Annotated in this window: 48 protein-coding genes and 2 pseudogenes (2 of these 50 cut by a window edge); 27 read left to right on the forward strand and 23 right to left on the reverse strand. The window is 42.0% G+C overall.

The genetic code is table 11. The features are described from left to right. Positions 1-838, reverse strand: partial view of a hypothetical protein gene (locus Xsze_RS16380; RefSeq protein ID WP_038233505.1) — the 5' portion only. It extends 50 nt beyond the left edge of the window; only the first 838 of its 888 coding nucleotides appear in the window; it begins with the start codon at positions 836-838; its stop codon lies beyond the left edge, outside the window. A gap of 466 nt (positions 839-1,304) precedes the next feature. Between Xsze_RS16380 and Xsze_RS16385 the strand changes: the two genes are divergently transcribed. After that, a complete protein-coding gene (locus Xsze_RS16385; RefSeq protein WP_280176094.1) occupies positions 1,305-1,697 on the forward strand; it encodes a DUF2946 domain-containing protein in 393 nt (130 codons plus the stop codon). Positions 1,698-1,812: 115 nt separating this feature from the next. Next, a complete protein-coding gene (locus tag Xsze_RS16395; protein ID WP_038233503.1) occupies positions 1,813-3,813 on the forward strand; it encodes a TonB-dependent copper receptor in 2,001 nt (666 codons plus the stop codon). A 186-nt stretch (positions 3,814-3,999) separates the two neighbouring features. On the opposite strand, the gene Xsze_RS16400 is transcribed toward Xsze_RS16395, so the two are convergent. Further along, entirely contained in the window at positions 4,000-4,491 is a 492-nt protein-coding gene (locus Xsze_RS16400; protein WP_038233501.1) for a MarR family winged helix-turn-helix transcriptional regulator, read from the reverse strand. A gap of 226 nt (positions 4,492-4,717) precedes the next feature. On the opposite strand from Xsze_RS16400, the gene Xsze_RS16405 reads away from it, so the two are divergent. Then, complete coding sequence (locus Xsze_RS16405) at positions 4,718-5,554, forward strand: EamA family transporter (RefSeq protein WP_244590084.1); 837 nt, start codon at positions 4,718-4,720, stop codon at positions 5,552-5,554. Between the two features lie 48 nt (positions 5,555-5,602). Next, entirely contained in the window at positions 5,603-6,199 is a 597-nt protein-coding gene (locus Xsze_RS16410; protein WP_038233497.1) for an NADPH-dependent FMN reductase, read from the forward strand. Positions 6,200-6,272: 73 nt separating this feature from the next. On the opposite strand, the gene Xsze_RS16415 is transcribed toward Xsze_RS16410, so the two are convergent. Continuing rightward, positions 6,273-6,878, reverse strand: a complete 606-nt coding sequence (locus Xsze_RS16415; RefSeq protein WP_038233495.1) for a hypothetical protein — start codon at positions 6,876-6,878, stop codon at positions 6,273-6,275. A gap of 582 nt (positions 6,879-7,460) precedes the next feature. On the opposite strand from Xsze_RS16415, the gene Xsze_RS16425 reads away from it, so the two are divergent. From Xsze_RS16425 to Xsze_RS16445, 5 genes are all read left to right on the forward strand, one after another. Continuing rightward, a complete protein-coding gene (locus tag Xsze_RS16425) occupies positions 7,461-8,270 on the forward strand; it encodes a HisA/HisF-related TIM barrel protein (protein WP_051462234.1) in 810 nt (269 codons plus the stop codon). 2 nt (positions 8,271-8,272) lie between these two features. Further along, positions 8,273-9,505 (forward strand): hypothetical protein, encoded by a 1,233-nt coding sequence (locus Xsze_RS16430; protein ID WP_038233489.1) that lies wholly within the window; start codon positions 8,273-8,275, stop codon positions 9,503-9,505. 7 nt (positions 9,506-9,512) lie between these two features. Next, complete coding sequence (locus Xsze_RS16435) at positions 9,513-10,175, forward strand: HAD family hydrolase (protein ID WP_038233485.1); 663 nt, start codon at positions 9,513-9,515, stop codon at positions 10,173-10,175. Between the two features lie 188 nt (positions 10,176-10,363). Then, positions 10,364-11,620, forward strand: a complete 1,257-nt coding sequence (locus Xsze_RS16440; RefSeq protein ID WP_038233481.1) for an adenylosuccinate synthase — start codon at positions 10,364-10,366, stop codon at positions 11,618-11,620. A gap of 19 nt (positions 11,621-11,639) precedes the next feature. Further along, positions 11,640-12,068 carry an NUDIX domain-containing protein gene (locus tag Xsze_RS16445; RefSeq protein WP_038233479.1) on the forward strand — a complete coding sequence of 143 codons (429 nt, stop codon included), beginning with the start codon at positions 11,640-11,642 and terminating at the stop codon, positions 12,066-12,068. A gap of 70 nt (positions 12,069-12,138) precedes the next feature. Here the strand turns inward: Xsze_RS16445 and Xsze_RS22840 are convergent, their stop codons facing one another. Further along, entirely contained in the window at positions 12,139-12,753 is a 615-nt protein-coding gene (locus Xsze_RS22840) for an MFS transporter (protein WP_244590077.1), read from the reverse strand. 28 nt (positions 12,754-12,781) lie between these two features. Then, on the reverse strand, positions 12,782-13,555 hold the full coding sequence (locus tag Xsze_RS22845) for an MFS transporter (RefSeq protein WP_244590078.1): 774 nt from the start codon (positions 13,553-13,555) through the stop codon (positions 12,782-12,784). Positions 13,556-14,184: 629 nt separating this feature from the next. Here Xsze_RS22845 and Xsze_RS16455 point away from each other — a divergent pair. Both Xsze_RS16455 and Xsze_RS16460 read left to right on the forward strand, forming a co-directional pair. Continuing rightward, the gene (locus Xsze_RS16455) at positions 14,185-17,268 is read left to right on the forward strand and encodes an autotransporter domain-containing protein (RefSeq protein ID WP_038233476.1); all 3,084 of its coding nucleotides are present in this window, start codon (positions 14,185-14,187) and stop codon (positions 17,266-17,268) included. A gap of 184 nt (positions 17,269-17,452) precedes the next feature. After that, a complete protein-coding gene (locus tag Xsze_RS16460) occupies positions 17,453-18,949 on the forward strand; it encodes a trypsin-like serine peptidase (protein ID WP_038233473.1) in 1,497 nt (498 codons plus the stop codon). 74 nt (positions 18,950-19,023) lie between these two features. On the opposite strand, the gene Xsze_RS16465 is transcribed toward Xsze_RS16460, so the two are convergent. Beyond that, positions 19,024-19,785, reverse strand: a complete 762-nt coding sequence (locus tag Xsze_RS16465; protein WP_038233467.1) for a class I SAM-dependent methyltransferase — start codon at positions 19,783-19,785, stop codon at positions 19,024-19,026. A 175-nt stretch (positions 19,786-19,960) separates the two neighbouring features. Here Xsze_RS16465 and Xsze_RS16470 point away from each other — a divergent pair, with 175 nt between their 5' ends. Further along, positions 19,961-20,989, forward strand: coding sequence for an MFS transporter (locus tag Xsze_RS16470; protein WP_038233464.1), 1,029 nt, complete (start codon positions 19,961-19,963; stop codon positions 20,987-20,989). 374 nt (positions 20,990-21,363) lie between these two features. Here Xsze_RS16470 and Xsze_RS16475 read toward each other — a convergent pair whose 3' ends face one another. Then, positions 21,364-23,313 (reverse strand): pyridoxal phosphate-dependent decarboxylase family protein, encoded by a 1,950-nt coding sequence (locus Xsze_RS16475; RefSeq protein ID WP_038233462.1) that lies wholly within the window; start codon positions 23,311-23,313, stop codon positions 21,364-21,366. A 440-nt stretch (positions 23,314-23,753) separates the two neighbouring features. Continuing rightward, the gene (locus Xsze_RS16480; protein ID WP_071991720.1) at positions 23,754-24,650 is read right to left on the reverse strand and encodes a dimethyl sulfoxide reductase anchor subunit family protein; all 897 of its coding nucleotides are present in this window, start codon (positions 24,648-24,650) and stop codon (positions 23,754-23,756) included. A 280-nt stretch (positions 24,651-24,930) separates the two neighbouring features. Between Xsze_RS16480 and Xsze_RS16485 the strand changes: the two genes are divergently transcribed. Further along, positions 24,931-25,686, forward strand: a complete 756-nt coding sequence (locus Xsze_RS16485) for a fumarate/nitrate reduction transcriptional regulator Fnr (protein ID WP_038233456.1) — start codon at positions 24,931-24,933, stop codon at positions 25,684-25,686. 127 nt (positions 25,687-25,813) lie between these two features. After that, positions 25,814-26,758, forward strand: a complete 945-nt coding sequence (uspE, locus tag Xsze_RS16490; protein ID WP_038233454.1) for a universal stress protein UspE — start codon at positions 25,814-25,816, stop codon at positions 26,756-26,758. A 108-nt stretch (positions 26,759-26,866) separates the two neighbouring features. Here the strand turns inward: uspE and Xsze_RS16495 are convergent, their stop codons facing one another. Continuing rightward, entirely contained in the window at positions 26,867-27,796 is a 930-nt protein-coding gene (locus Xsze_RS16495) for a tyrosine-type recombinase/integrase (RefSeq protein WP_244431716.1), read from the reverse strand. A 679-nt stretch (positions 27,797-28,475) separates the two neighbouring features. On the opposite strand from Xsze_RS16495, the gene Xsze_RS23135 reads away from it, so the two are divergent. Both Xsze_RS23135 and Xsze_RS16500 read left to right on the forward strand, forming a co-directional pair. After that, positions 28,476-28,670 carry an arginase family protein gene (locus Xsze_RS23135; protein WP_255296550.1) on the forward strand — a complete coding sequence of 65 codons (195 nt, stop codon included), beginning with the start codon at positions 28,476-28,478 and terminating at the stop codon, positions 28,668-28,670. After that, positions 28,657-29,214 (forward strand): arginase family protein, encoded by a 558-nt coding sequence (locus Xsze_RS16500; RefSeq protein WP_255296549.1) that lies wholly within the window; start codon positions 28,657-28,659, stop codon positions 29,212-29,214. Before Xsze_RS23135 ends, Xsze_RS16500 begins: the two co-directional genes overlap by 14 nt. 84 nt (positions 29,215-29,298) lie before the next feature. Here Xsze_RS16500 and Xsze_RS16505 read toward each other — a convergent pair whose 3' ends face one another. Next, positions 29,299-29,940: a TetR/AcrR family transcriptional regulator gene (locus tag Xsze_RS16505; protein ID WP_211293374.1), complete on the reverse strand. Its 642-nt coding sequence runs from the start codon at positions 29,938-29,940 to the stop codon at positions 29,299-29,301. Between the two features lie 315 nt (positions 29,941-30,255). On the opposite strand from Xsze_RS16505, the gene Xsze_RS16510 reads away from it, so the two are divergent. From Xsze_RS16510 to Xsze_RS22445, 5 genes are all read left to right on the forward strand, one after another. Further along, positions 30,256-30,522: a hypothetical protein gene (locus tag Xsze_RS16510; protein WP_176553612.1), complete on the forward strand. Its 267-nt coding sequence runs from the start codon at positions 30,256-30,258 to the stop codon at positions 30,520-30,522. Position 30,523: 1 nt separating this feature from the next. Next, positions 30,524-31,756, forward strand: coding sequence for a flavin monoamine oxidase family protein (locus Xsze_RS16515; RefSeq protein ID WP_167330991.1), 1,233 nt, complete (start codon positions 30,524-30,526; stop codon positions 31,754-31,756). A gap of 84 nt (positions 31,757-31,840) precedes the next feature. Continuing rightward, positions 31,841-32,611 (forward strand): flavin-containing monooxygenase, encoded by a 771-nt coding sequence (locus tag Xsze_RS16520; protein ID WP_099139147.1) that lies wholly within the window; start codon positions 31,841-31,843, stop codon positions 32,609-32,611. Positions 32,612-32,671: 60 nt separating this feature from the next. Then, complete coding sequence (tnpA, locus tag Xsze_RS16525) at positions 32,672-33,100, forward strand: IS200/IS605 family transposase (protein WP_099138100.1); 429 nt, start codon at positions 32,672-32,674, stop codon at positions 33,098-33,100. A gap of 313 nt (positions 33,101-33,413) precedes the next feature. Next, complete coding sequence (locus Xsze_RS22445) at positions 33,414-33,785, forward strand: hypothetical protein (protein WP_209435313.1); 372 nt, start codon at positions 33,414-33,416, stop codon at positions 33,783-33,785. A 64-nt stretch (positions 33,786-33,849) separates the two neighbouring features. Here Xsze_RS22445 and Xsze_RS16535 read toward each other — a convergent pair whose 3' ends face one another. The 6 genes and pseudogenes from Xsze_RS16535 to Xsze_RS22850 form a co-directional block, all read right to left on the reverse strand. Continuing rightward, positions 33,850-34,317 (reverse strand): hypothetical protein, encoded by a 468-nt coding sequence (locus Xsze_RS16535; RefSeq protein WP_051462601.1) that lies wholly within the window; start codon positions 34,315-34,317, stop codon positions 33,850-33,852. A gap of 214 nt (positions 34,318-34,531) precedes the next feature. Then, positions 34,532-35,113, reverse strand: a pseudogene (locus Xsze_RS16540) (plasmid pRiA4b ORF-3 family protein). A gap of 469 nt (positions 35,114-35,582) precedes the next feature. Continuing rightward, on the reverse strand, positions 35,583-40,862 hold the full coding sequence (locus Xsze_RS16545; RefSeq protein ID WP_038241735.1) for an RHS repeat-associated core domain-containing protein: 5,280 nt from the start codon (positions 40,860-40,862) through the stop codon (positions 35,583-35,585). Between the two features lie 112 nt (positions 40,863-40,974). Continuing rightward, entirely contained in the window at positions 40,975-42,168 is a 1,194-nt protein-coding gene (locus Xsze_RS16550) for a hypothetical protein (protein ID WP_038241736.1), read from the reverse strand. A gap of 849 nt (positions 42,169-43,017) precedes the next feature. After that, positions 43,018-43,629, reverse strand: a complete 612-nt coding sequence (locus tag Xsze_RS16555; protein ID WP_038241738.1) for a recombinase family protein — start codon at positions 43,627-43,629, stop codon at positions 43,018-43,020. 7 nt (positions 43,630-43,636) lie between these two features. Beyond that, positions 43,637-43,891: a hypothetical protein gene (locus Xsze_RS22850; protein ID WP_244431878.1), complete on the reverse strand. Its 255-nt coding sequence runs from the start codon at positions 43,889-43,891 to the stop codon at positions 43,637-43,639. Between the two features lie 223 nt (positions 43,892-44,114). On the opposite strand from Xsze_RS22850, the pseudogene Xsze_RS16565 reads away from it, so the two are divergent. Then, positions 44,115-44,657, forward strand: a pseudogene (locus Xsze_RS16565) (IS982 family transposase); the annotation flags it as partial. Positions 44,658-44,912: 255 nt separating this feature from the next. On the opposite strand, the gene Xsze_RS16570 reads toward Xsze_RS16565, so the two are convergent. From Xsze_RS16570 to Xsze_RS16585, 3 genes are all read right to left on the reverse strand, one after another. Continuing rightward, complete coding sequence (locus Xsze_RS16570; RefSeq protein ID WP_038235849.1) at positions 44,913-45,593, reverse strand: nitroreductase; 681 nt, start codon at positions 45,591-45,593, stop codon at positions 44,913-44,915. A 260-nt stretch (positions 45,594-45,853) separates the two neighbouring features. Beyond that, the gene (locus Xsze_RS16580; protein WP_051462322.1) at positions 45,854-46,609 is read right to left on the reverse strand and encodes a Tn3 family transposase; all 756 of its coding nucleotides are present in this window, start codon (positions 46,607-46,609) and stop codon (positions 45,854-45,856) included. 21 nt (positions 46,610-46,630) lie between these two features. Next, positions 46,631-47,917, reverse strand: coding sequence for a DUF4158 domain-containing protein (locus tag Xsze_RS16585; protein WP_071991754.1), 1,287 nt, complete (start codon positions 47,915-47,917; stop codon positions 46,631-46,633). Between the two features lie 38 nt (positions 47,918-47,955). On the opposite strand from Xsze_RS16585, the gene Xsze_RS16590 reads away from it, so the two are divergent. Continuing rightward, the gene (locus tag Xsze_RS16590) at positions 47,956-48,342 is read left to right on the forward strand and encodes a recombinase family protein (RefSeq protein WP_038235852.1); all 387 of its coding nucleotides are present in this window, start codon (positions 47,956-47,958) and stop codon (positions 48,340-48,342) included. 162 nt (positions 48,343-48,504) lie between these two features. Here Xsze_RS16590 and Xsze_RS16595 read toward each other — a convergent pair whose 3' ends face one another. From Xsze_RS16595 to Xsze_RS16610, 4 genes are all read right to left on the reverse strand, one after another. Further along, complete coding sequence (locus Xsze_RS16595; protein WP_038235854.1) at positions 48,505-49,266, reverse strand: IclR family transcriptional regulator; 762 nt, start codon at positions 49,264-49,266, stop codon at positions 48,505-48,507. A gap of 128 nt (positions 49,267-49,394) precedes the next feature. Next, positions 49,395-50,888: a CoA-acylating methylmalonate-semialdehyde dehydrogenase gene (locus Xsze_RS16600; RefSeq protein WP_038235943.1), complete on the reverse strand. Its 1,494-nt coding sequence runs from the start codon at positions 50,886-50,888 to the stop codon at positions 49,395-49,397. 22 nt (positions 50,889-50,910) lie between these two features. Beyond that, positions 50,911-52,071 (reverse strand): iron-containing alcohol dehydrogenase, encoded by a 1,161-nt coding sequence (locus Xsze_RS16605; RefSeq protein WP_038235856.1) that lies wholly within the window; start codon positions 52,069-52,071, stop codon positions 50,911-50,913. A gap of 28 nt (positions 52,072-52,099) precedes the next feature. After that, the gene (locus tag Xsze_RS16610) at positions 52,100-53,497 is read right to left on the reverse strand and encodes a GntP family permease (protein WP_038235858.1); all 1,398 of its coding nucleotides are present in this window, start codon (positions 53,495-53,497) and stop codon (positions 52,100-52,102) included. Positions 53,498-54,213: 716 nt separating this feature from the next. On the opposite strand from Xsze_RS16610, the gene Xsze_RS16615 reads away from it, so the two are divergent. The 4 genes in view from Xsze_RS16615 to Xsze_RS16630 are tightly spaced (at most 56 nt apart) and all read left to right on the forward strand, a layout consistent with a single transcriptional unit that may run on beyond the window. Next, a complete protein-coding gene (locus tag Xsze_RS16615) occupies positions 54,214-55,644 on the forward strand; it encodes a gamma-aminobutyraldehyde dehydrogenase (protein ID WP_038235860.1) in 1,431 nt (476 codons plus the stop codon). Positions 55,645-55,660: 16 nt separating this feature from the next. Then, positions 55,661-56,434 carry a nuclear transport factor 2 family protein gene (locus tag Xsze_RS16620; protein ID WP_038235862.1) on the forward strand — a complete coding sequence of 258 codons (774 nt, stop codon included), beginning with the start codon at positions 55,661-55,663 and terminating at the stop codon, positions 56,432-56,434. Positions 56,435-56,490: 56 nt separating this feature from the next. Further along, complete coding sequence (locus Xsze_RS16625) at positions 56,491-57,240, forward strand: FadR/GntR family transcriptional regulator (protein ID WP_038235945.1); 750 nt, start codon at positions 56,491-56,493, stop codon at positions 57,238-57,240. A 26-nt stretch (positions 57,241-57,266) separates the two neighbouring features. After that, positions 57,267-57,671, forward strand: the 5' portion of a protein-coding gene (locus tag Xsze_RS16630; protein WP_051462324.1) for a cache domain-containing protein. 348 nt of this gene lie beyond the right edge of the window; 405 of the gene's 753 nt are visible here — the first part of the coding sequence; its start codon is at positions 57,267-57,269; its stop codon lies beyond the right edge, outside the window.

Below are 57,671 nucleotides of genomic sequence, written 5' to 3' on the forward strand. Positions count from 1 at the left end.
ATTGATTGCGATATTCATTTTCTGCCACATTTGTCTTTTCAGAATCATACTTGTCGGAAAAATCAATCATACTCTGATGAAACGCTTTGTTCAGTTTATCGTGGATATCCGAATTGCTGGATTCGTTGATTTGCGTTAAGAACGAAACGAGTTTTTCGGCTTCTTTCTGAACATTCGCCTGTTTAAACTCTGGTTTTGGTATCGTGTAGTCGAAGGTCATATTAACGGTATTGTTATTTTCATCCTCATCAAACGATGTGGTTAAATCTTCATTGTATTCTGATGCGAAATAACCCAATAATTCCTGTTTATCAAAACATTTTGTTTTGACACTGGAGGTTGTTGTCTTGTCATTGATAGTCACTTCTTCAGGGAATGGTTTACCCAATGGGAACTGACAATTGAAAAGCGCTCCGTCAATCACGGTGGCTGAATTACTTCTCAATGGCATATCAAGCTCATGCCCGTTGATTATGACATTATATGTTTTATAACTGGCAGGGGGCTTATGGCCTTTAACAACATACCATTCAGATAGTGTGTAGTAGACATAATTATTGGGATTCAGGATACCGCCTTTATTTTGTTCAAACACCATAAAGTCGAATTTATCACCTTGGCTACCCTGTATACTGTGCATGCCCGGTGACAGTTTAACGCTGCCTATGGCGCCCGGTTCCAGCGTGTAATCTTTATTGTCTACCTTGAATGTGATACTGCCCTTGGTCGGGTTACTATAATAGAATTCATTTTTTTTGTTATCTTGATCAAATAAATCACAGGCAGTGAGACATAAAACAGCACTACTCAGTATCCCTAGCTTTAAAAAAACTTTCATTGATAACCATCCATAATAAAAAATTCTCCGAATATATATTTTATGTGAACTTAGAACACAAAATAACCACATTAACTAAATGACTCCATGATATTAACAGTGGAGTCATTTAGTTAATAACTATTGTGTATTGCGGCTATTTTACTATTCTGGCGAAGATATTTCCCACCAAAGATCAAAGTATATATAAATTGTTATCAATATTTTTATCCTATTTTTGGTGATTTTTTCGGTGAGATTGGGCGGATATTTATCCGCTTTGCAAACAAATCATCTTCCTGTTCTCATCTTGTCCAAAAAAGTTCAATAGATGTCAGGGCAAATTAATACACTTTTGCAAAAATTGTTTTAACAATCCTAGTCCAAATACAGTAAAATTAGCGCCAAATTATAGGAATTGATCTGGATCATCAGTTTGTCATCACTTTTTCGCTTATCACAATGCCGAATATCATCCATTCTCGTCTTGACGGCGATTTTGATGTTATTTATTGCGCCGGTGGTATCAAAAACACTGGAGCACCATCGTGAAAGTGTAAGAAGCGGGACAAGCCATTGCATGCCGTTAACCGACATGCAGGAAAATGGCAACAATAGCCACCATCAACAACTATCAGACTCATCGCATTCAATGAATCACCATGGGGTAGATCACGTCCATACGGGGTTGATGGATGATATTGCCTGTGGATATTGCCAGTTACTGATTAACCTGCCTTTGCTGGCGGGATCATTCATTCCTTTTATCTTACTGACGTTAGTCATTTCACGAGCACCACCAACGCCTCGATTCTCTGGCCCTGTCATCAGGCGGTTCTACGGTGAATCGCAACCACGCGCCCCCCCCTTAATTAACTGACTTACTTCAAATAAATCATTTTATTTTTCATGGCTTACGCTGTTCATAAGTCAAGACAGTATTGTTTTAAACAAATTCCCAATACGGATTTGTTGTTAATTAAGGAATATTTTATATGTTTACTGTACAATTTTTCCGCATATCACCATTGACTGCTGCTTTGGCAATGGCATTGGCTATACCAACCTGTGGTTGGGCCGCTGGTGTAACGGGTGCGGATAGTGATAATGTGAATGATAAAAACAAAGAAAATGATGTCATCACTGTGACGGCACCAGCCTTCTCTCCACTTGAAGTGGTAACTTCATTAAAAACCCCCCGTCAACCCGTACCTGCCAGTGATGGCTCCGACTACTTGAAAACGATACCCGGCTTTTCCCAGATTCGTAACGGGGGCACTAATGGTGATCCGGTATTCCGCGGTATGTTCGGCTCTCGCCTTAGAATGCTGATTGATGATGGTGAAATACTGGGGGCTTGTGGTGGGCGAATGGACTCACCGAGTTCTTATATTTCACCAGAAAGTTACGATGTTTTGAGTTTGGTCAAAGGTCCTCAAACTGTACTGTGGGGGCCGGGTAACTCTGCGGGGACAATCCGTTTCGAACGTACTCGCCCTCGATTTGAACAGTTGGGTGCACAAGGTCATGTCAGTACTGTCGTTGGCTCCAATAGCCGCTGGGATGGCAATGCCGATCTCAGCATTGGAAATGAATTGGGATATATCCGTTTGATCGGTAATAAATCCCATTCGCACGATTATAAAGATGGTAATGGCTATCGTGTCCCTTCCCGCTGGGACAAATGGAATACTGATATTGCATTGGGCTGGACACCGGATGAAAATACATTGCTGGAGCTGAATGCTGGACAGGGTGACGGTGAAGCCCGTTACGCTACCCGCAATATGGATGGCATCCAATTCAAGCGACAAAGTTTTGGCTTGCGCTTCGAAAAGTCCAATATTGGCGAAGTGTTTGATAAATTTGAAACGAATGTCTACTACAACTACAGCGATCATGTGATGGATAACTATTCCATGCGCAAAGCGAAAATAAAAATGATTTCGGAGCCAGATCGTCTGACAATGGGTGGGCGCATGATGGGCACCTGGCTCTGGGAAGACTTCAAGTTGCAAAGTGGCGTTGATGCACAAACCAATATCCACCGTACCAATACCAATCACAGTAAAATCGCATCTGAAAAGAAGGGTTGGAGTAAAAATGCCCGTTTTCGAGATTATGGCATTTTTGGTGAATTAACGTGGGATGCAACCGGACAGAGTCAAGTCATCGGTGGTGCTCGTTTAGATCGCGCAACGGTGTATAACTATAAGTCTCAACAAGAACGTCAGGATACCCTCCCCGCGGGTTTTATCCGGTTCGAGCATAATCTGAAAGATGCTCCTGTGATGCTGTATGCAGGTATTGGTTATACTGAACGCTTCCCTGATTACTGGGAGTTATTTTCAATTAAAAAAACAGGCAAAAACGCGTTCAATGACATAAAGAGCGAAAAAACGACACAATTGGATATCGGGGCACATTATAACCATGACAACTTGCAAGGTTGGGTGTCCGCTTACTTGGGTCGGGTGAATGACTTTATCCTATTCAGCTATGGCGACAACAATAAAGCCCACAATATTGATGCTACCATCATGGGCGGAGAAATGGGCCTTGGTTACCAATTGAATGAACATTGGAAAACCGACACGAGCCTGGCATACTCTTGGGCGAAAAATACGACCAATCATCGACCACTGCCACAAATCCCACCTTTAGAAGCACGTTTTGGACTGACCCTGGAATACGGAAATTGGCACAGCAGCGGTTTGTTGCGTTTGGTTAACAGCCAACATAGAGTAGCAATCGATGAGGGCAATGTTGTAGGTAAAGATTTCAACAGCAGTAAAGGTTTTGCTATCTTATCTGCAAATACAGCCTATAAGGTCACCAAAAATGTTCAAGTCAGTATGGGCATTGACAATATTTTTAATAAGGCCTACACAGAACACCTTAATTTAGCGGGCAGTAATGGTTTTGGTTATTCTGCCAATACACAAGTTAATGAACCCGGCCGTACTTATTGGGCCAGAGTTAACGTTAAATTCTAATCTAGTTTGTTTTTAAACTTAATTCGCCCTGACTCAGGTCAGGGCGAATTATTTTGCACCAAATCTAAATGCCGTTAATATACCGTTATACCGTTTATAAAAAACCTATCTCAATTTATATTCTTCTTCAAAAGATGGTATTTTTCAGGGTGTTATATAATAAATTTCAATTTTGTACAAAAAATATCAAGAAACAGATTCGTTAGCTAATAACCAATGACGTAAAAGTGCGGCCATTTGTTCTTGTTGCTCGTCAGTTAAAGGTTCAAGAATATCTCTCTGGTTTTCTAAATGGGTTACCACTGCTTTATCAATTAATGCCCTTCCTTCTGAAGTCAAAAAGATTTTACAGCTACGCCTATCTTCTTCATTGGCAATACGTTTAATCAACCCTCTTTTTACCATATGTTCAATTCGGGTACTCATTGCTCCGGAAGTCAGCAAAACGGATTGATACATTTCGGTTGGTGTCATGGGGATATTGTTACGACGTAACGTTGCAAGAATATCAAACTCTATAGGACTCAGCCCATGTTTTTTGAAAGCATTAAGTAAACGTTGCTCTAATATTTTGTTTATTCGACATAAGCGTCCAATAACAGCCATTGGAGACGAATCAAGATCTGGGCGTTGTTGTTCCCACTGCATCAATAATCGGTCAACGTGATCGTACTTCATGCTTTTTAGTCCTATCTGGGTTCATTTTGATAAAAAGATACTTGATAAAAATCGATTAGGCTATTATTTTAACATATCTTTATGTAAAGATACTTTTCATAATGCTTAATTTCAGCGGGAGCATTAAAGGTTAATACATAGGTTCAGGAAATGAATACCTTAGAGGGAAGCTATCATGTTAGAAACTCGGGCAATTTATAATATTTTGCTAACAGCATTAGCTCCAATGGTCTGGGGAAGTACCTATATAGTTACAACGGAAATATTGCCTCCTGATATGCCCTTACTTGCTTCAACCGCCAGAGCATTACCTGCCGGGTTATTATTGCTGCTGATTTGTCGAACAGCACCAAAAGGGATCTGGTGGTTTCGCATCATGATATTAGGTGTCCTCAATATCGGCGCTTTCTTTTATTTTCTTTTCATGGCTGCCGGTTACCTTCCTGGCGGAACTGCATCATTAATCATGGCCTGCCAGCCTATTATCGTGATTTTGTTAAGTGCTTGTTTATTGAAAACAACCCTCACAATACAACTTATTATTTCTGCTATTTTGGGGTGTGTCGGGGTTAGCTTATTAGTCTTAAATTCCGTTGTCAGCTTAAATTGGCAAGGCATTATTGCCGGGTTGGCAGGGTGTTGTTGCATGGGATTAGGTGTTGTTCTCACCAAATATTGGGATCGCCCTACTAACTTATCATTACTGAGTTTTACTGGTTGGCAATTAACCTTTGGCGGATTAATGTTATTACCTGCTGCCCTACTCATTGAAGGTTTACCACCACACCTTACCGCGAGAAATATGGTTGGCTATGGCTACTTATGTATGGTTGGGGCGGTTTTTTCTTACGTCATATGGTTTCGGGGAATTAGAAAATTACCCGTTATCACCATTTCTTTTTTAGGATTCTTCAGTGCAATATCAGCTTGTGTTTTAGGTTATTTGTTTCTAGAACAAACACTTTCGTTGTTTCAAATTATTGGGGCATGCATCATTCTCATTTCTATCTGGCTTTCAGTTCCCAGAAAGCAGGCGGAAAAATTCGGTAACTCTACACATTGAAGGCTAAGGACAAGCCACAATCAATCAACAAAAATAACAGGAAACTCTATGAAACTTACTATCATTTCTGGCAGTCAACGACCGGACTCTCGCAGCCAATGCATTGCTCATTATCTGGAGAAGTTAAGCCACGAGCATGGCTTTACCGATATCAGAATCCTTAGCCTCTATAATATCGAATTACCATTACATGATGGCTACACAACAAACATCTCGGCAGAAACTCACCCTTGGCAGCCAATTTCACGGGATTTAATAAAAAGTGATGCATTTATTTTTATTACTCCAGAATGGCACGGCATGGTTACTCCGGCATTGAAAAACTTCTTGTTGCATTGTTCCTTGAAAGAATTGGGCCACAAACCCGCCTTATTATCAAGTGTATCCAGTGGGATTAATGGTGTTTACCCTCTCTGCGAATTACGCATGACAGGGTTTAAAAATAATCATGTTTGTTTTTTGCCTGACCATTTGATTTTCCGTCAAAGTGATAATTTAATCTCAAATGATCTGATTTGCAGTGATGAGTTGTTTGAAAACCGAGCCAATTACACATTGAAATTGCTTAAATCTTATTCTTCTGCATTAAAACTGGTTCGGGAGAACATGGGGGAAGAAAGCAAGAAATATCAGTACGGAATGTAATCAGAACACATAATAATCAATTTTCTGTATTCATGTGAATATCTCGGCTCGGGCTTTTGAGCCGAGAATATATTTACCCTACTAACCTATATCTATCCCATTCAAAACTACGCTCATGTGGAGCAAAATAACCAAGCGTTGTTATTCCGATCCCGGCTAAACCTTCAATTAATGCATTTTCGTGTTTATCTGGATCAACAGGTTCGAAATGCGTTGGGGAAGAAAAGAGCCTTTCTTCTGGTTGATAGAGAAAACTCAATTCGTAATCCAATGTTCCACCCCAACTGGACATACTGTAGTACAAAACGGGCGTTTCTATTTTTCGGGAAAAAGAAACAAGAAATTCCCGAAATTCCTGTGTGATTAGAGGGGTTTCAGGGACAATCTTTCCTGTGATATCAGATAAAGAATCAATATTTTTTTCATTTGTGATTAAATAATCAAAATCCAAAAATGCGTCCCGATATTTATTTGCATATTTATCACTGCCACTACAGACCGGGCGAATAATGATTAATCCTTCCTTTGGTACATTATGTTTATGATTTGATGAATACCAATCATATTCATCAAGATGGGGTATAAAATAAGCAAATTTTTGCAGTTGAATATCTGATTTAATGTATTGTAATGCTTTTGGTGTTACTGGCACCAACAATTCATCTGTATACCATCCCATTATGTATCTTCCTTATATTTATCGAATAAAATCCTGCTTTGATATGACTGTATAAAAAAACAGCACCCCGTATTTTTGGCATTTTCGGTCAAAAAAAGAACGTTACCATCCAATAATAGCTGTGATTATATACACCAAAAAGTGAAGTTTCGACCATTCGCCTCAAGAAAACCGTTATATACAGAATTTTTTGTGATATGCCAGTGACTGAATGGTTTCTGCAACGGAATTTGTGTGTAATTATTTTTTAATAAAAGGAAAATAATAATTATTTTAATTTTATTATTGACACATTTAATTAAACCATTTTTTTGTATTTTTAACCAAATATTGGTCATTTGGCAATCTAAATAACTAATTTTAAGTAAAAAGAAAAATCTATTCACTTAATAAAATTTATTCAGGTGATTTATTGATGACTTTACATTTTAACTATTATGATTAGCGCCTGAAACTGAAAAAATTTGGTTTACTATCATTATTAATTGAAATAAAGCGTGAATTTGGTCTGTAAATATAATTTTATATGTTGACTACAGTGTAATTGGCCCAGCGTTATAACGTTTTTAATTAGGTAATTAAATGAAAAATGTGGAAACATTCGAAGTATTTCCTTCCGTTGATATTGTCGATGGCGTCGCAATGACCTCAAACTCCGCGATTAGATTGACTCGTGGAGAAAGCACAACATTACGCAAACCATTAGGTACTCCGGCTGAAGTTGCGCTTGAGTGGCAAAATGCCGGAGCGAACTGGATACATGTTGTTGATCTTGATGCTGCATCAGGACGAGGTTGCAACAGTCATCTTATTGCCGAGGTTATCGCTGCTGTTGATATTAATGTGCAAGTTTGCGGTGGCATCAGAAATGAAACGATTTTAAGTCAGGTATTAGCAACCGGGTGTCAGCGGGTAAACTTGGGTACTGCCGCATTGGAAAATCCAATCTGGTGTGCCAAAGCAATTGAAAAATACGGCGATAAAATTGCTATTGCACTGGATGTCAGAAATACATCGGAAGGCTATCAGCTGGCAACACATGGGTGGAATGTAAATAAAGGAAATCTTTGGGAAGTTCTCGAACGTCTCGATAAAGAAGGCTGCCAACGTTATGTCGTAACAGATGTTGAGCGAGGTGGCATGATGAGTTCACCCAATTTTGAGCTGCTGCGTCAGGTTTGTGAAAAAACATCCGCGCCTGTTGTTGCTGGTGGTGGTGTATCAAGTATAGATGATCTTTCTACTTTGGCAGCGATGTCTGATTTGGGAGTCAAAGGCGCTATTTTAGGGCAAGCGTTGCATATTGGTAAAGTCTCTCTCGAAGATGCACTTGCAGCAACACAACTATCGCAGACAACACAATCATCGCGAAACACATTATTGGGGCGTTAAGTATGGCTGAGTTTTTCTCCCCTATTCTCGATCTCCGTTCCGTAGGCTTATTGGGTGAATTACGTGGTGCACCTGATACAACCTATTTAGTGGGATCTGTGATGGCGCTGCCGGGATTATTGTCAAAAGGCCCTGTGTTCATTGGCTCTCGTGGCGTGGCCTATTATGAGTCAAAAACTTGCGATGAATTATTGTCGGCAGTACAAAGTTACGCCAAATATATTACCAATCTTCAGTGCACTGAAAAGCTCTGTGCAACTCCGTCAAAATACATTTTGGCCGATCACAGCTTGGTTAAATTACTGCGAATTATCGACACATTATTAAATGAACCATCTGTTGCTAATGAAGATGTTTTACCATTCATTGATGCAGTAAAAGTATACGCTAAAATCGTTACTTCAATATTAACGGGGAACACATTCAATGTTTCATTCGATTTTTTGCATAATTTGAAACTTCCTGCATCAATAAGAAAGCAAATACCCAGAACCTATATTGAAGGAGATAATCACTTACTGACGTTAGCAGCAGCTCAGATTGATCCTTGCCCTAACTCTTTGGTTATCGGGATTATGTTAGGCGGAGCAGCCGCGGCGGCAGTTACCGCTGAGGTATGGAACAGCGAGCTTAATTTGGTAAAAATTTCTCGCTACGATGATGCTCTTTGTAACAGTAATCACATTTGGGGACGCAATATTTCATCTCAAACTATGTCATCGCAAACTATGTCATCCAAAACATCAATCACAATTATTGATGATAATTGCGGTACAGGAGATACCTTGCGTCAGGCTACTGATCTGATTATGGCGCGAACCGGAGTGCGGCCAACGGCGCGAGCCGTTGAATTCCATTGGGAAAAACAGGTACGTACTCAAGTATATGGATACTCCGATCGGGTATTTGACCCTGAAAATTCATATGTGCTGACGCCTTGGTGTTTCAGGCATCACAAGCTGCTGGACAAATTGGTTGACCAACTTCTGGCGGATGGCAGGTGTTCTTCTATATCTACGGCAGATTGGGTAGCTTATTCACACGGTGTATTGTCTATCCTCCATGACACATCAACAAATCAGGCATGGTCGAGAAAACTATTATCGTTTTTATCACATCTGGCACCCCAAAAATCGCTGGATAGTGAAACACCCACTGATGCATTTCAGACTATAGTGCATCAATGCCCTGAATGTTCACCTAACTGTTCACACAGCAAACCTCATTTTGGATAAGAGAGTTATGACAACCGCACATATTATTTGGGACTGGAATGGTACATTACTCAACGATGTTAATGTTTCGGTGGATGCAACCAATTTAGCCCTTGCAGAAATTGGTATTGAACCTCTGACCCTAGAGCAGTATCGGGAATACTATTGTGTTCCGGTACAAATTTTCTATAAACAAGTTATTGGGCGTGAACCCTCCTCTTCTGAATGGTCAATTATCGGGAAAACATTTAATTCCCATTATCGCCCCGGCATTCAAAAAGCGCGTTTGGCCGATGGTGTGAATCAATTGCTTGCCAGACGCCATCAGGCTGGTGCTACACAATCCTTATGTTCATTGATGGAACATAAGGACTTGCTCCCAATGATTGATAATCATGGTATATCTGAATTTTTCACCCACATAGACGGCAGAAACACACCGCTATTAACAACAGGAAAATCTGTTCAATTAGCGGATCACATAAAAAAACTCAACCTTCCCCCTGAAAAAAGTGTCGTCATAGGTGATGCCACTGATGATGCCGTTGCTGCATTAGCCGCAGGTACTCATGTTGTTCTTTATACAGGAGGCACTCATAGTCGCCTGAGCCTTGAAAAAATCGGTGTTCCTGTTGTCGATTCATTAAGTGAGGCTTTAGCTGTCGCGGATGATTTAGTTTGTAAAAAATAAAAATGTGACATTTTTAGATAAATTATTTTTTATAAAAATAAATTTTACCATTGCACAAACAGTGACTGTTTATTGCGAACAAATAACATGAATTAAATATATTCTATTCATTATAGAAATATATCCTGTGCTTATTTTAAAATCAAAAAATAATTTTTATTGAGTCAATAAAAAGGGAGAGGATATTTATGCTGAAAGCTGTTGTTGGACTTCAATTCGGGGATGAAGGAAAAGGAAAGTTTGTCGATTATTTATCTGGAAACATTAATAACATCGCCAGGTTTAATGGTGGCGCCAACGCCGGGCATTGCGTGCAATATGGTAATGTAAGAGGTTCATTCTCTCAATTACCTGCGTCTCTTAATAAAAAGAATCTCTACATTTGTCAGGGGGCATTAATCAGCCTGCCTGTTCTTGTAAAAGAAATTGATTTCATTAAAAATGAGAACATTAACTCTAGCATATTTATTGATCCGCGATGTCATGTTGTATTGCCATTACATGCTGAACTCAATAAAGCATCAGAAAAATATAAAGGAAAAAATAAAATAGGTTCAGTCGGCGTTGGGGTTGGTGCTTGTGTAGAAGATAAATCCAATCGCCATGGAATAAGGCTCATTGATACGCTGGACAAAGAAAAACTGAGAAGTAAATTAGCATTTCTTTGGGGAATTAGAGAAAAACAGATTAACTATGTTTTTAATGAACAGGTGAAATTAGATTTCGAAGAAATGTTAGAAACAACGCATCAATATGGTAAAAGAATCGAGCCCTATTTTACATTTACCAATGAAGCAATCGGAAACCTGTTGGATCACGGTGATGATATTTTGCTTGAAACATCGCAAGCCACTTTTTTAGACAATAGCTTTGGTACTTATCCTTATACTGTGGCATACCAAACCTTGGTTCAGACTTGTTTCGCCATGATAGGCATACCCGCCCAAAAAATGCATATTGTCGGGGTGATGAAGGCCTATATGATCCGCGTCGGCAACGGGCCATTCCCAACTGAGTTACAGACAGAACAAGCAGATTACATTCGGGAGCGCGGAAATGAATACGGTACGGTATCAAAAAGGCCAAGGCGCTGTGGTTGGCTGGATTTATGTCTCATTAAACATGCGGTAAGGCTTAATGGTGTCACAGAAATCGCTATTACTAATGTTGATGTGCTTGCTGGCATAGATGAAATCAAAGTCGCCATTGCTTATGAAATTGATGGTGAGATTATTGGCAGCGATAAGGCTTTATTGCAGCTTGATAAAGTAAAACCCATTTATAAAACATTTAAATGCTGGGGAGAGCTGAAAGAATCATATGAAAATTTAGCTGAACTTCCCTGTGAGTTGGTTGATTTCCTCAATTATATCCAAGAATATGCGGGTGTACCGATTAAGTATATTTCTCATGGGCCGGACAGAGCACAAACATTAATCGCATAAGTCATATGTTGAGGAAGTAATGATTAAATATGTCACTGGTTTTATGTTTTCCAAAGATAAAAAACATGTATCCCTTATTTCTAAATTACAACCTGCCTGGCAAAAAGGTCAACTTAATGGCATTGGTGGGAAAATAGAAATGGGGGAAAATCCTCAGCAAGCCATGGCCAGAGAGTTTGCCGAAGAAGCAGGAATAGAGACAAACCATGAGGATTGGAAGTTATTTACGGTTTTAACCAGACCGGGTGTTTATCAGGTGAACTTTCTCTATTTATTTGATGATCGTGTTTATTCGGTGAAATCTCTTGAAGAAGAACAAGTTAATATCTATGAAACACATTTATTACCAGAAACGGTTATCAACAACCTGAGATGGTTAATTCCTATGGCAATGGATGAAAATCTGCGTTTTGATAATCCAATAGAAATAACAGAAATGAGAGATTAAGGCATCGGCAATCAATATAACTCATGGTGTTAATGATATAGAAAATTAACATCATGAGTCTTTCACATGTTTAATTATTTTTCTGTGTCAAATTTTCTGTTCTCAATAATTTCTTCAGTAAATAACAGACAACAAAAATAGCAAAAACATTGTAGAGCATACTTTGGACAAAAGCATTCTGGTAAGCAAGAAAAGAAATCGGGTCGACATTATTTATATGCCTTTGAATGAATACGCTGACGACCGCAACACCAAAAGCTGCCCCAATTTGCTGCAACGTCGCAATCACGCCTGATGCCATCCCTGCAAACCGTACATGAACAAAAGCCAAAATGACATTAAGCAAAGGTGTCATGATAAATCCCTGGCCATACCCAAGGAGTAATAAGATTGGCACAACCCCAAAAAGCGGGAATGTCATTGATGAAGATATCGGAGGCAATATCGCAATAAATATCATCAAGGCAATAAATGAAATCACATAGAGCAACGTTCCGATCGTAAGAACATGATTGCCAAAACGTTTAATCCAATAAGGAGCACTCAAAGACGATAAGACAAACCCTATGCTTGCGGGAGCGAAAATTAATCCTGCTTCCAATGCGTTGAAACCCAGTCCTTTTTGTAAAAAAAGTGCCAGAACAAGAAAAAGTGAACTGGACGTGGAATAGATAAATAAAATCAATAAACAACCTAAAAAAATCGTTTGTTTTTCAATAAGATAATGTCATTCCACGTTTGGCATAAGCTTTTTCATGGCGTACAAACTGCAAGAGCATCAGAAACGCGAAAAGAAACAATCCCCAACACCATACAGGCCAACCAAGTGTGGGGCCAATCAATAGAGGAAGCATCAGGCTAAAAATGCCAATACTGGAAAGTGCCACCCCAACAAAATCCAACCCGGGTTTTTCTTGGGCAACGCTTTCATTGATATAACCTGATAATATCAGCGCTAATATGCCAATAGGGATATTAACCAAAAAAATGGAACGCCACTGCAATTCCCATAAATTGGCGGCAAGCATCCACCCGCCTAAAATTTGACCAGCAATGGCAGCCAGCCCTAATGTCATCCCTAAAAAACCGAATGCCCGACGGCTGTTTTCTCCGTCAAAATTGACACGAATACAGGCGTAAACTTGCGGAAATAACAGTGCCGCTGATAATCCTTGCAAAAACCGGGCTAAAATTAAAATATTGGCTGTAACGGCCAGACCGCAAAACAACGATGTCAACGTGAAAGCGAATATACCAAACTGAAATAATTTTCTCCGGCCAAACAGATCACCCAGACGCCCTCCTGTGATGAGCAGCAATCCGAATCCCATTTCATAAGTCACAATAATGAAGGTAATTTGTAATAAATTTGCGTGTAAGTTTGTTTGAATATTGGCAATGGCAATGTTAACCACAAAAAGATCAAAAATAGTGACAAATCCGGCAGACAAAAGAACCGATAAAGCTAAGTAATCCTTTTTGCTCATGATATGACTCCCAACAAGGTGGTTGTGAAACCGCTTTCAATTATGCATCTATGATTATTGACCCAGAACGACATTTACGTATGATTATTTATGTGAATTAATTAACTTTCATACTTACTTATCAGATCAGGATAATTAAAAATAAGCATAAATATTGGGAGTTATGCTTATTTTAATTATCTAAATTATAAGATTTTAATATAAGAACATGGGGTTTTACCGCGTAATTATCAATCAGATTAATATAACTCCTTTTGGCACAAATAATCACCCTTCTTAATGCTGTTGACATGTTAGCATACTAAAAAAAATCACAAAAAATTAACAATTGTAATTTTTAGAATTTGAGAAACATGATTAAGTCCTTATTTAATGCCGCTTAAAGCCTCTTTTTTACCCTGCCTGTGTTTTATTTTGTTACGATTATGTTATAAAAAAGTTAATTGTCATTATTTTATTTTAGTTTAATTATTACTCTTCAGCACATTGCAGGGAAAAATATTGGATACAACATCCAAGTCCTGCTCTGCTTGTTGTAATTCTACTAATAGAGACTTTTCAAAAGCGATGAGTCGAATGGCGACGAGTTGAAAGTCATTATCTTAAAAAAATAAAAACGGGCTTTTATCATGAAAAAAACCAATTCGGTACGACCGATCTTTCTATGGATGACATTATTCTTTGGATTATTACCTGTTAATTCTTCAATAGCTTCAACTGAATATCAGGAGCAAGGAAAAAATAATTCACCTGAAAGTTGGCTATCAGAAGAATTTAAAAATCAGTGGGGATTGGCAGCTATTGGTGCTCATTATGCTTATGCTCGTGGTTACACGGGAAAAGGTATTAATGTGGGGATATTGGATGAAGCGGTTAGCGATCATCCTGAATTTGCAGGAAAACACAAAATATTGAGCCCAGAAGATATTTGGAATTATGATGAAGATGAAGATAGCGGAATTATCACGTTCGGGGCTCATGGTAATCATGTTTCAGGAACTATCGCTGCAAACAGAGACGGGAAAGGAATGCATGGTGTAGCATTTGATGCTGGTCTGATTACCGGAAAATATTTGCAGAATATCTATAATCGTACAGAAGCCATGATCCAAAGCGATGCCAGAATTATTAATAACAGCTGGGGAGTTCGCCCTGTAGTAAGAAGGGATAAGGACGGTTGGCCTATCAAACTTCCGAATGGTACGTATGATTACGTTAAAGTGACATTGCAGGACGTTATCAATTTTGTCACGCCAATGAAAGAAGAGCTGGATGAGTTGAGCCGTTCCCCTATTCCTGAATTTGATGACTATATCACCAGAAGTGCTGGTTTATTACGTGCCGCCCGTCAAGGTAAATTAGTGGTTTTTGCGGCGGGAAATGCGAATAATTATAATGTTACCTGGCTTCATGCCGGTATGCCTTATTTCTTCCCTGATGCATTGAAAAATTATCTTAGCGTTGCCAACTTGAACCAAAACGGCGAGCTCAATCCTTCATCAACAAGTTGCGGATATACTGCCAGCTATTGTTTGTCTGCTCCGGGTACCAAAATTTACAGCAGTACAGGCGATTTTGTTTCTAAGGTTGATGGCGATATCAATGAAGATGCGCTTGCAAATAATGAGCTGGCCATTGATCCGACTTATGATACATACACAGGAACATCTATGGCATCTCCTCATGTTGCTGGTGCCGCAGCGATCTTGATGCAACGTTTTCCCTATATGACAACCGGGCAAATATCCGATGTTCTTAAAACCACAGCAACTGATTTAGGTGAAAAAGGATTGGATAATTTGTATGGATGGGGAATGCTGAACCTGAAAGACGCGATTGATGGCCCTAAAATGTTCATTACTGAGCAGGACATTCCCAAAGAGTTTTATATTCCCGGTTCCTATACCGATACCCAGTTTATTGCCAATATTCCCGGATGGGGTGCCGAGGTTGAAAGCGGCACGACAGTAGCGAGAACATGTGAAAGCATAGAATGTGTCTACGATAGCTGGAGCAATGATATTGGCGGTCATGGTGGACTGACCAAAACCGGTAAAGGCGTGCTCGATCTTGCTGGCAAAAATAGTACTTATAAAGGCCCGACCTTGGTAGAACAAGGTGTATTGCAGGTAAGTGGTTCCATAACGTCTGATGTTACGGTACAAGAAAACGCTATGTTTGCCGGCGCTGGCTCTGTTGGTTCAATCATGCTCAACGCCGGAGCGGCTATCTCGCCAGGAAACCTGATTGAGCCGGGTGAAGTCAGCACAAACGGAACTCTGACTGTTGAACGTGACATCACTTTCCAAAAAGGCTCTCATTATCGGGTAGAGGTTGCACCAGATAGTCCGGGCTATAGTGATCGTATTATTAGTAATGGGTTAGCGACTCTGAAAGGCGGCCAGGTACAAGTTGCTCTGGAAAGCAGCAGAAACCTGCTGGCTAAGCAAGAAGTCCGTAGTTTACTCGGTCAACAATACAATATCTTGCAAGCAAACAAAGGGATCAATGGTCAATTCGAGGCGGTTGTTCCAAATTACTTGTTTATGGGGGCTGAGCTTAATTATCAACCCGACCGTGTGATGCTGAATTTAAAACGTAATTCCAAGACATTCGAAAGTTTTGCAAAAACAGCCAATGAGCGGGCTGTCGCAAGGGCTGCTGATAATCTGGGCCTGGGACATCCGGTTTATGAGAGTATTTTGATGCTGGATACAGGGGAACAAGTTCATCAGGCCAGTATGGCATTTCAACAATTATCAACCAGTCAGATCCATGATGATATTGCAACAGCACAGGTGAACAGTAGCCGCTATCTGCGTGATACATTGAATACCCGGCTACGCCAAGCTGACAATGGAAACATTGGGCAAGGTATCAAATCAAATCAGAATGGTGTCTGGGCCCAAATTCTGGGTAACTGGCAACGTACCAGTGGTAACAGTGATGTCAATGGTTATCGAGTATCTAACTACGGCGTGTTATTGGGTGCAGATAAAGACTTGGGCAATGACTGGCGGTTCGGTGTTACCACCGGTTATACCCGCTCTTCTCTGAAAGGGAGTCACAGTACTTCAGCACGCAGTGACAATTTCCACTTAGGTCTTTACGGTAGCAAACAAATTGATGCCCTGGCATTGCGTGCAGGTACTGCTTATAGTTGGCATCGTTTTGACACTGAACGCTCAGTCGCTTTCAGTAGTCAATCCGACAATCTGAAAGCTAAATATGGCGCACAAACTGCCCAATTATTTACTGAAGCGGCTTACGGTATTGACACTTCTTTGCTGAACCTAGAGCCATTTGCCAACTTGTCATATGTTAATTTCCGCAACAATAAAATAAATGAACACGGTGGAGCGGCGGCATTGCACGGTGACAAACAATCGAAAAATGCCACTTTCTCAACGTTAGGGTTACGTGCTGACAAAAAATGGAAGGCTGAAAATGAAATGACTGTCAGTTTATATGGCGAATTGGGTTGGCAACATCAGTTCGGTAGTGTCGATCGCGGTACCAAATTAAGTTTCAGCAATAGCAATTCAGCATTCACCATTAAAAGCGTTTCTCCAGAACGTGATTCCGCTGTAATCAAAGTAGGTACAGAATTAGGTATCAATGAAAAAGCTAAACTGTCATTGGGATATAACGGAGTCGTGTCAAGCAACAATAAGGATAACGGTGTGTTCCTGAACGCCAATTGGACGTTCTAATACCATACTTTTACAATCCTTTTTTCAAAGAAAACTCACTGTTGGCAATAACCCATAGTGAGTTTTCTTTTTAAGTCACTCAGTAACTTGTACCGGTTTTCATACAAATCACTTCGGTGGAATCGATTAATGATTAAATATCATAATGAATTTGAGTCATTAATACATACATAGGAGGAATAACATGACTTATGGTAAAATTTTATTAATCAGTTTATTGTCTGCCTCAGCAGGCTCAAGCGCTTTACCGGTATCAGCAGGAAATACAACAGATAGCAATCTTGCGCCACTAATGAAATCTACCGACCCTGGTGCTGAAAAATACAGAACCGTTGGTAAATTTAATGGTACATCACACTGTACTGCAACTCTGATTGCGGGTGAAAATGCACCGGGTAAAGATACCCCCGCATTGATACTGACTGCGGGACACTGTGTAGATAGTAATGTTGATACGAATGATGTCATCATCGATCAGCCTGCTCCTGAATACTGGGCCTATACACCGGATTACTTCATTGACAAACAAGACAGTTTTTCGCCAATAAAAGTTAAGCATATCTTGTATTCCACCATGAAATACGAAGATGTTGCGGTTCTGCAATTGGATGCGACATATGGTGAACTCGCTAAAAAGGGCTATCACCCTATGAAGCTGAAGAAAAACCTGAAAATGAAACATCAGCCTATTGTGTTGACGCATATTCCGGTCATGGAAGAAAACGGCCTGAACCCATATCTCAGAAAATCGGAATGCAACATCACCGGAAAAGCACCAACATTGTATGAAGGTTATTCTCCGTGGATTTGGTCCCCGGTGTACAGTGTTAATTGTGCAGGGGTTGTGGGTGGAACATCAGGTTCTCCTGTTTTTGAAAAAGATAAAACCGAAGTTATTGGTGTTCTCAATACAACAACAACACCTGGTATGACCGGTTGTGGTCCTAACAGGCCGTGTATTATTGAGAATAATAAAGGTGTTCCACAAGAAGGTGCCAGCTATTTCATCCCTGTTGATACTATTGCCAACGCAATCACAGAAGATAACAAGATTGATTTATCTAAACTTGAAAATAACAGTGGCAACGTTTTGGAACAAAGCTCATTCTTGGCTCCTTTTGCTTCTCAAACTGTAGATCCGGTCACTGGTGAGAAAGCAAAATGGAATGTTGCGATTAAAGAAGGTGCTGATGTCAAAAACATCCGTTATAAAACGGGGTTAATCAGTGGAGTCGATTGTGAGGATGCATCAGGATATGGTTCTTCTGTCCCTGCCAGCCAAAAACCTTTGGAAGAGTTGCTTGTTGCTGAACAAGAAGGTATTCATAAACTCTGTGTTATCCATCAGAATAATGCAGGTCAATGGCAAAAGACAAAAGATGCTTCTGTTATGTTGAGAGAAATCGATAATACTCCTCCAACAATGAAGCCTGTTATCAATAAACTAGACAATGAAAGCCAGTGGCTTGTTAGTTTTGGGATCAAGCAATATGAACTTAGTAGCTTCAAAGTGAAATATAGCCCGAAAGCAACAACAAACTGTGAAGATAAAGAGGGTTATACTTTTCCACGGAGGCCTTTTATTTCACTGAATAAATCTGAAGCCCCATGGCGTGTTTGCGCATATGGCGAAGATCAGGCAAAAAATATCGGTCCGATTAATTCCCTCGACATTGAATAATTTCCCTCAAGAAAACTATCTATCCTGGTAATTAAACAAACTCACTGTTGGCAAAAGCGAACAGTGAGTTTTTTTTAAATCTTTCTGACAATAAATATCATTTCTTCTGACTGTTCATCATAAACCTCACCTTGCCAGCTTCCTAATACATCTGTTGCAATCAGTTTTGCGCTGGTCAGGGCTTGCTGAATATCTGCAAAACCGGGAAAGGTGATCGCAGAAAATGCCTGATATTCCTGTTTATTGCTTGATACTCGCTCAGGGTTTAAAGGCCGGTAATAAGTACCATAAGTGACGATATCATTATGAATGCTAAAATCATTCCATGCTAAGACAGGCCCTAGCGCCGGATGGGAAAATTCTCTTTCAGATTCTTTTGGAGTCCAGGTCAGCCACTCTTTTGCTAAAGGATTGCGGCTGTCAAAGATAACGATCCCTCCCTCTTCGAGGTGTTCATAAATCCGTTGAAGTACAGCAACCCGCGCTTGATGAGTTAAAAACACTTGAAAAACATGGCCGGATAAAATGATTAAATCGAATTTTTTATTGAGTTCCAGCTGGATGGCATCGGATTGTATCCATGTAATTTGTGATCCTGCTGGTTTTGATTTTGCAATATCTAACATGGGAGCAGCAATATCGCAGCCAAATATCACTTTACCGGGATAAACCTGGGCAATTTTATTCGTCAATATTCCTGTACCACAGCCAAGATCCAAAATAGTACGCGCACTTTCAGCTAATTTGACATAGTAATCATGAGCGGGTGTCCATTCGTGATCAAAATCGTAAAATTGAGCTAATTGACTATTCTGATAGAGTTGATCAATTGCCATATCTAATAAACCTCAGTATTATTTTAATCCTCTTCTTCGATACCTTATTGCATCTCACCCCTTTCAACAATACCGAATACTACTCTTTATATTTCTATCATCATCATTGGTTTCCTCTGTTTTTCTATTTCCTGTCATTCCCAATAAACACTATTTCTTAGAAGGAGGCTTAAATATGCCGCCATATATTGTTTCGTCTAAAATTATCCCGCCATTGGTTTTACCTATCTTTTCCCTCACTGTATTTTTCATTGGTGCGATGGAATTTATGTTATCCCCAATGTTGAATCCATTGGCAGAGGCATTTAAGACAACAACAGAAAAAGCCACTTGGTTAGTATCCGGTTATGCTTTTGCCTATGCCTGCACAGCCCCGATTTTTGGTTGGCTGTCTGATCGGATAAACCGCCGAAAATTATTGCTGATCTCCCTGTTTTTTCTTTCATTTGATGGACTGGCACTCACTATCGCGCCCAATTTAGAGATTGCTATCGGATTACGTTTGACAGAATTATGTCATTGGCGGTTGCCATTCTGGGTTAATGCAGCTGGGTGCCTTTTACTCTTTTTTTTAATATTAAATAAGCAAGGCATTTCAAGACCGGCAAATGCAGGTATGAAAAAAGAAAAAACAAGCATATCTTTTCAGTGGATACGCCAAGGAAACTTATTACGCCCTCTTCTTGCAAAAGGATGCTGGAATGGTACAGCAGTATCTGCCTTTATTTTGTCCGGGGAAATTCTTAGACAACACTATGGGTTAGGAACCGGTGTAATTGGTATTTCTGTTTCAGCATTTGGTATCGGGCTTGGGTTGGGTAATCTCGCCGTCAGCATGCTGAAACGTTTGTCTGTCAACAAAGAGCGGGCCCTTTTATGGGCAATAGTTTTTATTCTCCTGACAAGTTCTGCCTTTATATCCATTTCCTTTTCCCTGTTTTTTAGTCTGGCTTGCCTTATGCTATGGGGATGTGCGCTTGGCTTTGCGGCGCCTGTGAGTACATCCATTTTGACAGAAAGAGCGGAAAACAATAAAGGCCAAATATTGGCGGTATCAGAAAGTCTGAATAATCTGACCATTTTATTGCTGATCCCAACGGCTACCCTGTTGTTGGCTCGATATGGCACGGCAGTAACAATGGTGATGCTGGGTAGTTGCCTCATGATAGGAATTGGATTGACAATAAGAGATCTGAATAGGTGACATTGTCACTTATTCAGATCGGTTTATTATCGAAATACAGTGATGCCAATATATGAGTTTGGTTGTTCGCTATGAGATATGAAAAGAATGTAATCGCTATTTCTTTTCGTAACAAAACTCAGAAAGTTTGTCCTCAATGTTCGTTCTGCTTTTGAATAACCTTTCGGGAATCCGAGAACCAATCTTTCCAAGCTTCTGTTTAGATAGTTATAACGTTAATAACAACAGTTACTATTAACGCATTCATGAAAATACAGATTATTAATTTAGAAATTTAAAAAAGAGCTTGAAAAAATAATCAAGCTCCTTAATGATTAAATTTATTTAAATCAATAAGTTGTGGTTAACGTGGTGAATATTTAACCTGCTTTTTATTAACTAATAAATGGTGTATAAAGACCGGATATTAGCCGTGATTTTTTCTCTTCTTCGTCCACCAACTGATTTAATTTCTTGATAAAGATGGCATTAAGCTGCTGCCAGAATTCTTGAAAATGCTCTTCGTTGCGCAAACAATAGGTCATAATCGCTGCCCTTAAGACATAGATACGATGGACTTTCTCCCATTCTTCACGGCTAAAACCACATTTTTCTGCATAATGCCACGGTGTATCACCATATTCTTTGTAATCCAGAGCAGTTGATGAAGTCAGAAAATCATTGGTATACGCACGTCCCGTTGAGTATGAACAAAGTTCGTAAAGACGCTTATTGAGGGCATTATGGTTGTTCAAGCTTTCATTACCGATTTCCTTAAATGTGAAATTAATCATATGGAAATCAGGAGATAGCATGGTATGGACTTCAAACCGATGTTTTCCCACCACTATTGGTGGTAAAGTGGATAACTTACTTAGCAGCTTGTGCGCTGTAACAATACCGGCAGCAATTACTTTTCCATAACCGCTAATATTCAAAGGCAATAAACGATGGGCTGCCCAAAGTGCTGCTGCCGTCGCACCTGCTTTTGAGCCTTCCATAATTGCAGAGCCAAGTATTCCTCGATTAATGCCAGTGGCCTCTTTTTGATTTTCATCTTGAGCAAAAACATAAGCGGCCTTGGAAGAAATCAAACCCAGAATACGCTTATCTTTCATGCAAATGGCACCAGCAGAATATTGAATGAACCCCACTTTATGAGGATCAACCGTAATTGAATCAACGTGTTTCAATGCCTTAAAGCTTTCATAAACTTCTGGTTTTGGCCAACTGATTTCCTCTGGCATGATCCCGATTGAGCGGTGATGACTGTGCAAGGTATCATATTCCAAAAATTCTCCCTGCTCATTTAAAAGCATGGAACATGCATATCCGGCATAGGCAGCATCTACATGAATATAGAATGACTCCCCATAACGCTTTTCACATTCTTGTCTCAGAGCAACAACTTCATCAATCCGATCAATCGCGCCGACTTCGGTCGTTCCTACCACAGCAATCATCGCTAAAATGGGTTCACCTTGCTCAATGAGCTGAAAGGTAATTTCACGCATTTTCGCAACATCAGTTTGATAATGTTCATTAACAGGGAGTGAAATGATATTTTCTTGACCAATGCCGAAAATATCTGCGGCCTTGGTCCAGGAATAATGCTTGGATTGAGGAACCAAAAGTTTACCCAGAATTTCTGGTTTAACACCTATTCCTCGGCAAGTCATGTCACGGATTTCTTCAAAAACGCCAATCTTTTGGATCTCAGTGATTAAATCCAAAATTTCAGCGGTTGGCATGTTCTTCAATTGTTGAGGAGATTTATGACTGAGCAGTGCTTTTGTTTTAGGATGTTGATAAATGGCAAAAGGCAGGGTTTTTAAATTTCGGGCAACCCACAATCCTTCATAATTCGCCACTGTTCCGCCAGAAGTGATATGCCCCCAAGATTTCTCTGGGTCATAACCGAACATGCGACAAAGATCTAATCCCGATTCCAGTTCCAGCTCTGTTGTTGTCGGAGAGACTTCATAAGTACAATTATTTTGGTTGTAGATCATCGCCATGACATATGCAAGATTAGAAACCATCAAGGTATCACTGTTAATATGTCCGAGATAACGGGGAGAGAAAAAAGGAACCGACGTATTTTTCAGCTTGGCTGATAACTGATTTAAAATTCCTTCCGTTTGGTAAAGTGTTTCTCTGTAATCATGTTCATGGCGATCAAGAGATGTAATAAAGGTTGCATCACTCGGATGGAAACCAGAGCGCCAGTGTATATGTTCACTGATGGCATAGTCCATCATTTCTCTAAAAAAAACGGCATTTTCTGATTTAGGACCTAAAAACAACGCATCTATATTTAAATTCGGACGAAGTGATTTAGTCATAATCGCATAACCCTTTTTCTTTGCAAGCGTCCAGAGAACTTTATAAATAGATTAATATTTTTTTTACTTATCACGACAATCACGATAATGGACTGGCGATCTTCGTTATGATTAATTAATCTAATCAAAACCAATAACTTAAAACATCATTTAGTTCTGTTAACACTTTGGCTATAAACCAACAATCCAACACCAATATCTTTTTTACATTATATTCACAATGTTGATAACAAGTTAATAAAATGAATTGAGAAATTGTGCGCTACTACAAATAAAGAAAAAGTAAAGAAAAGGATGGCGATTTTGTCTCGGAGTGAAAATGTTTCTTTATCAACTATAAATTGATCTCATTTTCCTACAGCACAATCATGACACTGCCATGATTGTGCTGTGAGTAACAAAAAAACTGGGTAATCAGGTGGGATTGTATGAATTTCTTATCATACATTGTACATAATAAAAAATGTGTATTGATTCACTAACTCAGCAATAAACATAAGAAAAGAACCAAACAAAATAGAATGGTTCTTTTTTTTCAGGATGCCCTTCCGCCCTTTCCACAAAGCATAAATCCAGATAGTCATTGCAATAATATATAAACACCATGAAAGCATTCTTAATCCGAAAGCACTTTTGATATTAAGTTCTGTTTGATGGGGAAAAATAGTACGTTCATTGACCGTTGTGATTTCTGCTAACCATTCCATATAAGCAGGATGTTCAATTAATCGTAGGGTTACGCTGATAAAAACCACAAATAATGCAGATATCACCAATTTGATGAATAATTTTCCATGAATGAATTTTCTCAATGGGCAGGCGATAAACGACAATGCTAAAGCAGGCCCTAACGTGAATACTGCACTATAGAATAAAAAATAAGTATTAACGTTCGTCCATGTAATCATGGCACTATTGACATAAATGAGCGCCATGTAATAAAGATCAATCAATCCAATGATGCCAGTCACCAACATGGCGTAAACATATACTCGCTTTACAAGCGCTGCAACCAATGCACATAAAACAATCAAACCAAAGTAAACGACGGCAAACGTTGTTTCTATATTTACCCACGATTGGATGACATTATGTAATGTACAATAAATGTTAAATGGATTTCCTAAAACGTTTAACGAAGCAACTAAACCTATTCCTGACAGCACACAGCATATTAATAATGTTCTTAATAATATTTTTTGCACGAGGATGGTCACAGAATGCTGCCATGTTTTTGATTCGTACTTAAGCCAGTAAATATACAGTGCGCTCATCAATACTAATCCTACAGAGCTTTGCACTATCATTGTAAATGCAACTAATAACCATTCACTCATGTCAACTCTATTCCATCTATTTGCAACCGAAAAACATGCAATAAAATAACATCACCCGTACTTATTTCATCCATATTTTATTTATTCAATTTAAGTTTGATTGAAGTATTATATCGATAAATCAAAATATTACGCAACTTCCTTGTTAGTTTCCAAAAAAAATCACCTTTTTCTTCTGTGATAATGAATAACCATAATGAATGGAAATTCCCAGCTCTTATCAGAGCTATCTAAATATGTTAAATTTACGCATATCAATCACTTCTAATGAGCATTCCCTATGATCCCGGAAAAACGTATTATTCGTCGGATTCAATCTGGTGGTTGCGCAATTCATTGTCAGGATTGTAGCATCAGCCAACTCTGCATTCCTTTCACCTTAAATGAACATGAGCTTGATCAACTGGATAATATTATCGAGCGCAAAAAACCCATCCAGAAGGGACAAACTTTGTTTAAGGCCGGTGATGCATTGAAATCACTCTATGCCATCCGTTCTGGGACTATCAAAAGTTACACGATTACTGAAGAAGGCGATGAACAAATTACTGGTTTTCACCTTGCCGGTGATTTGGTTGGTTTTGATGCCATCATTAATACTGAACACCCTAGTTTTGCCCAAGCTCTTGAGACATCCATGGTATGCGAAATTCCATTCGAAACACTGGACGATCTTTCTGGAAAAATGCCTAATCTCCGCCAGCAAATGATGCGCCTGATGAGCGGAGAAATCAAAGGTGATCAGGAAATGATTTTGTTATTGTCGAAAAAGAATGCTGAAGAAAGACTGGCTGCATTTATTTACAATTTATCCCGCCGTTTTGCCCAACGTGGTTTTTCACCTCGCGAGTTCCGCTTGACGATGACACGGGGCGACATTGGCAATTACCTTGGCTTAACCGTTGAAACCATCAGTCGCTTGCTGGGTCGGTTCCAAAAAAATGGCATTTTGGCTGTTAAAGGTAAGTATATCGCTGTTGAAGATATGGATAAATTAACCGAGTTAGCGGGAAAAGCACCGGCTAACGTAGCTTAACATTATTTAAATTTTAAGCCAGATCACTATATTTTGCGGATCTGGCTTTCTTTTATCCTGTTATAGTTGTCTATATTGGTTTATTTTCTGTATGAAAGAGATACTGACTCTCTATGAGGAACTGAATATGGCAAACTACCAAAACCTCTTAGTTGCAATTGATCCCAGTCAGGATGATCAACCTGCATTAAGACGGGCAGTTTATATTGTGCAGCGCAACGGTGGTCGGATTAAGGCTTTCCTGTCTATTTATGATCTTTCATATGAAATGACGACCCTGCTTTCTCCCGAAGAAAGAAATGCCATGCGCAAGAGCGTGATTAGTCAAAGAGTCGCATGGATAAAACAACAAGCTCATTACTATCTTGAATCAGGTATTGATATTGAGATTAAAGTGGTTTGGCATAATCGCCCTTATGAAGCCATCATTCAAGAAGTCATAACAGGAAATCATGACTTATTATTGAAAATGGCACATCAACATTCTAAATTAGAATCCATAATTTTTACTCCGCTTGACTGGCATTTATTGCGTAAATGTCCCTGCCCCGTCTGGATGGTAAAAGATCAGGTATGGCCAGAAAACGGAGCGGCGGTTGTTGCGGTTAATTTATCTCATGAAGAAGCTTATCACAGCGAACTTAACCTGAAATTGGTGCATGAAACTCAAGATCTGGCCAAAAGAATTGTTAAAGAACCTTTAATCCACCTTGTCAGTGCTTATCCGGTTGCCCCTTTAAATATTGCAACTGAAATTCCGGATTTTGATCCCAATGTATATAACCAAGCTTTACGTGGTCAACATTTAGTCGCAATGAAAGAGTTGAGACAAAAATTCTGTATTGATGAACAACATACTCATGTTCGTGAAGGTGTGCCCGAAAGGGTTATCCCGGAAACTTGTGATGAACTCAATGCCGGAGTGGTTGTTTTAGGTATATTAGGTCGGACGGGGTTATCCGCGGCCTTTCTTGGTAATACAGCCGAGCACGTTATTGATAAACTTAAATGTGATTTGTTGGCCATTAAGCCGGATGGTTTTATCTGCCCCATCAATGTCGTGACAGAATAGGCAGAATAAATAGCAACATGTCGAGAGATTGCCTGAAAATAGATGGAATTCAGGCAATCTCAGGATTAGAAATTTGAGAAAGACTTGTCAATAATGTCGTGAAGACAATTAAAAATCCAGATTACGGGCTGCATTTCTCAAACGTTCATCCCCACGCCGGTCATACTTTTGGGTCGTAGTAATACTTGAATGCCCCATTGCATCTTTAACCGTGACAATATCTTCACCGTTATCCAACATAGCTGATGCAAATGTTCTGCGCAAATCATGGGGAGCAAATTTTTCCAAGCCACTTTCAATTCTGCGTGTTTCAAGAATATGATAAATAGCCTGATCTGACAGGCGGATATCAGTCACATCATCGTGGCGTCGGATTCGGGTAAAAATTGGACCCGCATGATCACCACGCACTTCATCTATCCAATGGTTTAAACGCTCCCACGTTCCTTCCGGCATATAAGACAAACGCTCTTTATTACCTTTTCCCATTACTCTTAGGGCTTGCTCCCGACGAATAATATGTTTCATATCCAATGAAATAATTTCTGATCGCCGGAGTCCACAACCTAAAAGCACGCCAATAATCGCGGCATCACGTAACCCTTTTGTACTTAAATCGTTTTCACAGGTAAAGAATAAGGTTTTTATTTCATGACGCTCAAGTGCTCTCCCTTTCGGTAACCGATTTCCCCTAACTGAACGAACTTGTTTGATATGCTGAAAATTTTCTGTATCAAGTTGTTTCATCGTCCATGCTTCCAAAGCAACACCTTTCAATGCAGAAAGATAAGTATTGATTGTTGCCGGTGCTTTACCTGAGTCTGAAAGCATTTCCATGATGGCTTGAATATGGTAGCGCCGTAATGCTCCCCAAGTGCAGTCCTGAATATTTTGATACCCGAGCATATTTGCCACAATATTCAGGAATGATTTCATGGTTTGACGACTGCGTTTTGATCCAAGACTGACGAGATATGCAATGGCAGGATTATCATGTATTTGTTTTCCCGGGACAGATAATGCTTTCACCATTCCCATTTCTTGTCGGGAGTTCGTCAATGCAATGAGTGATTTTTCGTCATTATTTTCGTAGTCATCATCATCTTGATTATGGTGAGTCAAAGTTTCCTCCTGACATCAATGTTTACAGTTTGCTAAAAAGCATAACTCAATATCGATAAACCTCATCTGATTAAGTCTGTTTTTTTAACAATTAAAGGACCTGATTTTAGTTACGCTCTGTAAAAAGTAGTGGTGATTACTCACGCCATTTTATTTGATTTATCTTACTTTTTCAAATGTATCTTTTAATAAGTAGAAAAAATAATACTTTAAAAACAATGAAATAGAAATAACACAAGGTTCATGAAGCACATAAACCAGTGATACCCAATGAATCAATTTATAGAGAAAACCCTTGTCATTGCAGGCTAACAATTGAAGAAATTATTAAGCGCATATGTTCCGAATCACACCAATTTACTCTTCTTGTTGTCTCATCTATGCTTTCACATTATCGTTCATGATTTATTCAACGGAGTCCTCATTATGCATATCATTTTTGCGCCAACGAATCTTGGATTAAGTCCCCTATGGAAGGGACACATACCAGGAACTTGGCGGGCCCACAAGTACTGATGGAACATGGATTAGCGGAAAGGTTACAAGCAAATGCGGTGAGTAAATTGGCAAGGCTAAATATATCGTTGAACCACAAATGGGCACACGTATACGTAATGGTTATGGTATTCGTGACTTTAGCCTACAGTTGGCGGCGGAAGTGGCTAAGGTACAAGAAAGTGGCGACTTTCCACTCATTATTGGAGGGGACTGCTCAATTCTATTAGGTGCATTGGTGGGTTCTCGTCGAATGGGGCCAATATCGCTCATTCATATTGATGGACATAGTTGATTATCGTCATCCAGATAATTATGATACACAACAGATGGTAGGTGCAGTGGCAGGAATGGATTTGGCTTTGGCAACAGGCCGTGGTGAAACACTATTAACAGATTGGCCTGATATAGAAAGCCCATTGGTGCCAGAGCAACAAGCATTCCAACTGGGCGAACGTGAGAACCGAAATCCTGATTTTGCCTGGCCTGATATTAACCAAACAGCTATTTCACAGATTGATGTTTTTACTGCAAACACGATAGGTGAAAAAGAGATCCTTTACAAAATCAAACAAATGTTAGCCGTTCAGCCAGCATGGCGTTTTTGGATACATCTTGATGTTGATGTTCTTGATCAAACCATCATGCCAGCAGTTGATTCACCCGGTAGTCCGGGTATTGATCCAAGCTGGCTAAAAAATATTGGTGCGCAGTTACTCAATAACCCATTATGTTGCGGCATGACTGTTTCTGTTTTCGATCCTGATTTAGACCCCGGCGGTTGTTATGCGGAGCTGATTATTGAAATTCTGGAAGCAATGTTTCTGTCCCGCAATTAACTCATTTTCAAAAAGCCACTGCACGGGATGACGAAAAATTGACCATGTGGTCAGGTTTTTGGGTTTACGCAAAATTTAATCAACCTATCTATAAAGTGAAGACATCCAAATATTATGAAGTACTTTTACAACAATTTTAGGATCAGCCTGAGGTGTTCGGCCAAATGCTTCAGACAGATAACGTTCTTCAAGCCAAATTAGTGCTCGAGCGGTTTCCTCTACTTCGATATCTTTACTAATCCGGCCAAGGGCCTGTTCTTTATAAATATGCTTTATAGTTTCAGATATAAAATCTTGTATTAATGAGTAGTAAACCTGCTCAACCCGTTCATCAGCTCCAGCAGCTTCAGCTAACGCACGTAAAAATGCACCATGTTTATGGTAAACCTCAACAACTTCCTCAATCGCTCGAAGAGAATCATCTTGAAAATTATTACCTTTTAACAATCGATTCGCTATTTTGAACAATTCTTGCCCAACATTTTGAACAACCCTTAAAACCAAATCATATTTATCTCGGAAATGTACATAAAACGCTGGGCGCTTAAGACCTGTACGACGCATAACTTCATCAACATTTAGTGCGCGAAATGGATGTTCTATTAAAAATTGCTCAGCAGCATTCAATATTTCTTGTTCAGACTCTTTCGGGTCATGTTTAGGGCGTCGTTGATATGTCTTCATAATGACCAATAAATTAATTGACACGGTGTAAGTGTAAAGCATCAATATTCAATCAGGCAAGCTAATAATGAAACGATGCCATTCACTTTCTCCTTGATAAAAACAAAATTTGAAGGCCTTAGCTTATCTGATGATATGGAATAAAACATTATTTCTTTATTCAAAATAGATTATTCACCCCATAAAAAATATTATTCCAATAATTAAAAATCAATTAAATGAAAATCAAATCCCTCTTTCCAAAAAAAAGAAAATAACAATGACACATTGTCATTGACTGATTGTCATTAATAAACTATTAATATTAAAACTCAGCTGTTTTTCATTCAGCCTAAAAACCAAAAGTCCATTATCCATATGATTAAAAATAATTTTTATTCAAAAGGAGTGAAAATTATAGAAATTATTCGTCGCACTGTCGGTGCAGGAAAAAACTCATATCTAATGCAAAGCATGGCATCGATTACCGGTACTTCCTGCACAGCATTTATGGTTATGGCATTGGATCAATATGGGCAACGGGCAAGTACTTTTGCACCAGAAAATTGGACTATGCCAAAAGATTTTTATTCAGCTTTAGAGCGTGTTGGTACACCGCATGCCGAAATCGTGGAGAGTGTTTAATATGAACAATCATTATGATGTTGCTGTTATAGGGGCAGGTTTTGCCGGATTGGTTGCTGCCCGTGATCTAAGTAATGCGGGTTATTCTGTTGTTCTTCTTGAAGCACGTAATCGTATTGGTGGGCGTACCTATTCAGGAGAAGCCTTTGGTCATCCGGTAGAATTTGGGGGAGCCTACGCCCACTGGACTCAACCTTATATTTGGCATGAATTACAACGTTATGGTATGAGTTTGCAACCGCCCGCTGAAATCAAAAAAATGTTTTGGTTTGCTGATGACACGTTACACTCCGGAACAATGGAAGAATTCAGCACTATTGCAGTGCCACTACTTTCACAATATTTAGGGGATGCCCGGACATGGTTCCCCACCCCATTTTCTCTTTCAGCAAGAGATACACAGCCAATTGAAAAGCAAACATTGGCAGATCGGCTTAATACCCTCAATCTCTCGGATTATGAACGAGATATCATTGATGGCGCTCTATCGACTTTTGTACACGATTGGGAGCAACAAGGCATTGCACAATTTTTGCTATGGACTGCAACATATTTTGGTTACTGGGATGCGTTTCTTGAAACAGCGGGGTTTTGGCAAATAGAAGGAGGAACACAACGCTTACTTCAGGCCATTCATAATAATTCCAAAGCAGAATTGCGTCTTTCCACCCCAGTTTCTGAAATCCATGATGATGGTTCAGGCATTACGATAACGACCCATACCGGTGAACAAATTGCGACTAAAGCGGCTATTGTGGCTGTTCCACTGAATGTTCTCTCTGACTTACAAATTAGGCCTAACGTTGTGGAACCCGCTCGGCAAATGATAGAACACAAGTTCCCAATGCGTACAATAAAAATCATGGTCCGCGCCCGTGGTGAATTAGCTCACTTTGCTGCTTTTGCGCCGGTTAAACAGGCTCCAATCAATACCATAAAGACTGAGTATTATCACGAAGGCGACACAATACTCGTTGGTTTTATCTCTGATGCTTCTTCTATTGATGCCAATGATCCCGAAGCGGTTCAACAGGCATTGCGCCTATTTGTACCAGACATAGAAGTCGTGGATGTTGCATTTCACGATTGGATAAATGACCCATTTTCTCAGGGAACCTGGGTACATCATCGTCCGGGTAACCTTACTGGAGCCGCCCCATTAATACGTCAACCCACATGGGCGCATTCATTTTGCAGGCGGAGACATTGCAGCGATAGGCGTAAGCAGTATTGAGGGGGCAATAGAAACGGGTGTTCAAGCCACACATGACATGATGTCCCAACTTGCTGTAACCTCCAGTGGTGAAGGAGAGTCAATATGAATGAAATGACTCAACCAACCGAAGCCGATGTATTGATCATTGGGGCAGGTATTTCTGGAATTAGTGCAGCTTACCACTTAAAGAAGTACCGCCCCAATACTTCATTCATCATTTTAGAAGGGCGCAATACCATTGGGGGGACATGGAAGCTGTTCCGTTATCCGGGAATTCGTTCGGATTCTGATATGCCCTCTTTTGGTTTTGGTTTCAAGCCATGGACACATCAAAGAGCTATTGCTGATACCAATACCATCTTTAGCTATCTACAAGATACAATTGAAGAAAATGGCATTGATGAACATATTCGCTTGGGATATCACGTAATTAAAGCGGCTTTTTCATCTAAAGATGGAAAGTGGACGATTACAGCTGAACATGCAGACACTGAGACATTATTTACATTCAAGGCGAGTTTCTTATTACTGAATACAGGCTATTACGATTATAAACATGCTTACACACCGAAATTTGAAGGGAGGGAAAATTTCAAGGGTGAAATCATCCACCCCCAACATTGGCCAGAAGACTTAGACTATACAGATAAACGAGTCGTTGTTGTCGGTAGTGGTGCAACCGCCGTCACCCTGATTCCATCAATGGCCGCTACAGCAAAACATGTCACCATGCTGCAACGCTCACCAACCTATATGTTTTCTGTGCCTGCTATTGATTCCATTGCTGGTTTACTGAATAAACTTCTTGGATATAAACGTGCTTATCCGATTATTCGTAAAAAAAATATTTTATTCTTCCATATTAAAGGTTAAAACCACCGACTTTAGTCGGTCAGCTTTAGCTGCGATACTGTGTTGCACGGGAGGTGCAACATGGATTACAGATATGGCAGCCACACGGTATTTAATATCGAATATCATTTTGTGTGGGTAACAAAATACAGGTACAAGGTGCTGACGGGTGAAGTCGGTATTCGGGTGCGAGAGTTAGTCCGTCAGACGTGTGAAGCATTTGAAATCAGAATATTAAGTGATGTCGTGAGCCAAGATCATGTTCACATATTGGTGAATAGTCCGCCGACATTAGCACCCTCAGAAATCATGAGGAGGCTGAAAAGGAGGACAGCGAGTAAGTTGTTTGAGGAGTTTACTCATCTGAAAAAACGCTATTGGGGTCAGCATTTTTGGGGCAGAGGCTATTTTTGTGCCACGGTGGGTCAGTTAACAGAAAAAATGATTGAGGCTTATCTTGCCCACCATTTTGAAGCGAACCCAAATGATAATTTCAGGATGGACGATTGACGCATCGTTCAGCCGATGCGTATCCGGACTTTCAGTCCGTTAATCACTAACCCACCGACTTTAGTCGGTGGTTGTTGAGTTAATCGGGGGTTATATAAGGCCTGTCGCCGCTTCCCCAAAATCATGCGAAAACTGCTGATTGCAGGTGTACGCCGGAGACTTCCAAAAAATTTTGATATTGATACCCATTTTACGCCTCGTTATAACCCATGGGATTGTACCTAATTTGGCTTTTGCTTTGGGTTATACCAATAATTCGTGGACATTAAAGGTTGATTTAGTCTGGGAGCATTTTTGCCGAATACTGGACCATATGGATAAACTGGGTTACAGCAAGTTTGAACCTATTATTTGGCAAAAGCACATGAAACGTGTCCCTTTCACTGATCTTAGCCCTGGGTATATACAACGAGGACTTGCTCAAGTTAGTTTGCATCCCTTGGGCATGGAGTACAGAAAGCAAGCGTTTCCTTGGGTTATTTTCAAACATGTGAACATAACCAAACCGTTTCGCTTGAATATTTTGGGCATACGCTTTTCCTGTAATGATTTCAAAATTGTTTTTCCGGTTATGGCAATCCCTGACATAGCCACCGTCAAATCCTATCACCATCGGTTTTCCTGGGCGGGGCAAATTATCATTGTCATCAGCCGTTTTATCGAGAAAATCTGGCTTCTCGGCTAACTCAGCTTCTTGCCGTCTAGCGACATTGATTAAGTGATTACGCACCGTGGAGGCATTTAACGCTTTATTGATTGATTGGTAAAATATCTTTCAATCTATCCACAGTAAGATTGTAAGACATCAAGGAGGCCCATTTGGCTTCAATATATTTTAGTTCGGGATGGATATTTTCGGGTAGCCACTCACTGAGTAAGCTGACTGATTTGGTATTATTTCTCTCACAGTTACAGCGATAAAGCCGAAGCCCTTTAATAGGAATGACTCCAAATAAAGTATGATAATGACGTGTTTGATGATCTTTTATTTGACGACGTTGATGACAGTGTGTGCATTCTCGGTGCGTTTGCATGTAAGCTTGGGTTTGAGATTGTATGATTGACAATTGTGCGTGATTGAGTAATCTTTTTGATTCGTTGAGAGATAATCCCAAAAGTTCATCTTGTTCGGCGGTTTTCTGTAACGTCAATAAGGTTTCTTGAGTGGTGAAGCCATCATCGTGTATAACCATTGCTGTCATTACGATTTTCATCATACGATCTCCGAAGTTAATGAGCTATCGTTTCCTTAACTTATAGTAAGTTGAAACACCTATACCGACATTATCACAGGCTAATTTCAGGCGAACGCCTTTGGCTTTTAATTCATCAACCATATAGAGGTTTTTATAATACTCTCTAAACCTCAATTTATACCCCCTTTAGAGACAATTTAAGGGCTGTGATCACTATTTATGTAAAAGTATACCTTTAGGGATACCAGTCCAAGCCCTGCGAATAATTCGGCGTGTCAAAATCATAACGCTTTAATAACTGATTGAGTCGTCGGCGGTTAAACTTGACGCGGTTGTACTCGTCAATAAACTCCTGAATATCACCCCAAGTCGTTTTGTCATCACTTTCTGCAATAGCTTCTAAGAGTTTAATCGTTGCTTCGGTTTCATCATATTCAGTCGCATCCGGCATTCCTTGACCACTAAGACAAAATGGCGTGTTTTTATTTAGATCTGATTCAACCGCTTCAATACGGATATCTAACAACCAGTGGCGGAAAAAATTATACTCATAAGTAAACTTATCCCGATTTTCAAACTAAAATGAGGCCAGTGAAATTGACCAAGGATTATCATAAAAGCCCAGTCCTCCTTCATAGCGAATACCATAGTCTTTACCGTGAATATGAAAGGTATGGAGATGGTCGTTATCCCATCCAAAAGCAAACTGCAGCAGAAAATGGAAAGCCCCAAGTGACATGTTACTGTGAAGACGAAAACGTCGCCAAACCATCGGACTAATATCTCGAATAGCCACTTTGATCTTATAGACAGGCATTGTTTTCTCCCTTTGTCACAATGATGATGAGAACGATCATATTAATTGATTAAAGGGATACCCCACAGTTTTTCATGCTCTCCAACACGGTGGAACTCTTTTGATGCGCCGGCAAGATCTTAACCGAATGCCATTGTCCAGCTTATAACCCCATTTTATTCAGTGGGTGATAGAACGAGCAATTCAAGAGCGAAGGACTTAAGTTTCTTTTCATCCATAATTTACCTGTCTCCATTATTAGAAAGAATATATTAAAGACAGGCAATTAAATTACAGGATCACACAGAGGGGGCTTTTTAGCTTCTCTGAATATAACAAGTTACACTTCATCTTAATCGTAAGGCCTTAAACGTATTCTGATGCTAGGCAATCCCCGAGACTGCAGGTATTTACGCAATTCCATGTATAGGCTTGGGATAGTTCTGGAGGCCGAGTTCCAGATAATTGCAAGCCCTATGGGGGCTCATAATTATACTCCCACCGGATAATACCTGTGGGGGCGATACTCAAAGCCCTTCTTCAAAATTTTAAATGGCTGGTGTCCAAATTTTACATTATCGAGCAGAACTGCATTTAGTTCCTTTTCTGCTTCCCGCAAAAAATCCTCATCTATTATGCCGAAACCTCCAGACTTAAATTTTGTTTTCGCGACTCCCTGCAAATTAGGAAAATAATCTTGCGGCCACTCTGTCCAAGTATAGACTTCGCCATGGAAACCCTTGGTTTCCAAACCACTGCGTAAAGCAAATTGAGCAGCAAGGCTTGCTCCTTCACCGTCTGCCGAGTAGCAAACTACCATCCTGGCACTACGATAATCTCGAAAATTAACTCCATTTCTTTCCAACATCCCGGCAAGCTCAGCACCATCTATACTTCTAGCCGTATTCCCATGAATTTCTGTCATACTAATCACGCTCATACCTGTATGGTGGTCAACCCAGCCATGACCAACGATATTTAGACGCTGCCTGCCTTTATGAAGATCAGTAAACACATAAGCCACATCGTGCCCACTAACGCCAAAAGCTGTGATGCTTCCAATTTTAATTGGACCCCATGCAGTTATTTGTGTCGACGTGTTAGTTATAGCTAATCGATTTGCGCTTAGTAGGTTCCTCACCCCCGCATTGTACAGTTCATTCGCCCCACGCAATAACTTCGGTGCCTGACGCACCAAGTTGTATCCTGCTCGCACCATGCCCGGCAGGCGTGCAATACCGTCCACCATCGCCGGAATGCCGACAATTAAAGCGGCTGTTCCCAGCTTGCGACTCAGCTCGGGATGGCTGTCTTCCAGCGCCCCACTGGCAATGTCCAATGCACCGGAAACTACTGCCGAGGTTGTCACAACAACCAGCAGCGCCAGTGATGCTCCCCCGGTCACTGGTGCCAGAAGCACTGCCGCTATCCCGGCAGCTACAATCCCAAAAATCCCGAACCCCACGCTCCACCAGTTAACATGACCACTAGGATCCGCGTGATTGATTGGGTCGCCACCGCAGTAGGCATACGAATTAAGACCGCCCTTGCCAAACGGACTCCAGCTGTCCGGACAATGAAAGCGCATCAGCACCGGATTATAGGCTCGATAGCCATTCCCCAGGTGCGTGGTACCTGTTATCGGGTCACACCGCTCTCCATTGTATCCCTTGACCGCGCGGGATTTAGCGTTGTCGGATGGCCTGCTCAAGCCGTACGGGGTATATGTCTGGTCGGTTAGGGTCTCGCGACAGACCGCCATCACGCTTTGTTTCTGGTCGGTTCCCAGTAGCAGCGTCTCTTCCCCGTGCGACTCCAGCGTAGTCTGGGCTACCGTGCCCAGATACCGGATAATAGTATCTGCTTGTTGGTTTTGTTCCGATGCGCTGATCCATTCATTGGTCAGCGTGTTATCGTCATAGTACAGCCGATGCAGGAGACGGGTATCGTCTCCTTGTTGCCAGGCCAGACGATCAAAGGCATCGTAGCCGTAGTCACCGCTACCGTGCTTTGCACTTTCCACCCGATTCAGGCGTCCAAGCGCATCGTAACGTAGTATCCGGCCCACCTCATCTCTGACTAAGCGTCCTGCACCGTCGTACAGTAGTGGGATCTTCGATGGATACCCCCTAGAAGTCAGTGTATTTGTTACATAGCTTAGTTGGCAGGGGTCTTTTGCATTTTTATAGTGATGGGTAGCGGTATTGCTCTCCCCCGTCTGCAACGTCGTGACACATTTTGTGATATTGTCCAGTGCGTCTGCCATGAAGGTTTGTCGTACTATCGCGTTACCATACGCATCCTTGGGGAGCAGACTGCCACTGACCCGGTAGTCACTCAGGCGACTGCGTAGGTCATACGTGAATTGTTCATCTGTCAGCACCTCCCCCTGATGGTCTCCTTTGTGTAGGGTGCGTCTGACCACGCGACCAACCACATCATACTCCTGTAGCAATGTACGGGTGTCTTGGGCATTGCTGTTAAAAATACGCTTCACCTCCCGGCCGAAGGCATCGCGCTCGATGTCGGTTTTTAGTACATGCCGGGACTGCAGGGCAGTTGCCACCGTTTGGGCAACTCTGTTCAGACCGTCATAGAAAAATACTACTTTCACCGTCTTGTCGTCCGTCATCTGGGTCAACAAGCCGACCTGGTTTCCGGAAGTGGCATAGCTGTAAGTCCAGCAACTGCCATCACCACGGCGCTCCTGCTGCAGTCGTCCCGCCAGAGAATATAGACGGTGTGTGGACAGCGCCTTGCTACTGTGCACACTCGTGATCTCCCCTGCCGCATGCCCTGACGGCGAGTACAACGCCGTCACCACCGAATTTCCTTCTGTCATATCAAGCAGATGGCCAGTTTTCGGCGTGTAACGGTACGTTTTATGCACTTTTTTACCGCCCGGCTGTGTCGCCGTGACTGCCGTTAGCGCCCCTCCCAGGCGTGGCTCGTTCAAGTAATCCTGTGTCGATCCATCCGGTTCGATAATGCTGTTTTTGTTGGGGCGAGCTTTCGGATTAAGCTCATGGGTATACGTGGTAGTTCGTCCCCCGACAGTCATGCTGACTGGGCGTCCCAGCGCATCGAACCGCTGTTCACCCAGCACTGTTTCTGTTGTATCGTCTGGGGCCATCACGGCCACCGCAACGGGCAGGGGGGCGCTACTGAAGCGGGCATAGCGCCGAGTAATCTGGGTCTTGTCCGCCAGTACCGTACGCAACGGGCGTCCAAACACATCATATTCATACCGGGTGACACGCCCCAGTGCATCGGTGACGGTGCGCAAACGCCCGACCCCATCCCATTCCTGATGACTAATACTATAAGGAGTGTTATGTATCAAAGCGTCTGCAGACTCAAACACTTCCATTTTCACCACCTGATGCGTGTACTTGTGGTGGTGGGTGACGATATAAGCCGTGTCCTTGCCAGTTCGGTCGGTGGTCCAGCGTGTCACGGTACAGGCTATCGGGTCCGCTAGGCTATGGTGCACAATCCCGTCACTGCCGGTAATTGTGCTGACCTGCCCCCAATAGTCATAGGTCAGGGTTGTCCGGAGCTCGATTCGTTCTCTTAGAAGAGCAGGAGTGACAATATCGGTTTCAGGCGCCCGGAGATAATCTGTCTGCATGCTTTCCGTGACCCTTCCCCATGAATCTAGGGTATGCTGCAACATCGTATGCCACACGTCACGGGCTGACGCCGGGCCGTCACTGTCCTGAATTTCAGACGCCAGAACCTGCTCCAGAGCATCATGAGATATCCGTATCCGATTACCTAAAGGGTCGGTTTTCGTGACTTGGGCAGGCGACGAGGCACTGGTCGGTTGCCAGTCAATCCGTGTCTCCTGACGATACTCAGCCTCATCCGGGTGCAGTACCATGCCGGTTTGCTGTCCCAGTGCATTAAAATAGTTTTGGAGGGTACTTCCCGCACTGTCCGTTTGGGTTTGCACGAGGCCGCTGAGCGTGGACACGGTATCCGACGTAATCCGTGTCATCCCGCCATAGTCTGAGTCGGCAGCATTGGCTTGGGTGCTCAGTGTCACCGTGCGAGTTAACTGATGGCTGTTGAAAACAAAGGCATAGTCCGTGTGCTGCACATAAGGATGTGCCGGCGAGTTGTCATTACGGAAAGTGGTGGTCTTCCGTTCGAGACGCCCAAAGTTGCTGGCTGACACATCGTCACAATAGTAGGCATAGGTAACGTTCTGCCGCACCAGATGTGCTTCACTTTCCCGTGAATACAGAAAATGAGTTTCCGTCAGTGGCATGATAACCGCCTGACGACGATGTTTCGCCTTTTCGGCGATATCGATATAAGTGTATTCAACCCGGGTAATCGGTTCATCTTTGAATGTCTGAGGCGGGTATACAGTACGGCTCTTGATAAAGCACGAAAAACCACCAGGGTCAGCCGGACACCTGCCGGGTTCACCGATAGCCGGGTACCATTGCATCTTCACAATGGTGCCATCCGCTGTGGTTTGGCATGTCTGATGGCCCTGCTCATCGTATTCCATTGATGTCGATAACATCGGAGAGGCAGTATTTCCTTTTTGCCAATGCGACAGATTTTGTTTCGGAAACTGATAGGTCGATAGCTGTTGCGAAAACGGCTTATTTTCATCGGCATAATAGTGGGTAGTTTTGGTATGTGTGCAATCCCCTTGGGTAAATCGTTCCTCCGTCAGCAAATGGAATTTGTTATAGGTACGCCGGGTAACCTGCTCGCCGCCATCAGGATGGTGTACTCGCTCTTCAGTCCAGTAGGTATAATGACTGCCTGGCACAGAAAAAAGGTTGTCATCGTTTTCATTAAAATCCTGAAACTGCGCCCCGTGTCCTAAATAGTTGTTACCGTCGTAACGGTAGGCTATCTGTAGCAAGGGTTGCTTCAATCCAGGGGAGAGCAAACTCCGGGTTACTGCCGGTAGCCCACCCTGACCGTGACGGGTGTTGTAAAGCATCTGTCTGGCTGCATAGTCCACCTTTTGGGTCAACCCCGCCGGTGTCACAAGATACGAAAGCGGATTGACATCGCCGGGAAATATTGTGTGCGGGTCATAGTCCAGCGACCAAGTGAGTGGTGTGGCCGGCTGGCTGACGTTTTTGATCTTGCGCAGGTAGCCATTGGTCTTCAACAGATTAAAAGTCAAGGTTTCGAGGGTATCCGGCCAAATTGTGATGGAAAGATAGGAGTCATAGTCAAACTTACACAATACGTTACCTGCCTCGCCAGTGATACGGGTCAGAAGATAAGTCCCCTGTCGATGTCTGTCATTCCATTCCAGATGCAGACTTCGGCCGATTGGTGACATTATCTGGACCGGCAGCCACATTTCCTGAGCATATTTTTTCAGGATCTCCACCATGCCCGTGTTATGACGTACCACGCATCGCGAGCCCTCTTCGGAAATCTGCATTTCAATCGTCAATGTTGGTGGTCGCCTGCACTGACGCAGTGTCAAATGAGTCCCGGCTGCATTGTGGTTGACACGATATTGTTCCCCAGATGCCAGTTGCAGGCGCCCAGGGGTGGTGGAAGCGTCATAGCTGGTCAAACCAAATGACATGCCCCGGCCAAGCCCGAAGGCGTCCTGAGGCTGCAAAGGGGAGTAATTTAACCGCAGAGCAAGGAACGGTCCCTGATTTTGGTGCCCTGACAGCGTGGCCAGCGGGAGGCCAAAGCTGAAAATACCAGTGCGGGGGTCAACACCCGCCTGGGCAGCGCTGGTAAAATTATGCGCCTGAGTTTGCACATTTATCATAAGTTATTCAAGAAGGCTATTGCCTTCTTCCTCGGATTCGCGGACAAAGACAAACTAAACTGCACCAAAGACAGTTATTCGGTACAGTTTATGAACAGAAAATTATGGAATATCAGATAACAGAGGGGGTCCCTGTATTTTTGTTAAATGAAATATTCACTTTTTGTTGATGTCCGAAGTTATCTTCAATCGAGACTGTTGCCTGCGTCTTTTCCTGGTAACCTGACAATTTGAAGTGAGGCTCATCCGTTACAATAAGTTTCGCACATACCACGGTAATAGCATGTTCGCTGAGTTGCACAGTACATAATTTAAGGTTCTTGTTAAAATCGACAATGTACTTATTCGTATCTTCCAGGGAGCCGATCATCACTGTGCCGCTGATATTAATACTCCCACTGTGCTCAGGAAGCACCCAAGCCATTGCCTGAGTGTAGGTTGTTTTTTCCTTGACACCATCAAAAAAGGCTTGTCCACTGGGATGTGGCCACATCCCAAAAATATTGGGGGAGCTTGAAGGTGACCTAATAAATGTGGAAATTTTATTACCTGAAAGACTAGCGAATACATCATGGTGAGTTAGCAGGTATCGTTGATAGGCAACCTGCACATGCTGACGCTGAATGTTATGCACTTTAATGTCTGGGGCATCGACAAGTTTTACCTGCTCATCAAGTGTTGTTAAGGCCCAAAGAGCGGGATCGCTGTAGCGTATGAACGGTTCCACAGTCAGTTTTAGAGGTGGTTTATTGTTGTTACTGGTTGTGATGGACTTGGCATCAGGCAGTGCCGAAGTGGTGGAGAAATACCCAGAGAGAGAAAGGTGTACAGGTAACTGAAACGATTTAGCTGACTGAACATAATAATCCAAGGTCATCGCGTCTAATGACGGTGCTGTATAATTCTGTATTTCACTTTCCCCCGAGTTTGGATAACGTCCAGCACTGTAATAGCCTGGTAGCTCAAAAGCCACCACATCATCAGAATGAATCCCATCTGACGGACCACCACTAAAATTGTTTCCTGACATGCCACGTACGTTCCAGATAATTTTTTTGCTCACGCTGTCATACAAATGAAGAGATTCACGCATTTTATGCGAAGATATTTGTACCGGTGTTCCGTCCTGGTTAAGTAGTTTGATATGCACCCGAACATGAACGGCATTTCTGCCATTGCCATATATTTTAGCGTCGTGTCCGTGGGATTCAGGGTATTCGATATCAAAGGTATCGACGATATATTTCTCCGCATCCGACTTATCTTTTATCGTTTGCGTTTGGGCGTTAAAAATCAAATCATTCATATAAATTTCCTCTTTTGTATTAGAAAAAATAGGCCACCCAAGTTTTTTGGATAGTATTTTCTTTATCAGTCTTAGACTGCCATATCATCAAGTTCTTATTCAAAACCATGTCATTTATGCTTTCTATTAGATACTTATAAAATAGTTACAGTTGTATAATATGAATCATAATCAATATGTAATATTGATAAATACGGATTGCACATCAGCATCTTTCCCTTATGGGAAAATATTAAAATGGATTTATTTTTGATTAAAATATTTACAGCCTATGATTGTTAATTAAAAATTTATTCTAACCATTTTGAATGATTTATTATTTTTAATAATTACTTTAAATATCAACTCTGTACCTTAAAGTTAAATAAGTATGGGTAACAGATTTCAGAACAATAAAGTAAACATGAGAAAATAGTGCAAGCATTAAAATAAAACATAATTTACGAATTATTATTTTATCTATATAAATATGAAACATTATGGTTAAAATAATTCTCAAGCTATATTATCATTTTTATAAGACAATTGATAGAAACATAACGCCCTATGAGCAGGCAGCTTCTGATAAAGAAATTTTAGGAGCGAGAGCATAAAAAACCTTGGGGCAATCTCCCCTCAGATGACCGTTCTGAACGGCAAGCTAAAGGCAAAACTTGAGCGTTGGTATCCCAGCATCAAAATTATGAGCTAGCGGAGTACGGTTGATAGTTCTATATTTATATTAGCTATCGCGGCATAACATCAATGTAGTGCCCCAAGGTTTTTTACGCTCTCGACAATATGGCTATTTTTGCCCATCCCCCGATAGGGTTCAAAGTTGATGAGAAAAAAATGGGTACTCAGTTAGCGCTAAGATTTTAATACTCTTTTGCCGTGTTCTCTGAGTTCCCCATCTGGCCCTACATACTTATAGAGAGCCTGTCTGCTAATCCCAAGCTCTTCACATAATTCAGATACGCTACAGTCTCTACTTTTCATGGAAGCCTGTGCCAGGCGAACCTGAGATTTTGTGAGTTTAAAAGAACGTCCGCCTTCACGTCCTCTTGCTCTGGCCGCTCCCAGCCCTGCTTTTGTTCGTTCACTGATCAACTCCCGTTCAAATTCGGCCAGCGCGGCAAAAATCCCAAAGACCAATTTGCCACTGGCCGTCGTCGTATCAATTTCTTCCCCTTGCCCGGTCAGTACCTTAAATCCTATTTTTCGATCCGCAAGATCATGGATAGTATTCACCAGGTGTTTTAAGCTTCGGCCAAGCCTGTCAAGCTTCCATACCATTAACACATCGCCAGGCCTGAGGGCTTTCAAACAGGCATCCAATCCAGGACGTTTGTCTGACTTCCCGGATATTTCATCCTGATAAATGTTTTCTTTATTAACATCGGCAGCAAGTAAAGCATCCAGTTGGAGATCCTGCACCTGACTTCCATCAGATTTGGAGACACGGGTATACCCAATTCGCATGAACGGCCTATTTTAATTGTTTAAGTTTTTCAATGGATTTGTTTTCTATCAGGATCTTCATTTGACTGACAGCAACGCGATTCAGCTTTTGGAACCTGTCGTTGGCAGAGAGGCCTTGCCCGATAAGTTCAGCATTGAAGCTTTCTAAATTAGATAACATGACAAGCTGTTCCAGTGTGGCATAGTCCCGTATATTGCCTTTTAGTTCAGGGTTCTCTTTACGCCAGTCGCTGGCTGTCTTGCCAAACAAAGCCAGATTCAATATATCGGCCTCATTAGCGTAAGCAAAGTTTCTTGCTTTTGGGTTAAGCTCCAGGGCGGGAATAATGTTCGTTTTTATTGACTCTGTATGAATATGATAGTTGACCTTGGCCAGAGTGCGCGAAACATTCCATTCCAGATTTTTCTGTTCATTTTCTGCTTGTTTGAGCCGTTGGAATTCTTTTAATAGATAGAGCTTAAACTCCGCGCTGATCCAGGAAGCGCTATGCAGTTATCTGACTCAATTAAAAGGAAAACCCACGGGGATTGCTTTTATTGATTCCACGAGTTTGCGGGTGTGCCATAACATCCGTATTCCCCGTCATAAGGTGTTTGAGGGAGTGGCACAGCGCGGAAAAACCTCGATGGGGTGGTTTTACGGTTTCAAATTACACTTAATTGTTAACCATCAGGGCGAAATTCTGGCACTCAAAGTCACCGCTGGTAACGTGGATGATCGGGAGCCGGTTCTCGAATTAGCAAAAGAATTAACGGGTTCTCTTTATGGTGACAAAGGCTATCTGAGTCAGGAACTGGCAGACAATTTAGCGCAAACCGGTGTGACTTTTATGACGAAAAAGCGCCGCAACATGAAAGCGCGAGTGCTGGCTGAGTGGGATAAAATAATGTTACCAAAGCGTTTTATTATTGAAACAATTAATGGGCAATTAAAAACCATTTCTCAAATAGAGCATTCTCGGCACCGAAGTATAAAAGGATTTCTATTGACCGTTTTAGGGGGTGTCATTGCTTACTGTCTAAAATGAAAGAAACCGTCACTGAAAGTTTTCTACTCAGAAGAAGATTTTCCAATGACGGCTTAAACGGAATTCGGGTTAATTAATAGAGCAATTTTAACGATCAGATTAAAGGCATATTTTGCTGCCATGAGCAATTTCCTCAACCGTACCCTATGCCTTAAGCTTTCCATTTCTCAGGAACCTCCATTTAAATAGCCCGTTTACAGCCAGTTTTCTGGCTGTAAACGGGCTTACTGTAATATTTGTATCAATTCTGATGAATTAACTGTGAATAGTGACACTTTCGTCAATAGAAATGCGCCCCATGCGAACATGATGAGTAGGCGCATTTGGGTCAGCATATCCAAACGAAATACCGAATAACAGACGATACTGTTCTGATACACCGAGTATTTCTCTTACCGTATCTGCATGAAAACCAAGTAAGGTTTGTGGAATACCTGCGTAACCCCTAGCCGCAAGGGACAAAAGAAACGTCTGACCATACATTCCCATATCTGATGCAACGCGGATGTTATCACCGAATGAAGGCATAAACAGAAAAGCGGCATGGGGGGCACCATAGAATTTGAAGTTTCGTATATACACTTCATCCCGCTTAATTTTGTCTTCGCGTGTCACCCCGAGGGTTTCATAATAAATCCGCGCTTGCTCCTGGCTTCGGTCAAAATAATCCCCATAAAAATCAGCGTAATCAAAGGTAAAATCCGGTGTGACAATACCTTCTGAATGATTCCGGACCATGGCTTTCTCCAATGCATCTTTGGTCTTACCCGATACAATATGGACATGCCACGGCTGATTATTACAGTTAGATGGAGAACTCTGGGCATCTGTCAAAACCTGACGTATTTGCTCTTCTGTAAGAGGCTCCGGCAAAAACGCACGGGGAGAAAAACGATTGCGGATTGTTTCATCAAATGCCAGTGTAGTTGTACTCATTTTTTCTCTTTCATTATTAGTGAATCACAATATTGCTGGCTATTTTAGGCGTGTGAGTCGTTCGAAAAAACTATATAATTCCGCAAACACTTTTGCGAATTATGCACAAATGAAAGATTTAACCCAAATAAATGCCCGCGCGATGCAAATATTCCTTGCTGTTCTTAGCGAAGGTAGCCTATCAGAAGTCGCCAGACGAGAAGGCATTTCACCCTCTTCTGTTTCGCGGGTCCAGCGGAAGAACCCTCGAAAATGACGAATTAGGAAGACTCATCTTTCCAAAAATGTTGTTTCACATACTCCTCCAACATTAAGGACATGGCTTCAACATCTATTTCACCCTTACTTTTCTTTAGATTGTAGCGTCCAGTCAATAGGGTATAGCTCCAGGCTATTGGCGATATTCGGATAAATTCATCCATGATTTCCTGAGACACTCCGTTGGTCAACATCCTTTCATAAACTGAATGTAGGACAAGGCTATTGTAGGCGATAATGCAGTTAGCGATTAATCTGGCAGCACGGGCACTGATCCGATTATCCACAATCTTTTTCCCCTGAAAAATGCCATGATAGGTTTTCCTGATGTTACTCTGGCGCTGATGGTAAGCTTCAGTGCGATTTCTGGCACTTCGTATGGTTTTTCTGAGTTGCATGTCATCGATCAGGTTCAATACGTGGAGACTTTTAAAAATTTCATTGTATTCAAACAGAGCTGCTTTTAATCTGGCATATCGGGTATGGGAATTAAGTTTGCGAATGATGTTACTTTGCGTATTTTCCTGCAAGATGAGTGACAATAACACCCGTATTATTCCACGTTTTTGAGAACGGATACGTTCAACATTGATGATAGATTCAGTTTTAATTACACTCTCATTGCTACCCTGTGGCTTAACGGCATAGAAATCGTCTGCCGCGCTGCTGACATTTTTGATACTGGGCACATAATCTACATCTATTGAATCGAGTGTGACAAAATTCAACTTATTCAGCCCGATATTTTTCGCATTCACAGCAACATAATGGGCTATCTTTTAGGTGGGTAAATCCTCGCCACACCCCAAATCATCACAAATTTTAAAATCAGAGGGGCGTTTGCCACGGGTATAATGTGATTTTAAAATATTGATCAGTTCGCCGACATAACTGTCTGCTTTATAGTATTCAAATGCCACAGTGATAAATACCGGGCGTAAATACAATGAGAATACACGGAATGATTTTCCGTAAAATTCCCACAAAGCGGCTTTCTTATCAAAGGATTTCCCTTCCAGAAAAGTCACCCGCGCCGTGAATTGCGCCTTGGGTAAGAAGCCATAAGCGATTTCATTCAGCTCTTCTGATGTCAGATCCGGGTTTCTGTTCGGAAACCATTTCAGAAATTTCACCAGCTTGGGAAAATGAGTGACTATCCCTGAACTGTGTTCCATATGAGCCATCGAGGCGTAGGTTTTACCCGCGTCCATGACCGACCGGACATGATAACTGAAACTGACAATCAGGTTGTCCATGATCTGTTGGTAGCGATGATGGACAAAGCAGAGTGTGTATAACCCTTGTTGATGTTTGTTCAACCTGCGCAGCCGATATGCGCCATATTGTTCAGTCATCTCTGCATAATAGCGTACTGCGTTTTTCGATAAATGTAATGATGGAATGAATGTGTTGGTAAATGTGTACAACGCTTCCAACCGCAAGGCTTTGCTCACCTCTGTTCTGACGGCGGTATACTGAAAATCCTTTTGATCTGCGCGAACCTTATTGAGTGCGGTAATACCTTCCTCCTGAGCAATGAGTGCTGTCAGCTGGTTTCCGATTAATTCAGGTACGGAGTCAATAATTCCCTTCAGTCGCTTATCTTCGTCGGCAAATGCCCGGCTGAATATATCCTGTAATGTGGTATAGGAAGGAAGAAGGATCTTTCGGTGATCAAAGTAAACTAACAACTGGCGAAAGGCGCTATGTCCTTTTGGATAATAACGGAGCAGATGACTCATGTGGGGCTGTATTTCTGGAGCCAAATCCGATGTCCAGAAATCATAATCGAACAGGGAAAGGATCACCTGCCGCTGAAGCCGCACATAATCACGTGAAATCCGCCAGGTGAACGATATTGAGGATGAATGACTATCATAGTAAAAGGTATTCGAAATAAACTGAACATCGTGACAAACATCGTCTAATGAAAAATTGAAGACCTGCTGTTTAGCCTTGCAATAACCCAGTTGCAGTATGAAAAAAATACGCGTTTTAGTATTACGAAATTGTGTCAACACCTCTCTTTCAGCGTAAGTGAGTGCAAAAACCGTTGCTATAATCATCGTGCATTTATGATGTATATAATTCAGGTTTTTGCACTATGAGTGACGGAATATCAAAATGTTCTCCAAGTCGTGTGGGGTATGCCCGGGTCAGTAGCATCAGCCAAAATCTGGATTCACAAATTGATGCCTTAAAAACAGCGGGCTGCGGAAAAATATTTACCGACAAAATGACGGGTTCACGCATGAACAGCCCTGGCTGGGAAGCAGCCGGAAGAGCTGCGGCTAAAGCCAGAGGTAAACGTGGTGGCCGCCCACGACCCCACATTGAGAAATGTGAAAATGCCAGAATTTTGTACGAAAATTCAGATAAAACGGCCGCAGAAGTTTGTGAACAGACCGGCGTTGGAAGACGAACCTTTTTTTCTTATCTTTTGCAATGCAGGAAAGAGAGCAGCGAGCAAGCTGAAGCAGAGTCGTACTGAAAATGTGATTTTAATCTAAAAAACATTGAGGCCTCGTTACTCATCATTTTCGAGGGGTCTTCCGCCGGACCCGAAGTAAAATTCAATTTTATTTAAAATGGATATGTGATCAATACAAGTAAGCAATACCAAATAGATAGGTGGATTGCTTACTTGTATCAATTAATAATATTCAAGCTGGCTGAGTGATTGTGCTGCATCATGCATCGGTTCAGTAAACGCCAATAATGATTCCAGTGAAACACGAATGGCTGGTGCATGTATATAAACACAAGCAATCAATCGGTTTTTGTGATCTTTAACAGGAACGGAACAGGCTACCATGCCATCGATAAATTCTTCATTATCTGTACTGACCTGTGTTTTTGCTATTGTGTTCAATTCATGATTTAAGTCAATGAGATTGGTTATTGTATTCCGAGCCATTTGATGAATAGGCAGATCATGAAGCAGCTTTTCACGTTTTGAGGCGGGTAGGTTCGCCAGATAAAGTTTCCCACTTGCTGTACACCATAGAGGAGTCCGGCTCCCTTCCGGTAGGTTAATTTGCAATGGCCAATTCGTCTGAACACGTTCGTAATAGAGCATTTCTAAACCATTGGGAACTGAGATACCACATGTTTCATTCACTTTATGTGCCAGAGTTTTTAATATCATCGTCCTGCTGGATTTAAAACGGGTACTGTTCCAAACTCCCTGAGAAATACGAAATAATCGATTACCGGGTTCCCAAAGACCATGTAGACCCAGTTGTAAATAACCGTCATTTTTCAGTTGGGCAAGCTGGCGGTGTACTGTAGGTATAGGGATCGCTAAATCATGTGCAATCTCGGATGACGATAAAGGGGCATCTGATATTGCAATATGCTCAATAATAGCCAGCATTCGTGTTACAGCGGAGTTTTTATCTTGATGAGCACTCAAAGTATTGTTCCATTCCGAAGAAATATTTATTTATGTTGGCATTAACTTTGGCATGAATCAACGCTGATGCGCCCGATATAATGAAATAGAAAAGATGCCCCGAATTAACAGGGCATTATGAAAAAAATTTACTTCATGGTGGGCATGGAAAATTCCGTGCGCTCACGTAGGTTAGCAGATGGCCAGCGTTGTGTGATCATTTTACGTCGGGTATAAAACCGCACGCCATCTGGGCCATAAGCATGGAGATCGCCAAACAAGGAGTTTTTCCAACCACCAAAACTGTGGTAGGCAACAGGGACAGGAAGAGGAATGTTGATTCCAACCATTCCTACCTGAATGCGATCAGCAAAATAGTTCGCTGCTTCACCATCGCGAGTGTAGATGCATGTACCATTACCATATTCGTGTTCATCAATGATATTCATTGCATCCTGCATTGTTTTTGCACGTATAATTTGCAAGACAGGACCAAAGATTTCGGCCTTGTAGCTATCCATATTCGTAGTGACATAATCAATTAATGTGGCACCCACAAAAAAACCATTTTCGTAGCCGGAGATTTTGATATTGCGCCCATCAACCAGAATTTTTGCACCTTGTTGTTCTGCACTGGTGATATAAGCACATATTTTTTGCTGATGTTCACGGGTAATCACTGGGCCAAAATCATTTTTATCACTATAAACACCTATCGTCAGGGACTTCATTCTTTCTTGTAGTTGAGCCACCAATTGATCGGCAATATCATCACCGACTGCAACGGCAACAGACAATGCCATGCACCGTTCTCCGGATGAACCGAATGCAGCCCCCAGAAGTGAACTAACCACATTTTCCATATCAGCATCAGGCATAACAATGGCATGATTTTTGGCACCACCAAGCGCCTGACAACGTTTACCATGAGCGGTAGCCGTTGAATAGATATACTGTGCGACTGGCGTTGATCCAACAAAACTGACTGCACTGACCCGTTTGTCAGTCAGTAAGGTGTCCACGGCATCTTTGTCACCATTGACAATATTAAATACCCCATCGGGCAATCCTGCTTCTTTTAATAATTGACCGATATACAGCGTAGCACTGGGATCACGTTCTGAAGGTTTCAGTACAAAAGTGTTACCACAGACCAAAGCCAGAGGGAACATCCAGAGGGGAACCATAGCGGGAAAATTAAACGGCGTGATCCCTGCGACGACGCCCAAGGGTTGAAAATCACTCCAAGAGTTAATACCTGCACCCACATTTTTACTGAATTCGCCTTTTAAAATTTCGGGGGCTCCACAGGCATATTCGACGTTTTCGATACCACGTTGAAGTTCACCGGCTGCATCATGCAGAATTTTTCCATGTTCCTGCCCAATCAAGCTGCATATTTCATCGGCATGTTCCTCAAGTAATTGTTTATACCGAAACATAATTCGTGCCCGTTGTATTGGTGGCGTATCACGCCATGCAGGAAACGCGGCCTGAGCTGCTGCAATAGCATCTTCCACGAGGAATTTGGGTGCAATCGCGACCTGACGTATAACATCACCTATGGCCGGATTATAAATCTCCTGCAAACGTGAATGGATATCAACCACTCTGCCATTAATAAAATGTCCGATTATTTTCATACCACTTTCTCCGGTAACTCCATTATTCATTCCACAATTGTTTATAAATAGTGACCATTTCCGCTGCTGTTGGAACTCGTGGGTTATTTGCTGGTGAACCGGAGGCTTCCGCCTGTTGTGCCATTATATCCAGAACAGCAAAGAAACGTGCTTTTTCGATACCGAATTGCTGTGGCGTAGGCACAGCAAGTTCTTTATTTAAATCAACTAACGTCGCCAGTAGTTTTTCACCGGCAACGCTATCATTGTCTGTAGGTAAGGCAAAAGTCAGGGCACGGGCACAATCGGCATAACGTTCTTTTGCCGCATCTAAAGAAAAACGGGTAACAGCAGGAAGCAGCATGGCATTGGATAATCCATGCGGAACATGAAAAAAGGCACCGATAGGGCGGCTCATACCATGTACCAGAGCAACAGAGGCATTGGAAAAAGCAATACCTGCCAGAGTTGACCCTAGCATCATCGATTCTCGGGCCGTCTTGTTATTGCCATCGTGATAAACACGCCGCAAGTTAGGGCCGATGAGCCGCATAGCAGCAATAGCCTGACTGTCTGAATAGGGATTAGCTTTCCGACTAACATAAGCTTCTATTGCATGCACCATTGCATCAATTCCCGTGTCTGCCGTGGTTCGTGCGGGAACACTGATAGTCAGCCCATAGTCGATAATCGCCGCGACTGGCATAAAGCTCGTCCCCATACACAGTAATTTTTCATCGGTTTTTTCATCTGTAATAATGGTGAATCGGGTGCATTCTGAACCGGTTCCAGCTGTGGTGGGAATGGCAACTATCGGAAGACCTTGTTCGTTGAATTGGCGGGGAAAACGGTATTCATTGATTGTACCGCCAAATTTACCTATCACGGCAATGGCTTTAGCACTGTCAATAGAGCTTCCGCCTCCCAATGCAATCACGGCATCAAACTGTTCGTTTTGAACTTTTTTAATTCCTGCCTGAATGGAAGCTGCCGTGGGTTCAGGTTCAGTATCAGCATAAACATCATTCTCAATACCAGCATCTCGCAGGATAGATTGTAATGTTGCCAGATAACCTAACTTAACCATCATGTGATCTGTCACTATCAACGGTTTTTTGCTGCCAATATTTTGCAGCACCGAGGGAAGGTGACTGAGTGTTCCGCCGCCAATCTCTATAATGCGCGGCAAGACGATAGAAGACATGTTCACTCCTTATTTAAATGTACGTTTATCAAAATGAGCCGAACAATGAACCAAGAACGATGATGGCAACCAGTCCCAGCAATCCCGCCAATACCGTAACCATGAAAATATCGAGGTAAGAGCGTTTATGCGTTAGTCCGCAGATTGCCAACAATGAAATTACTGCACCATTGTGGGGTAAGGTATCTAATCCACCAGATGCCATTGCCGCCACTCGATGCAGCAATTCAGGTGATATCCCTGATGCATCCGCCAGTTGCAAAAAATGTTCTCCCATCATGCTGAGTGCAATACTTAAACCACCGGAAGCGGATCCCGTTGCTCCAACTAACATACTGATAACAATCGATTCTGAAATAAGTACATTACTGGCTGATATATTTAAGAGAAAATGACTAATAACTGAAAATGCTGCTAACGACGCGATAACAGCACCATAACCAACTTCAGAGGCGGTATTGAAAATGGGAAGCAAAGCGCCTACTGTGCCTTTGTTCAGTGTATCTTTCAGATTTTTCCAACGTGACCAATTCAGCACAATAATGCTTAGACAGGAAATCACTAACGCTCCAATAATCGACCACAATCCTAAAACGTGATGTAATTTTGTTTGTCCATATCTAACTTCAGATAAATACTCTGTATTCATCAACGGAATCAATTTTCCAAATGTATAGTTACATGCAATAACTAAAAAGATTGGTAATAATGCTTTCCATAAGGCAGGTAAGTTCATCTCTTCATGTAAATGTGAATTTTTCTCTGCCGGAATATTTTCATTTTCATACCCTTCTGAATCCACCCGGGCTTTGCCTACCCGATAGCTTAACCAAGCGTAACCCGCAACAAACATGATCACAGAACCAATCAAACCTAATCCGGGTGCAGCAAATGCATTCGTACCAAAAAAAGGCATAGGGATCATATTTTGAATTGCTGGTGTTCCGGGAAGTGCAGTCATTGTAAAACTCAACGAGCCAAGAGAAATAGCTCCCGGAATTAATCTCTTAGGAATGTTGGCAGTACGGAAAATAGCAGCAGCAATGGGAAAAACAGCAAAACCAACGACGAACAGCGATACACCACCGTATGTTAGGATGCTACAGGTCAGTACAACTGCCAGTAATGCATTATTGCCGTTCAATTTTTTTACTAACGAATGGGCGATAGCTTGTGCGGAATTTGAATCTTCCATCAATTTACCGAATACCGCGCCCAATAAAAAAAGTGGGAAATACTTCACCACATAGCCACCTAAACCGCTCATGAATATTTGTGTATAAACACCGAATAGTTGCGATACATCACCACTGAGCAACACAGCAAAGGAAGCCAGTATGGGAGCAAGTAACAGTATGCTTACGCCTTTATAGGCAAAGTACATCATCATGAGTAGTGAAAGAATAATCCCAATGATGCTGAACATAGTGACTTCTCCAATGCCAAAAGATGAGAGAGGGGTTATTCCCTAACTACATGGACTAAAAATCAATTTGAGTTAATTTTTATCATTTATTGATAATATGTTTATCATTTAATGATATTAAATATTCGGAAAGTGTCGAAAAAAATGATAGGAAAAAAAACATTAGTCACACAATCTTTAATAAATTGTTAATAAAACATGATAATTATCACAATTACTTTATAAATTATTGGATAAGGCAGTTGTTTACTCAGTGCGGGCGGGTATGAAATGCTGGAAATTCTGCGGCATAAGCGTATCTGGTCATGCCCTGTTTGAGGAATTGAGCATGATCGCGATATCAATATCAATACAGTGATCAACATCCGGCAGAAAGGCATATTGTAGGCACTGAAATTTGTCGTTTCTGCCCATAGAGGACAGCGTACATTCGTCGCACAGATGGTTGTGGCCTGAGAAGTGGAAGCCTCGCCGTTTACAACGCGGAGCAGTCACGACACTCTCAAACACTTTGACCTGAATGAGTTGGAATTTTGCCCAAATTACTTGAGATTTGTTATTAATGCGGCAATAGAAATTCACTACACCAAATTGAAAATAGTACTATTTATTATTGGAAAAGGACGTACCCATCACATTACTACAGTTGCAGATAAAATATAACATATAATACTATATGTTATATTTTATCTGCAACCAAAGTCAGGAATAACTCAATGTCAGTACCTACGCTAAAACATTTTATTAATGGTCAGTACGTCGAATCGAAGGATGTTGATTACTTCGATCTCATCAGTCCAGTAACTGGCAAGGTTAATGCTCGTTCCCCGAACGCCAGCCAATCCGACGTTGATGCTGCTTATACAGCAGCTAAGCAAGCAGCCAAAGAATGGGGTCTCAGTACGCCCTCACAACGTCAGAAGGCTTTGCTGCAATTGGCCGATGCTGTAGAGAAGAATAGGGACCGATTGATTGAGGCTCAGAGCCGAAACACCGGGCAACTCAAGCATCTGATCGCTTCAGAGGAAGTCGCTATTTCAGTGGATCAAATCCGTTTCTTCGCTGGTGCAGCGCGTTTTCTGGAGGGTAAAGCTACAGCTGAGTACATCACAGGGCTGACTTCCAGTATCCGACGCGAACCACTAGGAGTAGTCGGCCAAGTTACACCCTGGAACTATCCATTGATGATGGCAGTCTGGAAACTTGCTCCAGCACTGGCAGCAGGAAATACCGTGGTATTAAAACCCAGTGATACCACACCTGAAAGTACGTTGCTGTTCGCTGAGCTGGCTGCGCCCTTCTTTCCTAATGGCACCATCAATGTGGTTCTGGGTAAAGCTGATGCAGGTGAGCGGGTGATTTCACACAAGACTCCTGCACTAGTTTCCATCACAGGTTCGGTACGTGCTGGCATGCAGGTCGCGGCATCAGCCGCCGCTAATTTGACCAAGGCTCATCTTGAACTGGGTGGCAAAGCACCGGTGTTGGTGTTTGCCGATGCCGATTTGGATAAAGCTGCCGGAACCATCTCTATTGCTGGCCTGTTCAACGCCGGTCAGGATTGCACGGCCGCGACCCGTGTGTTGGTCGCTGAATCAGTGTATGACCAATTCGTCTCCAGACTTATTGAACAGGTTAAGGGTATTCGCTTCGGTGACCCTGACGATGAAGATGCTTTGTATGGCCCGTTGAATAATGCCAATCAGCTCGAGCGAGTTAAAGGCTTCATTGCTCGATTACCTTCGCATGCCAGGGTTGAGATTGGCGGTAAGCAAAGTGATCGCCCGGGTTTTTACTTTGAACCGACTATCATCACAGGCTTGCAGCAGGAAGATGAAGCTATCCAGACAGAAATCTTCGGTCCGGTTATTACCGTACAAAAATTCAAGGACGAGGCCGATGCACTGGAGAAGGCTAATGACATTGAGTATGGTCTGGCTTCTAGCGTGTGGACACGTGACCATAGTCGAGCCACGCGTCTATCACGGGATTTAGACTTCGGTACCGTGTGGATTAACACCCATATCCCACTGACTGCCGAAGCACCACATGGCGGCTTCAAAAAGTCTGGCTACGGCAAGGATTTGTCAGCCTACGGCTTCGATGAGTACACGCGCATCAAGCACGTGATGAGCGCCAATGACTAACAGGAAGAAAACTATTATGCCACAAAACAAAACCGTGCGAGACCTTGTCGCACGTGCCCATCGCGAATTATTTGACGAACGCGACATAGGTGCGTTGGATCGCTATTTTTCGCCGGATTTCATCGAACATTCACCATTAGTCGCTGATGGCTTAACCGGTCTTCAGGAATTAGTACAGACACATCCTAAACTTCGTCACGAGACCCACCGAATTTTGCAGGATGGTGATCTGGTTGCCATCCATGGCCGCTTTACCGGCCTGAATGACCATCCGTTGGTCGGTTTTGACATTTACCGCGTTGCTGACAACAAAATTGTCGAGCATTGGGATGGGCTGGTACCCGAAGCCGCGCACAACGCCAGTGGCCGAACCCAACTTGACGGTCCAACTGAACCGGGCGCTGAGCATGATCGAGAAAAAAACAGGGCATTCATCATTGAGTATTTTACCCACACGCTGATCGAGAGCGACTACACTGGGTTTCGCCGTTACACTGATGGTAAGCGCTTTCTGCAACACAGTCCGGATATCGCCGATGGTATTGAAGAGGTCATCTCTTTCCTAGAGAAACTTAAGGCTGAGGGCAATGGACTGGAATATGATCGAATCCATCGTACTGTAGCCGATGGTCAGTTTGTGCTGACACATTCTGAAGGTCGCATCGCTGGTGCTCGCCATGCCTACTTTGAACTGTGGAGGATGGAAAACGGCAAGTTAGCCGAAATGTGGGACGCCATCACGCCAGTACCGGAAGATAACGAAGCCAAGCATGGGTACGGGATTTTTTGATGTCGCGTGAATATATAATGGCAACTGACGCCTATCAGGTATTTGAGGGAACGTTTATGAGTACAGCCCCTCTTGTCTATACACCGATCGGCCAGACTTCGCGTGCGGAGCAGGTCGTCGAACGACTGAGCAATGCTATAGTCGTCGGGCTGTTGGAAGCCGAATCACAGCTTCCCAATGAAGCTGAATTATCGCGGCTTATGGGCGTATCACCCGTTACTGTGCGCGAAGCATTAAACACCTTGCGCGAACGTGGCTTGATTGATACCCGACGCGGCAGAAATGGTGGTAGCTTCGTTTGTCAGGTATCGACCGAGACGATGTTTGCCCATCATCCTTTGCGGCTGATGACGTCGGCTTATCTTGCTGATCTGGGTGAATTCCATAGTGCATTGGTCGGCCACAGTGCACGGCTGGCAGCACAACGTTCAATGCCCAGTGAATCGAAGCGCCTGAACGAGTTAATAGATACCTTTGCTAGTGAGAAGCAGCCTGATGCCCGTACACAGGCAGATATGCGCTGTCTGCTGACCATCGCAGCCCATGCGCAGTCACCACGCCTAGCCAATCAAGAATTAGAAATTCAAGCGGAATGGGTGCCTTTGTTGACGTCGTTGTATCAAAACGACGAAACACATGCCGAAGCCGTAGCGGCCTATCGCAGCATCCAGCAAGCACTGCACAGTGCAGACGCTCTGGCTGCCTACGTAAAGGCTCAGGATATGATCGCGATGCTGACTGACCGACTGCTCGCACATAAGCTCAAGCTCAATATTATGCAGAAGGACGCAGTATCGGACGATTGATCCACATATAAAAAAGGAGATCAGCGATGCACACAGATGTTTTCATTGAGCAGGTGAAGGACACCCTTGAAGGCATTATGGACAATGCAGCTCGCTCGGCGGCGGGCTTGGCCGAGTTTGTCGTTAACATTCTCCATCAACAGCCACGCACATCCGTTGGTACGTTGACTGTAGAGCAACGTCAGGCGCTTCAGAACGGTATCCGAGACTGCCTCAATGCCACGCCATTTTGCAACGGGGCAGGGTTCGCCAGTCATGCACAGTCCGGCGATGAACCCGGCTATTGGACGTTGGAATGGTGGTTTAAAGACGGCCACCACATTCACCCTTTACAACTGGAACGCAGTCAGGAAACCTGCCAACGTCTGGATTTTCGTACCTTCGATTGGTTCGATCAGCCTGCATGTCGCCACAGACCCTACATTGAAGGG

The organism is Xenorhabdus szentirmaii DSM 16338 (assembly GCF_002632585.1).
GTDB lineage: Bacteria > Pseudomonadota > Gammaproteobacteria > Enterobacterales > Enterobacteriaceae > Xenorhabdus > Xenorhabdus szentirmaii.

What these genes read in the sequence shown, in the direction of transcription:
- Xsze_RS16395 (WP_038233503.1), top strand. Translation starts at nt 1,813, where the DNA reads ATGTTTACTGTACAATTTTTCCGCATATCACCATTGACTGCTGCTTTG.
- Xsze_RS16400 (WP_038233501.1), bottom strand. Translation starts at nt 4,491, where the DNA reads ATGAAGTACGATCACGTTGACCGATTATTGATGCAGTGGGAACAACAA.
- Xsze_RS16405 (WP_244590084.1), top strand. Translation starts at nt 4,718, where the DNA reads ATGGTCTGGGGAAGTACCTATATAGTTACAACGGAAATATTGCCTCCT.
- Xsze_RS16410 (WP_038233497.1), top strand. Translation starts at nt 5,603, where the DNA reads ATGAAACTTACTATCATTTCTGGCAGTCAACGACCGGACTCTCGCAGC.
- Xsze_RS16415 (WP_038233495.1), bottom strand. Translation starts at nt 6,878, where the DNA reads ATGGGATGGTATACAGATGAATTGTTGGTGCCAGTAACACCAAAAGCA.
- Xsze_RS16425 (WP_051462234.1), top strand. Translation starts at nt 7,461, where the DNA reads ATGAAAAATGTGGAAACATTCGAAGTATTTCCTTCCGTTGATATTGTC.
- Xsze_RS16430 (WP_038233489.1), top strand. Translation starts at nt 8,273, where the DNA reads ATGGCTGAGTTTTTCTCCCCTATTCTCGATCTCCGTTCCGTAGGCTTA.
- Xsze_RS16435 (WP_038233485.1), top strand. Translation starts at nt 9,513, where the DNA reads ATGACAACCGCACATATTATTTGGGACTGGAATGGTACATTACTCAAC.
- Xsze_RS16440 (WP_038233481.1), top strand. Translation starts at nt 10,364, where the DNA reads ATGCTGAAAGCTGTTGTTGGACTTCAATTCGGGGATGAAGGAAAAGGA.
- Xsze_RS16445 (WP_038233479.1), top strand. Translation starts at nt 11,640, where the DNA reads ATGATTAAATATGTCACTGGTTTTATGTTTTCCAAAGATAAAAAACAT.
- Xsze_RS22845 (WP_244590078.1), bottom strand. Translation starts at nt 13,555, where the DNA reads ATGAGCAAAAAGGATTACTTAGCTTTATCGGTTCTTTTGTCTGCCGGA.
- Xsze_RS16455 (WP_038233476.1), top strand. Translation starts at nt 14,185, where the DNA reads ATGAAAAAAACCAATTCGGTACGACCGATCTTTCTATGGATGACATTA.
- Xsze_RS16460 (WP_038233473.1), top strand. Translation starts at nt 17,453, where the DNA reads ATGACTTATGGTAAAATTTTATTAATCAGTTTATTGTCTGCCTCAGCA.
- Xsze_RS16465 (WP_038233467.1), bottom strand. Translation starts at nt 19,785, where the DNA reads ATGGCAATTGATCAACTCTATCAGAATAGTCAATTAGCTCAATTTTAC.
- Xsze_RS16470 (WP_038233464.1), top strand. Translation starts at nt 19,961, where the DNA reads ATGCCGCCATATATTGTTTCGTCTAAAATTATCCCGCCATTGGTTTTA.
- Xsze_RS16475 (WP_038233462.1), bottom strand. Translation starts at nt 23,313, where the DNA reads ATGACTAAATCACTTCGTCCGAATTTAAATATAGATGCGTTGTTTTTA.
- Xsze_RS16480 (WP_071991720.1), bottom strand. Translation starts at nt 24,650, where the DNA reads ATGAGTGAATGGTTATTAGTTGCATTTACAATGATAGTGCAAAGCTCT.
- Xsze_RS16485 (WP_038233456.1), top strand. Translation starts at nt 24,931, where the DNA reads ATGATCCCGGAAAAACGTATTATTCGTCGGATTCAATCTGGTGGTTGC.
- uspE (WP_038233454.1), top strand. Translation starts at nt 25,814, where the DNA reads ATGGCAAACTACCAAAACCTCTTAGTTGCAATTGATCCCAGTCAGGAT.
- Xsze_RS16495 (WP_244431716.1), bottom strand. Translation starts at nt 27,796, where the DNA reads ATGGGAATGGTGAAAGCATTATCTGTCCCGGGAAAACAAATACATGAT.
- Xsze_RS23135 (WP_255296550.1), top strand. Translation starts at nt 28,476, where the DNA reads ATGGGCACACGTATACGTAATGGTTATGGTATTCGTGACTTTAGCCTA.
- Xsze_RS16500 (WP_255296549.1), top strand. Translation starts at nt 28,657, where the DNA reads ATGGACATAGTTGATTATCGTCATCCAGATAATTATGATACACAACAG.
- Xsze_RS16505 (WP_211293374.1), bottom strand. Translation starts at nt 29,940, where the DNA reads ATGCTTTACACTTACACCGTGTCAATTAATTTATTGGTCATTATGAAG.
- Xsze_RS16510 (WP_176553612.1), top strand. Translation starts at nt 30,256, where the DNA reads ATGATTAAAAATAATTTTTATTCAAAAGGAGTGAAAATTATAGAAATT.
- Xsze_RS16515 (WP_167330991.1), top strand. Translation starts at nt 30,524, where the DNA reads ATGAACAATCATTATGATGTTGCTGTTATAGGGGCAGGTTTTGCCGGA.
- Xsze_RS16520 (WP_099139147.1), top strand. Translation starts at nt 31,841, where the DNA reads ATGAATGAAATGACTCAACCAACCGAAGCCGATGTATTGATCATTGGG.
- tnpA (WP_099138100.1), top strand. Translation starts at nt 32,672, where the DNA reads ATGGATTACAGATATGGCAGCCACACGGTATTTAATATCGAATATCAT.
- Xsze_RS22445 (WP_209435313.1), top strand. Translation starts at nt 33,414, where the DNA reads ATGGATAAACTGGGTTACAGCAAGTTTGAACCTATTATTTGGCAAAAG.
- Xsze_RS16535 (WP_051462601.1), bottom strand. Translation starts at nt 34,317, where the DNA reads ATGATGAAAATCGTAATGACAGCAATGGTTATACACGATGATGGCTTC.
- Xsze_RS16545 (WP_038241735.1), bottom strand. Translation starts at nt 40,862, where the DNA reads ATGATAAATGTGCAAACTCAGGCGCATAATTTTACCAGCGCTGCCCAG.
- Xsze_RS16550 (WP_038241736.1), bottom strand. Translation starts at nt 42,168, where the DNA reads ATGAATGATTTGATTTTTAACGCCCAAACGCAAACGATAAAAGATAAG.
- Xsze_RS16555 (WP_038241738.1), bottom strand. Translation starts at nt 43,629, where the DNA reads ATGCGAATTGGGTATACCCGTGTCTCCAAATCTGATGGAAGTCAGGTG.
- Xsze_RS16570 (WP_038235849.1), bottom strand. Translation starts at nt 45,593, where the DNA reads ATGAGTACAACTACACTGGCATTTGATGAAACAATCCGCAATCGTTTT.
- Xsze_RS16585 (WP_071991754.1), bottom strand. Translation starts at nt 47,917, where the DNA reads ATGATTATAGCAACGGTTTTTGCACTCACTTACGCTGAAAGAGAGGTG.
- Xsze_RS16590 (WP_038235852.1), top strand. Translation starts at nt 47,956, where the DNA reads ATGAGTGACGGAATATCAAAATGTTCTCCAAGTCGTGTGGGGTATGCC.
- Xsze_RS16600 (WP_038235943.1), bottom strand. Translation starts at nt 50,888, where the DNA reads ATGAAAATAATCGGACATTTTATTAATGGCAGAGTGGTTGATATCCAT.
- Xsze_RS16605 (WP_038235856.1), bottom strand. Translation starts at nt 52,071, where the DNA reads ATGTCTTCTATCGTCTTGCCGCGCATTATAGAGATTGGCGGCGGAACA.
- Xsze_RS16610 (WP_038235858.1), bottom strand. Translation starts at nt 53,497, where the DNA reads ATGTTCAGCATCATTGGGATTATTCTTTCACTACTCATGATGATGTAC.
- Xsze_RS16615 (WP_038235860.1), top strand. Translation starts at nt 54,214, where the DNA reads ATGTCAGTACCTACGCTAAAACATTTTATTAATGGTCAGTACGTCGAA.
- Xsze_RS16620 (WP_038235862.1), top strand. Translation starts at nt 55,661, where the DNA reads ATGCCACAAAACAAAACCGTGCGAGACCTTGTCGCACGTGCCCATCGC.
- Xsze_RS16625 (WP_038235945.1), top strand. Translation starts at nt 56,491, where the DNA reads ATGAGTACAGCCCCTCTTGTCTATACACCGATCGGCCAGACTTCGCGT.